Annotated in this window: 47 protein-coding genes and 1 pseudogene (1 of these 48 running past the window's edge); 23 read left to right on the forward strand and 25 right to left on the reverse strand. The window is 45.4% G+C overall.

Annotation, left to right across the window (positions count from 1 at the left end; genetic code table 11):
• The first annotated feature begins 381 nt into the window (after positions 1-381).
• The 3 genes from FCL47_RS21140 to FCL47_RS21150 all read left to right on the forward strand — a co-directional run bounded on the left by FCL47_RS21140 (position 382) and on the right by FCL47_RS21150 (position 3,795).
• Complete coding sequence (locus FCL47_RS21140) at positions 382-1,608, forward strand: replication initiation protein (protein ID WP_167496597.1); 1,227 nt, start codon at positions 382-384, stop codon at positions 1,606-1,608.
• Positions 1,609-2,170: 562 nt separating this feature from the next.
• Positions 2,171-2,929, forward strand: coding sequence for a ParA family protein (locus tag FCL47_RS21145; RefSeq protein ID WP_136815719.1), 759 nt, complete (start codon positions 2,171-2,173; stop codon positions 2,927-2,929).
• On the forward strand, positions 2,923-3,795 hold the full coding sequence (locus FCL47_RS21150; protein WP_136815720.1) for a ParB/RepB/Spo0J family partition protein: 873 nt from the start codon (positions 2,923-2,925) through the stop codon (positions 3,793-3,795). Before FCL47_RS21145 ends, FCL47_RS21150 begins: the two co-directional genes overlap by 7 nt.
• A gap of 75 nt (positions 3,796-3,870) precedes the next feature.
• On the opposite strand, the pseudogene FCL47_RS25225 reads toward FCL47_RS21150, so the two are convergent.
• The 6 genes and pseudogenes from FCL47_RS25225 to FCL47_RS21180 all read right to left on the reverse strand — a co-directional run.
• Positions 3,871-3,996, reverse strand: a pseudogene (locus tag FCL47_RS25225) (transposase); the annotation flags it as partial.
• 813 nt (positions 3,997-4,809) lie between these two features.
• Positions 4,810-5,151: a copper-binding protein gene (locus tag FCL47_RS21160; protein WP_136815722.1), complete on the reverse strand. Its 342-nt coding sequence runs from the start codon at positions 5,149-5,151 to the stop codon at positions 4,810-4,812.
• Positions 5,152-5,264: 113 nt separating this feature from the next.
• Positions 5,265-5,828, reverse strand: a complete 564-nt coding sequence (locus tag FCL47_RS21165) for a plastocyanin/azurin family copper-binding protein (protein ID WP_136815723.1) — start codon at positions 5,826-5,828, stop codon at positions 5,265-5,267.
• A 24-nt stretch (positions 5,829-5,852) separates the two neighbouring features.
• Positions 5,853-7,262 carry a multicopper oxidase domain-containing protein gene (locus tag FCL47_RS21170; protein ID WP_136815724.1) on the reverse strand — a complete coding sequence of 470 codons (1,410 nt, stop codon included), beginning with the start codon at positions 7,260-7,262 and terminating at the stop codon, positions 5,853-5,855.
• Positions 7,263-7,358: 96 nt separating this feature from the next.
• Positions 7,359-8,744 carry a TolC family protein gene (locus FCL47_RS21175; RefSeq protein ID WP_136815725.1) on the reverse strand — a complete coding sequence of 462 codons (1,386 nt, stop codon included), beginning with the start codon at positions 8,742-8,744 and terminating at the stop codon, positions 7,359-7,361.
• Positions 8,741-9,016: a hypothetical protein gene (locus FCL47_RS21180; protein ID WP_136815726.1), complete on the reverse strand. Its 276-nt coding sequence runs from the start codon at positions 9,014-9,016 to the stop codon at positions 8,741-8,743. Before FCL47_RS21180 ends, FCL47_RS21175 begins: the two co-directional genes overlap by 4 nt.
• On the opposite strand from FCL47_RS21180, the gene FCL47_RS21185 reads away from it, so the two are divergent.
• Positions 9,001-9,360, forward strand: a complete 360-nt coding sequence (locus FCL47_RS21185) for a hypothetical protein (RefSeq protein ID WP_136815727.1) — start codon at positions 9,001-9,003, stop codon at positions 9,358-9,360. The genes FCL47_RS21180 and FCL47_RS21185 overlap by 16 nt on opposite strands.
• A gap of 5 nt (positions 9,361-9,365) precedes the next feature.
• Here the strand turns inward: FCL47_RS21185 and FCL47_RS21190 are convergent, their stop codons facing one another.
• The 5 genes from FCL47_RS21190 to FCL47_RS21210 form a co-directional block, all read right to left on the reverse strand.
• Positions 9,366-9,938: a hypothetical protein gene (locus FCL47_RS21190; protein WP_136815728.1), complete on the reverse strand. Its 573-nt coding sequence runs from the start codon at positions 9,936-9,938 to the stop codon at positions 9,366-9,368.
• 179 nt (positions 9,939-10,117) lie between these two features.
• Positions 10,118-11,923, reverse strand: coding sequence for a SpoIIE family protein phosphatase (locus FCL47_RS21195; RefSeq protein ID WP_136815729.1), 1,806 nt, complete (start codon positions 11,921-11,923; stop codon positions 10,118-10,120).
• A gap of 113 nt (positions 11,924-12,036) precedes the next feature.
• Complete coding sequence (locus FCL47_RS24480; RefSeq protein ID WP_153306388.1) at positions 12,037-12,825, reverse strand: hypothetical protein; 789 nt, start codon at positions 12,823-12,825, stop codon at positions 12,037-12,039.
• Between the two features lie 55 nt (positions 12,826-12,880).
• Positions 12,881-13,852: a tetratricopeptide repeat protein gene (locus FCL47_RS21205; protein ID WP_167496598.1), complete on the reverse strand. Its 972-nt coding sequence runs from the start codon at positions 13,850-13,852 to the stop codon at positions 12,881-12,883.
• A gap of 475 nt (positions 13,853-14,327) precedes the next feature.
• Entirely contained in the window at positions 14,328-15,569 is a 1,242-nt protein-coding gene (locus FCL47_RS21210) for an OprD family outer membrane porin (protein WP_136815731.1), read from the reverse strand.
• Positions 15,570-16,063: 494 nt separating this feature from the next.
• On the opposite strand from FCL47_RS21210, the gene FCL47_RS21215 reads away from it, so the two are divergent.
• Both FCL47_RS21215 and FCL47_RS21220 read left to right on the forward strand, forming a co-directional pair.
• Complete coding sequence (locus FCL47_RS21215; protein ID WP_136815732.1) at positions 16,064-17,116, forward strand: HAMP domain-containing sensor histidine kinase; 1,053 nt, start codon at positions 16,064-16,066, stop codon at positions 17,114-17,116.
• 539 nt (positions 17,117-17,655) lie between these two features.
• Positions 17,656-20,049, forward strand: a complete 2,394-nt coding sequence (locus FCL47_RS21220) for a heavy metal translocating P-type ATPase (RefSeq protein ID WP_136815733.1) — start codon at positions 17,656-17,658, stop codon at positions 20,047-20,049.
• A 64-nt stretch (positions 20,050-20,113) separates the two neighbouring features.
• On the opposite strand, the gene FCL47_RS21225 is transcribed toward FCL47_RS21220, so the two are convergent.
• Positions 20,114-20,437, reverse strand: coding sequence for an SHOCT domain-containing protein (locus tag FCL47_RS21225; RefSeq protein WP_205747397.1), 324 nt, complete (start codon positions 20,435-20,437; stop codon positions 20,114-20,116).
• Between the two features lie 237 nt (positions 20,438-20,674).
• On the opposite strand from FCL47_RS21225, the gene FCL47_RS21230 reads away from it, so the two are divergent.
• From FCL47_RS21230 to FCL47_RS21245, 4 genes are all read left to right on the forward strand, one after another.
• On the forward strand, positions 20,675-21,148 hold the full coding sequence (locus FCL47_RS21230) for a hypothetical protein (RefSeq protein WP_136815734.1): 474 nt from the start codon (positions 20,675-20,677) through the stop codon (positions 21,146-21,148).
• 437 nt (positions 21,149-21,585) lie between these two features.
• Positions 21,586-22,029: a hypothetical protein gene (locus FCL47_RS21235; RefSeq protein WP_136815735.1), complete on the forward strand. Its 444-nt coding sequence runs from the start codon at positions 21,586-21,588 to the stop codon at positions 22,027-22,029.
• Positions 22,030-22,233: 204 nt separating this feature from the next.
• On the forward strand, positions 22,234-22,992 hold the full coding sequence (locus FCL47_RS21240) for a PP2C family serine/threonine-protein phosphatase (protein WP_136815736.1): 759 nt from the start codon (positions 22,234-22,236) through the stop codon (positions 22,990-22,992).
• Positions 22,993-23,064: 72 nt separating this feature from the next.
• The gene (locus FCL47_RS21245; protein ID WP_167496599.1) at positions 23,065-24,822 is read left to right on the forward strand and encodes a serine/threonine-protein kinase; all 1,758 of its coding nucleotides are present in this window, start codon (positions 23,065-23,067) and stop codon (positions 24,820-24,822) included.
• A 279-nt stretch (positions 24,823-25,101) separates the two neighbouring features.
• Here the strand turns inward: FCL47_RS21245 and FCL47_RS21250 are convergent, their stop codons facing one another.
• The 5 genes from FCL47_RS21250 to FCL47_RS21270 form a co-directional block, all read right to left on the reverse strand.
• A complete protein-coding gene (locus FCL47_RS21250; protein ID WP_136815738.1) occupies positions 25,102-25,224 on the reverse strand; it encodes an HD domain-containing phosphohydrolase in 123 nt (40 codons plus the stop codon).
• A 191-nt stretch (positions 25,225-25,415) separates the two neighbouring features.
• Positions 25,416-28,532 carry an efflux RND transporter permease subunit gene (locus tag FCL47_RS21255; RefSeq protein ID WP_136815739.1) on the reverse strand — a complete coding sequence of 1,039 codons (3,117 nt, stop codon included), beginning with the start codon at positions 28,530-28,532 and terminating at the stop codon, positions 25,416-25,418.
• Between the two features lie 19 nt (positions 28,533-28,551).
• Positions 28,552-30,132: an efflux RND transporter periplasmic adaptor subunit gene (locus tag FCL47_RS21260; RefSeq protein WP_136815740.1), complete on the reverse strand. Its 1,581-nt coding sequence runs from the start codon at positions 30,130-30,132 to the stop codon at positions 28,552-28,554.
• Positions 30,129-31,604, reverse strand: coding sequence for a TolC family protein (locus FCL47_RS21265; protein ID WP_205747398.1), 1,476 nt, complete (start codon positions 31,602-31,604; stop codon positions 30,129-30,131). Before FCL47_RS21265 ends, FCL47_RS21260 begins: the two co-directional genes overlap by 4 nt.
• A 74-nt stretch (positions 31,605-31,678) precedes the next feature.
• Positions 31,679-32,116, reverse strand: coding sequence for a hypothetical protein (locus FCL47_RS21270; RefSeq protein WP_136815741.1), 438 nt, complete (start codon positions 32,114-32,116; stop codon positions 31,679-31,681).
• A gap of 526 nt (positions 32,117-32,642) precedes the next feature.
• On the opposite strand from FCL47_RS21270, the gene FCL47_RS21275 reads away from it, so the two are divergent.
• The 7 genes from FCL47_RS21275 (at position 32,643) to FCL47_RS21305 (ending at position 41,277) form a co-directional block, all read left to right on the forward strand.
• Positions 32,643-34,367, forward strand: a complete 1,725-nt coding sequence (locus tag FCL47_RS21275; protein ID WP_136815742.1) for a nitrogen regulation protein NR(II) — start codon at positions 32,643-32,645, stop codon at positions 34,365-34,367.
• On the forward strand, positions 34,364-35,737 hold the full coding sequence (locus FCL47_RS21280) for a sigma-54 dependent transcriptional regulator (protein WP_136815743.1): 1,374 nt from the start codon (positions 34,364-34,366) through the stop codon (positions 35,735-35,737). Before FCL47_RS21275 ends, FCL47_RS21280 begins: the two co-directional genes overlap by 4 nt.
• A gap of 819 nt (positions 35,738-36,556) precedes the next feature.
• On the forward strand, positions 36,557-37,456 hold the full coding sequence (locus FCL47_RS21285) for a chromate resistance protein ChrB domain-containing protein (protein ID WP_167496600.1): 900 nt from the start codon (positions 36,557-36,559) through the stop codon (positions 37,454-37,456).
• Positions 37,457-37,522: 66 nt separating this feature from the next.
• A complete protein-coding gene (locus tag FCL47_RS21290) occupies positions 37,523-38,263 on the forward strand; it encodes an HDIG domain-containing metalloprotein (protein ID WP_136815745.1) in 741 nt (246 codons plus the stop codon).
• A 44-nt stretch (positions 38,264-38,307) separates the two neighbouring features.
• Positions 38,308-39,525 carry an MFS transporter gene (locus tag FCL47_RS21295; RefSeq protein WP_136815746.1) on the forward strand — a complete coding sequence of 406 codons (1,218 nt, stop codon included), beginning with the start codon at positions 38,308-38,310 and terminating at the stop codon, positions 39,523-39,525.
• 32 nt (positions 39,526-39,557) lie between these two features.
• Positions 39,558-40,958 carry a chromate efflux transporter gene (gene chrA, locus FCL47_RS21300; protein ID WP_136815747.1) on the forward strand — a complete coding sequence of 467 codons (1,401 nt, stop codon included), beginning with the start codon at positions 39,558-39,560 and terminating at the stop codon, positions 40,956-40,958.
• Between the two features lie 10 nt (positions 40,959-40,968).
• Positions 40,969-41,277, forward strand: coding sequence for a rhodanese-like domain-containing protein (locus FCL47_RS21305; RefSeq protein WP_136815748.1), 309 nt, complete (start codon positions 40,969-40,971; stop codon positions 41,275-41,277).
• A 528-nt stretch (positions 41,278-41,805) separates the two neighbouring features.
• Here the strand turns inward: FCL47_RS21305 and FCL47_RS21310 are convergent.
• Positions 41,806-42,678, reverse strand: coding sequence for an HD-GYP domain-containing protein (locus FCL47_RS21310; protein ID WP_136815749.1), 873 nt, complete (start codon positions 42,676-42,678; stop codon positions 41,806-41,808).
• 640 nt (positions 42,679-43,318) lie between these two features.
• Between FCL47_RS21310 and FCL47_RS21315 the strand changes: the two genes are divergently transcribed.
• From FCL47_RS21315 to dmeF, 3 genes are all read left to right on the forward strand, one after another.
• Positions 43,319-43,555 carry a FeoA family protein gene (locus tag FCL47_RS21315; RefSeq protein ID WP_136815750.1) on the forward strand — a complete coding sequence of 79 codons (237 nt, stop codon included), beginning with the start codon at positions 43,319-43,321 and terminating at the stop codon, positions 43,553-43,555.
• A 1-nt stretch (position 43,556) separates the two neighbouring features.
• Entirely contained in the window at positions 43,557-45,692 is a 2,136-nt protein-coding gene (gene feoB, locus FCL47_RS21320) for a ferrous iron transport protein B (RefSeq protein WP_136815751.1), read from the forward strand.
• A gap of 267 nt (positions 45,693-45,959) precedes the next feature.
• A complete protein-coding gene (dmeF, locus tag FCL47_RS21325; RefSeq protein WP_136815752.1) occupies positions 45,960-46,892 on the forward strand; it encodes a CDF family Co(II)/Ni(II) efflux transporter DmeF in 933 nt (310 codons plus the stop codon).
• 422 nt (positions 46,893-47,314) lie between these two features.
• On the opposite strand, the gene FCL47_RS21330 is transcribed toward dmeF, so the two are convergent.
• Entirely contained in the window at positions 47,315-48,691 is a 1,377-nt protein-coding gene (locus tag FCL47_RS21330) for a sigma-54 dependent transcriptional regulator (RefSeq protein WP_136815753.1), read from the reverse strand.
• Positions 48,688-50,535 carry an ATP-binding protein gene (locus tag FCL47_RS21335; RefSeq protein WP_136815754.1) on the reverse strand — a complete coding sequence of 616 codons (1,848 nt, stop codon included), beginning with the start codon at positions 50,533-50,535 and terminating at the stop codon, positions 48,688-48,690. The genes FCL47_RS21330 and FCL47_RS21335 overlap by 4 nt, the downstream gene beginning before the upstream one ends.
• Positions 50,536-50,795: 260 nt before the next feature.
• Here FCL47_RS21335 and FCL47_RS21340 point away from each other — a divergent pair, with 260 nt between their 5' ends.
• Both FCL47_RS21340 and FCL47_RS21345 read left to right on the forward strand, forming a co-directional pair.
• Positions 50,796-51,218 (forward strand): hypothetical protein, encoded by a 423-nt coding sequence (locus FCL47_RS21340; RefSeq protein WP_136815755.1) that lies wholly within the window; start codon positions 50,796-50,798, stop codon positions 51,216-51,218.
• A gap of 95 nt (positions 51,219-51,313) precedes the next feature.
• Positions 51,314-51,571 carry an SHOCT domain-containing protein gene (locus FCL47_RS21345; protein ID WP_205747399.1) on the forward strand — a complete coding sequence of 86 codons (258 nt, stop codon included), beginning with the start codon at positions 51,314-51,316 and terminating at the stop codon, positions 51,569-51,571.
• A gap of 446 nt (positions 51,572-52,017) precedes the next feature.
• On the opposite strand, the gene FCL47_RS21350 is transcribed toward FCL47_RS21345, so the two are convergent.
• Together FCL47_RS21350 and FCL47_RS21355 are read right to left on the reverse strand one after the other, a co-directional pair.
• Positions 52,018-52,350 carry a helix-turn-helix transcriptional regulator gene (locus tag FCL47_RS21350; RefSeq protein ID WP_136815756.1) on the reverse strand — a complete coding sequence of 111 codons (333 nt, stop codon included), beginning with the start codon at positions 52,348-52,350 and terminating at the stop codon, positions 52,018-52,020.
• The gene (locus FCL47_RS21355) at positions 52,334-52,588 is read right to left on the reverse strand and encodes a type II toxin-antitoxin system RelE/ParE family toxin (RefSeq protein WP_136815757.1); all 255 of its coding nucleotides are present in this window, start codon (positions 52,586-52,588) and stop codon (positions 52,334-52,336) included. Before FCL47_RS21355 ends, FCL47_RS21350 begins: the two co-directional genes overlap by 17 nt.
• Positions 52,589-54,899: 2,311 nt before the next feature.
• On the opposite strand from FCL47_RS21355, the gene FCL47_RS21370 reads away from it, so the two are divergent.
• On the forward strand, positions 54,900-55,055 hold the full coding sequence (locus tag FCL47_RS21370) for a BFD-like (2Fe-2S) protein (RefSeq protein ID WP_136815760.1): 156 nt from the start codon (positions 54,900-54,902) through the stop codon (positions 55,053-55,055).
• A 304-nt stretch (positions 55,056-55,359) separates the two neighbouring features.
• Here FCL47_RS21370 and FCL47_RS21375 read toward each other — a convergent pair.
• The 3 genes from FCL47_RS21375 to FCL47_RS21385 form a co-directional block, all read right to left on the reverse strand.
• A protein-coding gene (locus FCL47_RS21375; RefSeq protein ID WP_136815761.1) for an ISNCY family transposase occupies positions 55,360-56,861 on the reverse strand; the annotation gives its coding sequence in 2 pieces (ribosomal slippage) (positions 55,360-56,396 and positions 56,396-56,861; 1,503 coding nt in all).
• 360 nt (positions 56,862-57,221) lie between these two features.
• Entirely contained in the window at positions 57,222-57,578 is a 357-nt protein-coding gene (locus tag FCL47_RS21380) for a TusE/DsrC/DsvC family sulfur relay protein (RefSeq protein ID WP_136815762.1), read from the reverse strand.
• Positions 57,579-57,644: 66 nt separating this feature from the next.
• Positions 57,645-57,671, reverse strand: partial view of a methyltransferase domain-containing selenoprotein MduS gene (locus FCL47_RS21385; protein WP_370459587.1) — the 3' portion only. Its footprint extends 1,023 nt past the window's final position; the window shows 27 of its 1,050 coding nt (coding positions 1,024-1,050); the start codon falls outside the window, past its right edge — the gene reads right to left on this strand; it ends in the stop codon at positions 57,645-57,647.

A 57,671-nucleotide genomic window follows, 5' to 3' on the forward strand; every position in this document is an offset into this window, starting at 1 on the left:
GTTTGAAGTAAAGGTATAGAGATTGACGGTATGGGGTAAATATCCTCTTTGGGAAAGGTATAGGGATTGATGGTCAGAGGTTGTAAATAGCGTTTGAAGTAAAGGTATAGAGATTGACGGTATGGGGTAAATATCCTCTTTGGGAAAGGTATAGGGATTGATGGTCAGAGGTTGTAAATAGCGTTTGAAGTAAAGGTATAGAGATTGACGGTATGGGGGTAAATATCCTCTTTGGGAAAGGTATAGGGATTGATGGTCGGAGGTTGTAAATAGCGTTTGAAGCAAAGGTATAGAGATTGACGGTATGGTATAGTGTTGACATTGTGTCTATACCTTAGTATTTTTAAAGGAATATATTCCCTTTCATCAAGGAGATGTCTTTTGACAAAAAACGATAAATCGCCACTGATCGTACAATCCAACAAACTCGTCGAGTCTAGGTACACTTTGAGCGTGGGCGAGCAGCGTTTGGTTTTTGCTGTAGCATCGATGATTCATCCAGATGATGTGGATTTTTATCCATATGAAATCAAGATTCGTGATTTAGCGTCAATTCTTAATATTGATTTGAATAATGCATACAGAGACGCTGATAAAATTACAGATCAATTGATGCAAAGAGTTATTGTTATTCCTGAAGATGACGGGCCTTTAAAGGTTGGTTGGGTTTCTTCCTGTAAGTATAATAATAAAAAGGGCTCTATAAGTTTTAGATTTGATCCAAGCTTGAAGCCGTACCTCTTGCAATTGAGGAGGGATTTTACTCAATCGAAGTTAACCATACTTGCCCAATTTCAGAGTATTTACTCAATAAGAATATATCAATTATTAAAGCAATATCGAAAAATTGGTCACAGAGAATTTCGAGTTGATGATTTGAAAGAAATTCTAGGTATTGATAAAGGGAAGTATGCACAGTTTAAACAATTTAGGGCATGGGTTCTTAATCAAGCAAAGAAGGAATTTGAGAAGAAAGATGATGCCGGGTTTTACCAATGTGATCTGTCTTTTATTTTAGAAACTATTAGAGAAGGAAGAAAAATAACTAGAGTTAAGTTCATTATTGTTAACCAGGCTTATCAAGAAACTCTTCCTTTTATGGATAAAAAATCAGTTTTTCCAGTACGACCAGAACTCTCATCAGAAAAAGAACTTTTAGAAAAGTTGGAATATTTTGGAATACCTCCTTTGAGAGCCCAGTCATATATTAATGACTTGGGAGAAGATAAAACTCAACAAATCCTCGATTACTACAATGTTCGTTTGGCTGCCGGTAAGGTAGATAAAAAAGGAGGTGCCTTTTTGGCATATTTATTAAGGGAGAAAATTACTGGAAAAAGTGCCTTTGAAGCTGAAGAGGAAAGGCAAAAAAAGGAAAAAAAGACATCAGAGTGGAATAAAAAATTTGAGATAGAGGAAGCTGCTAAAAAAAGGTTATCAGATATAGAATTAAAATTTCTCCAAAAAGATGAAATTTACAAAAATGAAATAATTCAAAAATTCGAATCAAGCTTACACCCGGTCTTACTTAAATCTTTTCGTGAAAATGGAGTTAATTCTATTCAGTTTAGAGAACAATTTTTGGAATTTGCTGAGGAATATCTCTGAAGTTGGCTGATTTAATACTGCAATGTTAAGAGGGCTCCCTTAAATTTATTAAGGCCATTAGGCCAGCCTTAGTTTAAGTTTATTGAATGTTATAACTGTTAAGCAATAGAACCCCAGTCGTTCAGAGTGGGGTTCTATAGTGTCATTTTCTTTGGTGATCAATATATTGGAGTAAGATGTTTGCCACTCGAAACAATAAAGTAGCTCGGACTCCAGAATGTTTTCGAAAAATTTTATTTCGAAAGCTGGGATTTTGGAGAAAAACCTTTCAGACTGCTTACCATTTTTTATATTGAGGTTTTTTAGGGTGACAGAGAATAAGCAGGTAAACTTTCTCTTGCTATCCTCTCTATTTTAGTAATGCTAAGCCAAATTCAAAACCTTCTCTCAATTTTTAAACATAAAGGGTGTCGGACGTCCGACACCCTTTATGTTTATCTGTTGTGCTTCTTTCTTTGATTGTGTTAATGTACAAGACCTTATAGAATTAGCGTGTTTTTCATCATTTTCTATTCGAATAAATTGTTAGTTACCGCAGTTTTCTTAAACTCCAATTGGGATTATGAAAAAAATCATTTCTGTCATAAACCAAAAAGGTGGGGTTGGCAAAACAACAACATCAACAAACCTTGCTTGTGGCCTTGCTCTAGCAGGTTACAGAGTTTTGCTAATCGACCTTGACCCACAAGGGCATTCCACCATTGGCATGGGGATGGCCGATCATTGTGATTACTTTATACAAGACATTCTCATAAATGGAAAAAAGATCAGCGATGTTGTTTGCAAAACACCAACTGAAAACCTTGATATTGTAGCTTCAAATATTCACCTTAGCAAAGCAACCAACACGCTTTTTAATGAGCATTTTAGAGAAATGAGGCTAAATAACGCCTTATTAAAGGAAGCTGACAACTATGACTTTGTCGTCATAGATTGTCATCCATCACTTGGTATTTTAGAGATAAACGCTCTCTATGCCAGTAATTTTATTTTGGTCCCGACCGATACCGGTCGCTATTCTCTGGAAGGTTTTGCTGATCTTATAGACACCATAAGAGATATAATGGGGCCAGACCTAGACATCAGAGACTATCTTAGGATTTTAGTGACAATATTCGATTCCCGTGAAAAAGGAATCAATGACTGGGTAGAAGAACAGCTAGCGGAATTTTCAGAAATCGTATTATCTACAAAAATAAGAAAAATTACAGGAATAAAGCAGGCTCAAATAGCTGAGCAACCAATAATGATTTATGACAGTAAAAGTCCAGGGACTGAAGACTACAATAAGTTAACTCAAGAACTTTTATCGATATGGTAGATTTCAAAAAAAAAACAGTTGGAAAAACGACGAAGTTAGCTACTAAAACCCTTCAGGGAATTGATGCTAAACGTGAGAATCCGGTTTTTGAACAATATACTGAGGGTAATTTATATAAAGTCCCCCTTAAATCTATTGAGCCAGACCCGGATCAACCAAGAAAACATTTTGATCAAATAAAATTAGAGGAACTTGCCACGTCGATCAGCAGTAAGGGGGTATTACAACCAATCATAGTAAGAAAAAACGATATAGATAAAATTGATGCTGATTTTTTGATAATAGCAGGAGAACGCCGATATCGAGCCTCAAAGATAGCAAAATTAGATGTAATACCTGTGATTTTTTCCAAAGGAGATCCTGCTGAAATAGCATTAATTGAAAATATACAAAGGGATGATTTAAACCCCATTGAAGAGGCGTACGCTTACAGCAGAATCATGGAAAGCCATGGATACAATCAAAACCAGTTGAGTGAGGTGGTAGGAAAAGCGAGGACTACAATCAATGAAATACTAACTCTTAACAAACTTCCAGATGAGTTAAAAGATGAGTGTCGGACGTCCGACACACCAAAAAACGTTCTCTTGGAGATCGCAAAAATAAAAGATCCTAAAGAGATGATTTTTCTTTATAACAAAGTTAAAAACGAAAATCTTACCGTAGCTAAAATCAGGCAATTAACAAGACCCAAACCTGTAAGAATACTTACTCCGATGGACAAAAGAGTCATCGCCAAAATCCAGGAAGTTAAGCGCTTACTACCAAAGATAAACAAAGTAGAACTTAACAGTGGAGATAAAGACATATTATGGTCAGAATTGAGTGAGTTGCAAGACGTCATCTCAGGTTTATTATCTCAATAGATAATTTGATACCATGCGCTCAGCCATCTGGGCCGGTATTGCCATCAGGCAACAGGATGCCTTTTGTTCGGGTTCGTTACGCCAGTTATATAATGTCGCCTCGCTGATGCCTTCTTCGCTTGCCAATTGGCTGATGGACCGGTTGTGCGGTGGCATCATCTTTTTCAACACTGCTTCTTTTCGTTCCGGTGAATATCTCATGCATTAACCTCCTGCCCCTTTTATAATGGGTTTTAGTTCATACGGCAACTTCCCTGACACTAGGGGGGTCATGGTCTGCATCAAAGGCCGGATATAATACTGCAGCCAGATTTAAATCGCCAATTCAGGTATCAATTGCAAAACGGGTGGCGTCCATATAAGAGATCTTGACTTCGATCTCTGTTCAGATCGAATATAGCTATATGGACTTTTGAAATCTGAGCAGACAGCACCCTCCGCGTAAAAAGATTCTACCATCCCTTAAAGACTCTGTAAAAATCTCTACCACGAAAAAGGGTTGATTGTCACTTTATCCGGAGGCAGAGATGAAAGTAGTATCAACGCCGGTGATGGTCAAAAATGGAGCATTTGAGATTACTGATGGTCTGGAAACATCTAGATTCTAAGATGCTCCATTTGCCTCTACGTTTCTGGAAAACACCCTTCTGTTTACCAAGTGCCAAAATGCTCCACTTCGATCATGACATTTGGTCATGATCAGGGTAATATGTTCAGAAACGACCTTATCCTATGTGAGGTGCCTTCCACCGAGTGTTACCAATGGACATCATTTCTATTGTGTGATTAGCCTCGAGTCCGAGGTAATCTGCATATATGCCTATAAAAATTAAATATCAATAGCCTTCGCACTACAGGAATTGGGTGTCTGTTGTTGAAAACGGTTTGACAACATTTAGGTGGAGGTACATCATCACTCGGCAGCGCATTGCCTAACCCCTTGCTCCATCAAAAAATAGTCCCAAGGCTGGATTTACCGGAATAATCAATTGTTAAGCATCTGCCGAACAATGATCATTCCGGCGGTGCTGCAGCAGGGCGAATTTCTTTTATCACAAACTTCCCGCCTTCGTTGATTACTTTGAATTTTACCTTTTCGCCGGTTTGAACCGCGTCCAGCAAAGACTTATCGTGAACTGAGTAAACCATTGTCATCGGAGGCATATTGAGGTTCTTTATCTCGCCGTGTTTGAGTGTAATTTTACCCGCATCTTTGTCAATTTTCCGCACCACACCTTCGGTCATATCGGCAACTAACCCATCCTGCTGTGCAGCCACTACCAATACAGCTGCGGAGACTGCGGAATAGCATATCAAAGCGACCATACTCACGATCAATATTCTTACTTTCATCATCTACCTCATGAATGGTTGTATAATAGGTGAGCTGTTATTTCATCGACACCCAGTTCGTGAAAACAATTTCCTATAACATCAACAGGAAGGGGTGGTACGAGAAATTGCCTGTCCTAAATCTTTGGCGATCCGTGCTGATGTCCCTTATGGCTATCGCTTGGTGCTTTTTTCCCATCCGACCCCAAAGCAGCCGAACCTACCTCGACGGTGCCCTTCATCCCGGCATCATAATGCCCCGGCATGAGGCAGCCAAAGTCTATTTTACCTGGCTTGGTGAAATGCCAGACGACTTCACCCACCTGACCAGGAGCTACCCTGACCTGGTTGGGATCTTCGTGCTCCATTTCAGGGAACTTCTGCATCAGCTTATAATGTTCCAATAACTCTTTCTCTGTTCCCAAAACAAATTCATGATCAATCTCACCGCTGTTTTTCAATACAAACTTTATGGTTTCGCCTTGTTTGACGATGAGATGATCGGGGACATAGCGCATCTCATCGTTCATATCTATGTGCACTGTTCGATCGACCATCGCCGGCATCCCAGGTTCGCCAATAGCTTTAGCATCATGGCCTTGCTCGTGCCCACCTGAATGGTTACCTGAGGCAAACGCCACTCCGGCTAACGCAATCGGAATCACCAGATAAAACAGGAATTGAATGGTTTTTATTTTCATATTCTTTCCCCCTTAAGGCAAGAGTTAATGATGTGTACTTTTGGGTTTACGAACCGTTACCTCAACCTCCGTTGAAGGTTTATGCAGTCGCGGCATACCTTGCTGCATTTTGGATTGCATACGAGCTGGTTCGGTCGGAGCACCGGCAAATTCATACGCTGAAGTGCCCGGTGGATGTTTGTACCAGCCGGGGTCTGAATAGTTTCCCGGTTGCTGATTGCGTCGCACTTTCACTACGCTGAACATGCCACCCATCTCAACTGAACCAAAAGGTCCATCCCCCGTCATCATCGGCGCGGTATTGTCCGGGATAGGCATCTCCATGGCGGCCATGTCAGCCATTCCCCGTTCGCCCATGACCATATAGTCGGGAATGAGGTTGGTGATCTTTCGGGCCAGTTCCCGCTGATCGACACCGATAAGAGTTGCTACGTCGTGGCTCATGGCGTTCATGGTATGATGACTCTTGTGGCAGTGGAACGCCCAATCGCCTTCTTCGTCGGCAACAAACTCGATCTGCCGCATCTGGCCGACGGCGACATCGGCGGTCACCTCGTAAAATCGTGAGGAAGGAGGTGTTGGGCCTCCATCACTGCCCGTTACCAGAAACTCGTGCCCATGCAGATGCATTGGGTGGTTGGTCATCGTCAGATTACCTATGCGTATACGGACTTTGTCGTTTTGCCGAACGTTGAGAGAATCAATGCCCGGGAAGATACGACTGTTCCAACTCCAGAGATTAAAATCGAGCATCGTCATGATCTTCGGGGTAAAACTGCCGGGCTCTATGTCGTAGGCATTCATCAGAAAAATAAAGTCACGATCAACTTCTGCTATAAGCGGATGTTTGTCCCTGGGATGGGTTACCCACGAACCCATCATGCCCATGGCCATCTGGACCATCTCGTCAGCATGCGGGTGATACATGAATGTGCCGGGACGGCGGGCGATAAATTCATATACAAAAGTCTTGCCCGGAAGAATCGGCGGTTGGGTTAGCCCCGAGACACCATCCATGCCATTGGGCAATCGCTGACCATGCCAGTGAATGCTTGTGTGTTCGGGCAATTTGTTGGTGACAAAAATACGCACCCGGTCCCCTTCCACAACCTCAATGGTCGGCCCCGGACTCTGGCCGTTGTACCCCCAGAGATGCGCCTTAAAGCTTGGTGCCATTTCCCGCACTACCGGTTCGGCCACCAGATGAAACTCCTTCACCCCATTTTTCATACGCCAGGGTAAGGTCCAGCCGTTGAGCGTCACAACCGGATTATATGGCCTCCCCTGGTTCGGAATGAGTGGCGGCATGGTCTCTGGTTTAGTTTGGATCACTGGTTCGGGGAGAGCGGCCATAGCCACACGGTTGACTAGTGATGCCGCAACAGCACCGCCCGCCAGACCAACGGCCTTTAAAAACTGCCTTCTTGAATTCATTGTTCCTGCCTCTTATCGACTCTTAAGCTGCTTATCATGCCCATATCTGCTGTCGCAGTGAATCGGCGAATTTGCCGCCCGCAACCATCCGGTTAGTCATAGGCTCTGTTCCAGCATCTTCGGATGGCCGATCACCGCGGCATGCAGGGCCGCGTCTGCCAGCCAAAATTGCTTTTGCGCGGAGATGGCTGCCATCACAGTCCTGATTTGCTCTCGTGTTTCGGCGAGCAGGTCAAAGACTCCTGTCAACATCCCGTTATATCGCAGCACATTCTCTTCGGAGATTATTCTGGAGAGAGGGAGTACTTCGTCACGGTAGTGTTTTGATACATCATAAGCGGTACGATATTCGCTGTAGCTTTCACGCAGTTCGGATCCCGCGGCAGATACCGTTGCCTCCAGACGATTTACCGCGGCCAGAGTATCAGCGTTCATGCCGGCACGCAGCATATCTCCCCAGTCGAAGACCGGTAATTGCACTCCGATGTCGTAGCCGCTGCCAGAGATACTGCTGCCGGCATTTCTGGTCGATCGCTTTTCCTGCCGGATGCCTAGTTCAATGTCGGTCAGGCTGGTGATCTGATTCAGACCTTGAGCTTTGGCAGCCGCCTGCAACTCGGCCTCCGCCAGCTTGATATCGAGTCGACCTTGATTTGCGGCCTTGCTTATTTCTTGTGGTGTCCTTGGGTTCTCCGGCAAAGTCGGGAGCATTTTAGGTAAGAGAAGCTCTTCTGCCTGACTCGCGGAAAGACCCAACAGACGAATAAGCTGCTCACGGCTGGAGAGAGTTTCTTGTTCAGCTCTGGCCAAATGTGTCGCGGCATCGCTGTAAAAGACCTGCTGGCGAACCCGCTGCAATTTACTGAAATTACCGACCCGCTGCATTTCTCTGGCCAATCTGGAACTGACTTCGGCAGCCTCAAACACCTGTTCGGCATAATTACGATTCTGTTGGGCGGCGAGGACATTAACCCAGGCCAGGCGAATTTGGCTGATAAGATCGACCACTTCTATCGTCAGGCGCAATTGCGCCTCTTCGATACGGTGCTGTGCGAGCCCATAGCGCTGCGGCAAGGTCAGCAGGTCGAGTAAATTGAAGGACAGTAGTCGGGTCAATTCTAATTCGTCCCCAAGGACAAGCCGTTCAAAGGAAAACACCGGGTTCGTAATTCGCCCGGTTTGCGCGGCATCAGCCAGTTTCGACCAATTTGCGGCAAGCATAGCTTGAAGAGCTGGACTATTTACCAGAGCGAGTTGCACCGCATCGCTTTGACTCAATGGTTTTGCAAGGAGTTCGGCCGCCATGCTCTCCAGAGCTTTCCGCTGATCGAGGTTCTGCGCCAGAATGAGTTTTCCCTCGGTGAAATCAGCAGCGTCTTTGTTGATTCTATCGATAGATTTATCAATTTCGACTCTTGCACAGCCGGACAGAGCGACAATTGAAAGCAACGTTATACCGGCGGCAAAACGCGCCCAGTTCATGGTTTTACCCCAGGATGATTAAACCCTGCCTCAGTACTTGATTTCTGTTCAGGTGAGGGGTCTCCGACTGAAGCTGATTCTATCGACATGTCATGTCGCTCCATCCCGGGAGCAGCATTGTGCTGTTTCATGCCGTCAGCGGGGGAAAGCCTGACATCCGATGGCCCCACTGCGTCGTTGGCGTCCCTCCAGGAGCCGCCCTGAATATCGTCATAACTCTGGTATCGATCAAAAACCGAGCTGTAATGGAGAATTATTGAAGCCGCCTTCATTGGCTGAGGCTCACCTTTTTCGGCTACATCAGACTGTGCGCGAACAAGTGTGGAAAAGGTTAAAAAGCACCAGCAAAGAAAGAAAAAAGCATATTGTTGTCGTCTCGCCATATTGTGCTCCTTTAAAAAATACAGCTGGCATCAAAAAACCGCATCTCTCAATCAATAATGATCTAAGGAAACATCACGAATATACCCTGGCCCTTGCCATCCTTTTCGTTATGGCGCCTGATGCCTCTATGAGCTACCTTAGCCATGTAAATCCAGACAACGATTTAGCTCAGTCTGGAGAGGAGATTAGACTATTCTGCCATAACCCTATTGGTCGATTTATGGCAGAATAGCGGTGTTATTTCATCATCATTTCCTGCTGTGCTATTATGCCATTCATCATTTCCGTTATCATCGATATCTTTTTTTTCATCGTGGCTACATCACCCATCATGTCACATGATCCCATCATTTTTTCCCTCATGGCCATCTTTTCTTTGTTCATTTTCATGCAGCCATCTGCGCCCATTTTACTCATGTCGTGTCCGTCCTTGGGCGCCATTTTCATTTCTTGACCGGTCATTGGTTTGTTTTGCGTTTCATTGCCGCCCATGGGCATTTTATCTGCATTTTCACCACTCATCATATCCATCATTTTCATCCCTTCATGCATCTGTTGCATATGCGTATGCATAAGGCTCTTTCGTTCGGCAGGGTTTGTCGCTGCCTGCATCTTCATTCGCGTGTCCTTCATCTGCATTGTGGCAGAGTCCATAGTATCCGGGTTTTCCTGCATCGTTGCGGCCGCAATCTCCTGGTTCATTTTGACGGCAGCTGCATCCCCTGCAGGTTTCTGGTTTTCCTGTGCAGCGTAGATTGGCATTGCGGTTAAGAGGAACAGCGATATCAGTGCAGCTTGAAAGACTTTCATGATCGATCACCTTATTGAATTTTTTGAGGGAGAAGATAGATAGAATTCTATCTTCATAAGAACAGAAATAAATTTCCGTTTTTATACTTTTTACACTTAAAAAGAAGGTGCTGGCATATTGCAGATCAATCACCCATCTGGGCCTCGAACAATAGCGGTTACACCATCGCAGGTTATCATCAACTCATCTTGACCAAGGCCAGGGTTATGTCGTCATTTTGTGGATTTTCCCCGCGGAATGCAGTTATATTTCGAATAATGGCCTGAAGAATTTCATCCGGATGCAGAGTGCAGTTGTCGGCCAATACCTTCTTTAGACGCTCCCTGCCGAACTGCTCTCCCGCCTTGTTTTCGACCTCCCAGGCGCCATCACTGCCGATGAGAATAAGCTGGATCTCCTGCCTGATTGGCAACTCGTTGTATGCATAGGTGCAGGTCTCATCGACCCCCAGCGCTACCCCCTGACCTTTAAGTTCCGAAAAAATTCCACTTGCCGGGCAATAGACAATTGCCGGATCATGACCCGCACGAACCCAGCGAAGAGTGTTCCGCCCCCGGTCTGCTTCCAGGTAAAACAGGGTCACAAAATTACCTGATTTCATGGTGTCTTGGCACAGAAGGCTATTGACATCACCCATTACCTCACCAAGATTACCCGGCTGAACCACGCGGCCTCGGAGAAGTGCCCGTACAGTGGTCATCAGCAGGGCTGCACCGATTCCATGACCTACTACATCTCCAACAACGACCCCGACCTTTTGGTCGTTTCCGGGAAAACTTAGAATATCAAAGTAGTCTCCTCCCGTCTCATCGCAGTAAAGGATGAGACCGCGGGCAATGATATCCTTCAGGGTGACAATATCATGCGGCAACAGGTTCTGTTGTACTTCCCGGGCAACGTTCATTGCTTCTTTCAGCAGGAGTCTCTGTTTAAGCTGTTGGGTCATTTTGTTGAAGCTATTTGTGAGCTCACCGACCTCATCGCGAGTGGTAACAGCGAGAGGAGGACCAAAGGAGCCGTTTGCCAGAGTATCGGCTGCCGCAGAAAGCTCTCTTATTCTTTTGGTCAGTCTGCTTGTTGTGCCCCGAATAATCAGAAGAATAAATACAATACCGATGGTAAGCGACAGGATATACAACAGTTTGAATCGTATAACAGGGTGTAGAATTTTATCACCAGGTGCGATAACCACCATCGTCCATGGTGCTTCGGTGAGACGATAGAAGCCGCTGATTTCATTTGGTGGAGAACCGGGACCGAATACCGTACCAAAATGAGCTTTTCCCATAGCCTTCAAAGTGTCTCGTTCTAGTGCATTGGTAGAACCGAATGGTTGCTGGGGAGAACCCGTTTTCACATTTGACTCAACCGATGTATTCGCTAAAACATTGCCGGAATCATCGATCAGGTATGCCTTGTTGGTCTTCCACCAGGAAGCTTTGATTATGTCATTGATAAGATTATCAAAAGAAATGACCACTTCCACCCTTCCCGACGTCTGGTCGAATTTATTATTCACCTTTGATTCTAATGAAATGGTCCTGTTTTTATCCTGACTATTGTATTTAGGCGAACTGACAGTTAACTGTTCCAGATGATAAAAGTGCATATCGCCCTTTATTCGTTCATTATCAGAGCGTTGGGAATCATTCTCAGGAGTGTTTTCCGGCCACTCGACATTGACGCTGACTACCCCGTCGAGATTTTTTATCTCATTAATAATATAGGAAAAAACATCTCTGTTAATCCCAGCCCCATTCCTGTTGTGCAACAGAAGGAGCAGATCTTTTGGTTTACGCAATCGCATATCAATCTGATGAGCCTTACGTTGCAGTTTGGCAATTGCCGTCTCACCCCATTGATTAAGCAGTATTGTTCGAACAAAGATATATCCGGCAACGGACATACACACTAAAAGTAAAAATATCGGTACCAGAATAAAAAACAAGGTCCGTTGCTGTAAACTCCTGGGTTGGATCATCATTTTCTGCACATCCTGTCGCCTTTCCTATCTTCCTGGCCTCCCGAAGTGGAAGCCAGGGAGTCTTGATTACCATCGTTTGTTCATTTTCGGATAATCGTGAAAAATGAACAGTATTAATGCATGCCACCGCCACCACCGGAACCACTGCCACCACCGGAACCGCTGCCACCGCCGGAACCGCTGCCACCGCCGGAACCATGCCCACCGCCGGATCCACTGCCACCTCCCATTCCGCCGCCCATGCTGCCAGACATCCCGCTATCATGATCTCCCATCCCGCCACTGCCCATACCATTACCTAAACCACCTGCACCAGACGCCATGCCCCCACTCCCATGCACATCAGTCTGCATGCCTGCTCCATGGCCTTTCGTCATTCCTGACTTGGTATCTCTGGCTGTAGCCTCCATGACTTCCGATTTTCTGGAGACCATCATGGAACCTGGAGTCATGCTTCCCTTACCAATATTGTTCGTATTGTGCCCGATCATACCATGCATACCTAATTCACTGGGAACATCCGCCCAACCTACACCTGTCGTGTGCATATCGCTGATATCCTTTTCCGAGACCCCTGACATTTTTGAAAGCATGCCAACATATTTATCCTCGGCATCATTAAGAGTCATTTCGGCCGACATCCTCTGGTGTTGATCGCCGGACATCTGCAGCTGGCCCATTTGATCTTCGGCTTTTTCCACATGAGTAAGGGCCGCCTGCAGAGATGCGTTCGTAGTCATTGCCTCCCGCTTTGCAACCTGTGCTGCCTGTCTAGCCTTGACTGCACTTGAATAGGCGGGCTGGGTTTGTGAGGTGGCCTGTGCCCCGGCTAGAGTCTGCAGGCACAGCCCCGAGACAGCCATCGTTAAAAGCATAGTTTTGAAATAACGTTTCGTTTTCATATTTACTCCTGTCATTTTACTTAAGATCGACTGCTGCACCTGACACAATTCAGGTTCATTTCCAGTCAGTTAAAAAAATCCGTACAGATTCGTTTTTAATGTAAGTTTTATTATCTTGGGTGATTTTTTCCGAAGTGTCGAACCAGCTGATACGAATGCGATCAGGTCCGATTGTCGGAAAAAACGTGTGCAGGGTATTGGCGATTTCTATTGCTCTTTGTTTTGCGAGTTGTTTGTTGTTATGGACATAGACAACAACCTGCAGGGTACCTTTTGGGAGGTTGGAGACGATGGCCCCGACCAACCGCAATGATGGATACGAAGACGGGCTGACACTCCCCGACTGCTGGAACTTGATCTCGGCAAGAGTTACGGCCCGGTCGCCGAGAAATTGCTTTTCATAGGAGAAATCGCCGAGAGCATTGAGATGGTCCGTTGCCTGGAGCGCAAATCGTCCGGCAGGGTACCAATGGAGATATTTCAGCCATGCCGCTTTAGCCGCCGAATATTTTTTCTCAATGTCCAAAATCAAGGCTCTGTTATAGAGCGCCGCCGAATTGGTTAACTGTTCAATCAGGACTGCATCATATGCCTCTATTGCCTGCCTGAGGTTCCCGTTCCTCAATCTGACATGGCCCAGGTAGAGTCGTGCCTGCAGATGATGCCCGTTGAGTTGCAGGGCTCGTTCATAGCTCATCTCTTCGGCTTTTACATCTCCCAGTTCGCCGTAGGTGACCCCCAACCAGAAGTGGTAGTCCACATCTCCAGGATCAAGAACGACTGCTCTCTCGAAATGGGACAAGGCCTCGGCTGCCTTATTCTGGGCAAGCAATGACCGTCCCAGGTAATACTGCGCGCTTTCACTGTCGGGATGCTTATTGACTGTCTCCTCAAAGTCCGCTTCAGCCTGACGGTATTCTCCGGTCTTCATATAATAACTGCCCTTGATCGTGTTGCTTAGGTCAGCCATACCGCAGCCGGAGATTATGTTCGTCAGGAAGATGAGAACTACCAGGCTCTTCCACATTATGTTGCCCTCCCTCTTCATTATAAAAAATCGAGATATAGTACTGAGTCTCATATCTTGTTTTGCATAAACCGGACCAAAAAGAAATTAACGAGAAAACTCAACGTATCTCACTGAATTATTGATATAATATTTATCTGTTTTCAGGGCATTCAGATGGCGTGTAAAATAATTAGACAGCCACAAAAGGAAAGCACAGGCCATAACGTCTGATTAATGGACAAGTCCCGTTTGTCGCGCCGGACTGGTCATCACAGCTATTACTGCTCTGCAACATACGCATGAATATCAAATTCATTTTTCTGGTCGGGCAAGCTGATTTTGTAGGATTTTTTTTGGCTAGGTAAAAAGCTGTCTCAGCCTTGCAAGGAAACACCAGGGCGGCGACCCGAATGAGACGCCGTGACATAGAAAAACTTGCATATTGAAAGGGTCATCAACAGAGGCAAGCTTTTGGCGGGAAGACAGAAGTTATTTAAAATGAGTAAACCAATCGGGTACGTAGATCTGTAGCATCCCTAAGATCATTTTCATAATCAAGTATGGAGTAATCAACAGCAACGCTCCAGTTCTCGAGAATTCCAGAGAAATTATAGCCAAGGCTGATAGTGTATTCGTCGAGGTCGGCGTTGTCGAGCGGGTTATCAAACCTGGTGAATCGAAATTTGGAGGAAAAAGATTTTTCGTAATTATATCCCACTCCGACCTGGTATGAATCGGTTCCAGCTTCAAAGGCAGCTGCTCCAGCAGTTTTGACTGTATCGGTATACTGATAATACGCTGCTTGCCCGAGGCCCCTGTAAACTCGTGCATCACCAGCCGAACCGCCGGCCATTGTATACCCGGCAAAAAAGTCTATCCCGACAACTTCCAGGCCAGCTTTAAAACCCGCCAAATAGTTATCATCTTTGGACGAGTCATCATACTTTGTATAGTAATACTGTCCAGCGACATACGGTTTTGTGGGCACCTCGGCGAAGGTATAGTTGGCATCTGCATATAACCCGGCAACCTCATTGAACACATTTGTATAATGGGCCTGAATGGCAAGGTTACTGAGAGAGGTATTCTTGATATAAAAGGAGAAAACACCATCGTCGCCTATATCGTAGAAATCCCCCGGTTTGCCGGTGCCATTCTTTTCGTAATCGACAAACCAGTTGTCGGCGTAGCTTGTCTGGTCCGTCCGGGTCTGATATTGTCTCACCCAGCCGAGACTGACGGTCGTATCAGGAATGTCGGTGTTTGTTAAAAAATAGCCTTCGAAGGATTCCTTGATGAGTCTCGATCCCGAGTTGGCGATTAATGGCAGGTTGATGTGTTGTCTGCCGCCTTTAAAGCTGGTTTTGTACAGGTCATACTGCAGGTATGCCTCCGACATGACTGCACCCTCGGCATCCATGCTTCCTTTGGTTACGCCGCTTTCATCATCTTTATAGCCGATAAAAGCAGCCTGAAACTCACCACCTAACTGCAGTCCATACAGTCTGCCCGTCGAAAATGCCAGATTGCCGCCATTCACCCAGATATTGCTATCCTCCTTCGTTGCAGTATCAAAGGTTTCAGCATAATAATAGCTTTTCAAGCTGCCGCTCACCTTGCCTTTTGTAAAAGCCTCACGCAACGAAGTTGCATCTCCCTCGGCAAAGACACTTGTCGAGGTAATACCAACAGCAAGAATACTTCCGGTAATAACAACTCGTTTCAATGCTCCCATAATGCCTCCCTTTTTGCTATCCTTCTGTTGTTAATAGCCGAAAAAAGCAGGAAACATCTACACAGAGGTGAGGGGAAAACCTCGTTTTACAACAAACAACTAGTTGCAATGCAGAACCGGTTAAATACCAGAACTAATTCCCGCTACAATTCCAGCCTGACACCTCCTTCTTAAAATGATTAGGGCTGTCGTATTTAACGCTTGAGTAGTGCAATACGTAAAGAACCGTAATTGTATAATTGTAAAGTAAAAATAAGAAATCACTCTTGACATCAAGTCAACAAGCGATAATCCCGATTGTCCAGAATTAGGACACATTCATATTGCAATAAATACCTTAAGTATCAAAAATACTACTATCAGACATGGTTTCTCGATCAACTGAAACACCAATATACTCGTTGTTTGCTGACTGCGAATGCTTAAAATAATAGTTACATTCCATAATGAGAACAACAGGTCTGCTAATGTGGCATGTTGCGCAGCAATCCTAAATGGCAAAATACCATAAAGGGAACGATATGATCTTGAAAACTGTGACTATTGCTTTGCTGATCGGGGGCATTTCGGCAGTGCATCTTATGTACCACGGCACGGATATGGGCTTTCATATATTACATCAACAACTGTTTTTCATTCCTCTTATTCTCACCAGTTTTTGGTTCGGTTTGCGAACAGGTGTTATCATGGCCATGATAACCAGTCTCGTTTATGGAATTCCAATGATGTTTAGTCAACATGAATCCAGTGGGCATCTTATTGTTATAACACAAAGTTGCCTTTATCTGCTCATAGCGATGCTGATCGGCTGGTTATCAGATAGAGAGCGAAAACAACAAAGGAAGCAGTTTCAGAACGAGAGGATCACAACGCTTGGAAAAGCTGCCTCCGCACTGAGTTTTGAAGTTCAAGATATTGTCAGGCGAATCGAAATCATACATCAGGGTACAAAGGGGAGTAGAAGCGAGCCAATAAACGATGATATGATTTCGGAAATAGATCGTTTAAAAAGACTTCTCGATGCCCTGGCCAAATTCAGCGAGCCCCTGGGTGACTTGACTTTATCACATAATCTTAATGAGTTAATACAGAAAAGACTACCGGTGTATCAGCAAAATGCCGCAGCAAAGGGAGTTAAGGTTAGTGTCAATCTGGATCAGGGCGGGTGTCCATCCATGGTCACAACCGAGTCTATCCCCCGGATCATAGACTCCCTGGTCGACAATGCTATTGATTTTTCAGAGAGAGGACAATCAATCTTTTTACGGTCAACACGGAGTGGAGATTTCTGCATTTTTGAAGTTTCTGATTCCGGCCCCGGGGTATCGAAAGAAAATGAAACCAAGTTGTTCAGCGTATTTTTCACCACAAAATATGACGGTTATGGACTTTCTCTTTCCTCTGGGAGAAAAGCTCTACGCGATCTCGGAGGTGATCTTGTTTACCGTGCAAACGAAAAGGGTGGTGCAATTTTCACAATGAAAATTCCCCGTGAAAGTCAGGATGAGAACATAGATGAGTATGTTGATTCAGCCCTGCCCCAATAAGACCGCAAAGTCTCTCGGCATTGACTAAAAATCAACCTTCGGTTTGTGACGACATCGGCTATGCTTTAACGTCCATTCACGGGCCAAGCCAGCTTGCTCCCCATAATTTGCCTGCAGTGAGAGCGCTAAAACGGCAAGAATAGAGCTGGCAGCATCTGCAACGACCTGTAAATAAGCAGAGCATAAATTCTAATCTGCCAAGCATCATTATTCTGGACATAACGTGGCGCGGTTCTCACAAAGACCTCGATCGTTTGGAAAGCTGTCTACGGAAAATTTCTTATTAGTGATTTTTCGTGCATCCAACCTACTTTCATTTGATTGTCTTATTATTAGACACTATTTCATGAAAAACGTTTTCGGAATGCCCATTTTTTACACGTTTCTCTGTTCCTGCTACTGGAAAAGTACACAAAATAGTCAATTTTATCCCTTAGACTCAATATGTCATAGTTTCGGTTCGAGTATTTATCCAGATTGGCACGACTTCTGCTTTACTTATCGTAAATATTCAAAATCTTTCAAAGGGAGGTTCTGCAATGTCAGAGCACACAGATAACAAATATCGTGATCCAGTCTGTAATATGTCAACTGCGAATCAAGACGAATTTATCCCCTACGACTATAAGGGTGATACCTATTATTTCTGTAGTGATTACTGCCTGGCCAAATTTAAACAAAGTCCGCTAACCTACATTGCCGGGGAAACAGAAGACCACCGTCATGGAAAAAAAAGGGGGCAAACGGATCTTGGCAAAGCACCTGCAATTGAAGATAGTCAACAACAACGAAATCTGGCCTCCGATAAACGGATTTACACATGTCCCATGCATCCCGAAGTCGAGCAGGAAGGCCCTGGTTCATGTCCAAAATGTGGCATGGCCTTGGAACCACGGGACATTTCCACTGATGCAGAGGAAGAAAACCCAGAATACGGTGATATGAAAAAACGCTTTCTTCTCGGAACAATTCTCACCGCACCTTTAGTTGTCATTGCCATGCGTGATATGATGCCCGGCGGTCAACTGATTGAAAACCTGGCCTCTTCAGGTACCTTGGGCTGGTTGGAATTCATCCTGGCAACACCAGTTGTTCTCTGGGCAGGCTGGCCATTTTACGTCAGAGGCGTCCAATCCGTGATCAATAAGAACCTGAATATGTTTACCCTCATAGGTCTGGGGGTTTCCGTGGCATATATTTACAGCCTTGTTGCCCTCCTCTTTCCGGTGCTCTTCCCTACAGCAATGCGTGGGCCGGAAGGAACAGTGGGTGTCTATTTTGAGGCAGCCGCAGTTATTGTTACCTTGATTCTGCTCGGACAAGTCATGGAATTACGAGCCCGCAGTCAGACAGGCACTGCCATCAAGGCTCTTTTGGGACTTGCACCTAAAACAGCCAGGAAAGTAAATGATGACGGTTCGGAAAAAGACATACCTCTTGCAAATGTCCAGGCCGGAGACGTGTTACGCGTCAGACCCGGAGAAAAAGTGCCGGTCGATGGTAAAGTTATTGATGGAGCGAGTTCAATTGATGAATCCATGATTTCTGGGGAGCCGGTCCCCGTAAAAAAACAGCAGGGAGATAAGGTTATTGGAGCCACGGTGAACAGCACCGGCTCACTGACCATACGCGCCGAAAAAGTTGGAGGTGATACGCTACTGGCACAGATTGTCAAAATGGTAGCAGATGCCCAACGCAGTCGAGCTCCAATCCAGAAAATGGCAGACCTGGTGGCTGGTTATTTTGTGCCGACGGTCATTCTCATCGCCCTTATTACCTTTGGCGGCTGGTATTTCTTTGGCCCGGCACCCAGACTTGCTTATGCGATTATTGCAGCCGTTTCCGTACTGATTATCGCCTGTCCATGTGCTTTAGGTCTTGCCACTCCTATATCCATCATGGTGTCAACGGGTAAAGGGGCAACGATGGGCGTGTTGTTTAAAAATGCCGAGGCCATCGAAACTATGCGTAAAATTGATACGTTAGTAGTGGATAAGACCGGTACCTTGACCTTGGGAAAACCAAAACTCACTGGTCTCGTTGCGGCAGCAGGCAGAGATGAAGATAAACTTCTCAGATTAGCGGCAAGCTTAGAAAAAGCAAGTGAGCATCCCCTGGCTGCAGCGATCGTGGCCGGTGCATCTGAGAGGGATATCGAAACCACAACTCCAGAAGATTTTGACTCAATTACCGGAAAAGGTGTCGGCGGAACGGTTGATGGTGAGCACGTCCTTCTTGGAAATCTCAAGCTGATGGATGACGCTGGTATAATCACCGATGAACTCGCCGGCAAGGCAGAGGAAATGCGAAAAGAAGGGCAAACTGTCATGTTTATATCTGCCAACGGGAAACTGGCCGGTATATTGGCCGTATCCGATCCGATCAAAGAATCAACTCCGGCAGCAATCAAACAGTTGCATGCTGAAGGCTTGAGAATAGTAATGCTGACCGGTGATAACCTGGCAACTGCTGAAGCGGTGGCAGCCAAACTTGATATTGACGAAGTGGTCGCTGACGTGCTTCCCGATGAAAAGGCGGCAGTAATTAAAAGATTTCAAGATGAAGGGAAGATAGTTGCCATGGCGGGCGATGGCATTAACGATGCTCCGGCCCTTGCCCAGGCTCAAGTCGGTATTGCCATGGGTACCGGCACTGATGTGGCTATGGAAAGTGCAGGTGTCACCTTAGTAAAAGGCGATCTTACCGGTATTGTTCGGGCCAGAAAATTGTCCAGGGCCACCATGACGAATATAAAACAGAATCTCTTTTTTGCCTTTGTCTATAACTCGTTGGGAATTCCTGTCGCGGCTGGCGTTTTGTATCCGGCCCTGGGTATTATGCTCAGCCCGATGCTTGCCGCAGCGGCTATGAGCTTAAGCTCTGTGTCGGTTTTGGTCAATGCTTTGCGACTCAAGACCTTTTCAGCAAAGTAACTTGTAGACTATAATAAGCCCTCACTCTTTCCTGTTTTTCAAATAGGAACCAATGTCCTTCGGGCTAATTTTCAAGTTCTTTTTTTATTCGGTCAAATTCCTCTTTGGTAATTTCCCCCCTGGCATATCGTTTTTTCAAAATTTCTGTTGGACTTTCGCCTGAGGAATCTTGCGCATTTTGGTTGTGTTTTATCCGATCTAAAACAAAATAGGCGATCACCCCTACAATAAATATCCAGAATAGCCACATATACATCCCTCCACCGTATCCCATCATATGGCCCGAACCCTGCGGGAATCCATTCATTGAACGCTGAGTGCATCCTGAAAAAAGTAATGCCGCAGTTGTCATAGTTGCTGTTGAGATGACGGAACGGCTTGTTTTCATGGTCATAACCCTCTAATTGTAGAAACATTGATGAGGTCTACACGCAGGATTTACAATTGTTATGGAAAGTTTATCTTGTAATCCAACAGACCCTCCATGATCACTTTATCTGGAGATATTATAGACATGGAATCTGTTGGGAACAATAAGGTAAAGCATGTAATCTTCAACAAAACACTGGGTAGTCCTGTTTCCAGGGAACTCCCCTGAGTTAAAAAATCTAAAAATAGAGGTTCGATGCCAAATTTTACCGGAAAAAGTGTTCTTAAATTATGCGTGATCTTGTCTTTTCTTTTCAGTTTTTCCTTTCTTTTGAATTTCTTTTGGGAAGCCCTTCATGCTGTTTACCTTTATCAAAGACATGATTTGGTTGCTTCGGAATATGTCCCAATGGTGCTTTATTTATCCACCATGGACAGTCTGATCGTCCTAAGTTTGTATATTGGGGTCAGCTTGATGTGGTGGAATTTTTTTTGGCTGAAGCTGTTTTCAAAAGCACAAATTGTTGTTTTTTCTACCATTGGGATTTTGGTGGCAGCATTAATTGAGTATTCGTCTCTCTTTTATTATCACAGGTGGCTTTACAAAACAGAGATGCCGACAGTTTTCGGCCTTGGCATATCCCCCCTGCTGCAATTGAGTGTTGCAGGACTCGTATCTGTCTGGCTTTCCAAAGAAATATTATATGGAAAGGGACTCATCCAAGAATGATCGTTCATCTTTTCCATCACCTTAGCCGGTGAGTATTCGCCGATGCCAAATTGCTATCCTTTGTAATTTCAGCACGTGTTGAAAACTACAAATCTCCGACTTTAGTCGTAAATCGTCCTGCCAGATTATGCTTTGAAAAAAAGAAATGAACCAGCATATCAAATATCTGTACAGTTTTTGTAGAACTTGAGTGTCTCATCTATAGAATAGTGTCTTTTATTTGGACAGCAAGACAGTTCACTCAAGCTGCAAAAACAGGTAGTTATTTAAGTTATGACTGTAGTTCTGACCACTTGTTCGTATAACGGTATCCTTGGCACACTATATGCTCTACTCATTAGGGGAAGTGTTCATGAAAAGCATAGTCTTTCCCTGAATATTATACGTGAAACAGATGATATTTCTCTCACGATTCCTACTCATTAGAGAGGTTACAAATGAAAAATGCACTCATATCCACTAGAAGCACATTAATTCTCTCTCTGTTTATCCTGTTGGCTCTCGGTTTGTCGGGATGTGCTGGCTCAGGGCAGGTCATATCAGTTGATAGGCAAATACGATTCAACGACAAGGGAAATAGCCAAGGCACTTACAAATCCGGAGAATTGACTGTGGGCTACAGTTATCGCTTGGCTGGCGAAAATATGATTCTGACCGGAGATGTGAATTATCCTGACAGTGTTGATTCATTGACTGTTCGTGTTTTGTTCTTAGATGGAACCGGAACCATATTACAGCAGAAGATAGTTTATTATTCAGGATATCGTGTTTTCAAACCGTGGGCAACCGACCGTACTTTTCGGGAAAATCTGATGGTACCGGCCGGTGCTGGGGGCATATCCTTCAGCTATTCTGTTCAACCACGCAGTAGCCATAAATAGATGAATTGAATACATCGATAAAATTGCCCGTGTCTGGCCAGATTGTTGTTTCTTTACAACGGAGAGGCGGCGACGTCCGTAATCATTCGTATAATCTCATGAAAGACCGCCATAATCTCGGGATATGGACTGAAAACCGGGCCAGACAAGATAAAATGAGTTGAAATCGTAACGAGTTCTTCTGCTTTAAAGAGGCAATAATTTATGCATATTCAATACGCAACTCGAAGTAAAATCGGCTTAAAGCGAAGCAACAATGAAGATTGCTGGAGAATTGAGATAGGCAATCTGAGAAATGTATCCTTAGTAGACAATCGTATGCTCTTTGCTGTAGCAGATGGGATGGGTGGACACCCTTGCGGCGAAGTTGCCAGCATGATGGCTTGTGGTGCTCTGACGGGTTTTTTCAAGGCTCAAAGTAAGATTTCAGGAAAGAAGCTTCAAAAACATATAGAGCAGAGTTTTTTTGATATTGATGAACAAATCAAGCAATATACCCGGAAAAATCCGACCTGTTTGCATATGGGAACCACCCTTTCAGTAATGATTATATGTGGCGAGCAAGCCGTAATCTCCCATGTCGGCGACACTCGGATTTATTGTTTGAGAGATGAAAAACTTAAATTGCTTACAACTGATCATACTTTTGTCCAGGAGATGATAGAAAAACGGGCATTGACAGCTGAAATGGGAGAGACCTCTCCTCATCGAAATGTACTGACAAAGGTAATAGGCACAGAGGAACCTCTAGAGGGCGTCTCAAGCCAACTCCTGGATATTATTACTGGTGATCGATTTCTGTTATCTTCTGATGGACTACACGACTCAGTTTCGTTTCAAGATATTGAGTTAATGCTGGGTGAAGGGGATGATCCAGAAAAAACTGCAAAACGACTGCTGTCATGCGCGATTGCAAATGGTGGACGCGACGACATTACTTTAATTATTGTCCATACGGCTTGAAAAAGAGAACTTGGGTTTTCTCTTTAAGAGATGCTGGCGGTCACCTACATCTCCAGCGAGAGGTATAAAAAAATGAATGCTATAACATCAGACATGCTGTTGCCACCGGGAACTGTTTTGGGAGGAAACTATCAGATCATTCGCCTGATCGGAAAAGGTGGAATGGGCACTGTTTATATGGCCTATGATACATCGCTGGATCTCAAAGTGGCAATAAAGGTTATCTCCTCAGTAGTCGCCCACACTATGGAAACCTCAGAGTATGAGTCAGCGTTGAAACGTTTCCAGGCAGAAGCCAGAATTGTTGCCCAAATTGATCATCCAAATGTCATCCGCATCTATGGTTTCAAGCAGGACACAGTTGAGTATGACGGACAACCTTGCACGGTCGATTATCTCGTAATGGAACTTATGGCCGAGAGGACACTTCGTGACACCATGGACGAAAGCGGTTTCGAAACCGAAGTGGAGATCAAGTCGTGGATCACAAAATTTATGATCCCTGTTCTGGAAGGATTGGAAAAAGTCCATAAGAGTGGCATCGTACACAGGGACATTAAGCCGGAAAATATTTTCATGAAAGAAAATACAGCTAAATTAGCAGATTTTGGACTTTCTATGGGTTCTGATTTTCCGTCAGTTACAGGGTCGGTTATTGAAATATTGGGAACCCTGGCATATATGGCACCAGAACAATACAGTAATTTCAGTTTGGCTCGTGAGTCTGCTGATATCTTTGCCGTTGGCAGGATTCTTTTTGAAGCCGTAGAAGGCAAAATCACCGAAAAAATCACGCCGTTTAAACAGGTGCAATTGACCGTTACCGCAACTTCAGAATATTACAAATCTCTCAATACCATCATTATGGCGGCAACTGCTGAGAATCCAATAGAACGTATTGGATCTGTTCGAGAGTTGCGCGAGCGACTCATAGACATCCGTGAATGTCCTTACAACGTATCCCCGGAACGAAAAGAAAGCATTCAACCTCGATGGCATGCTCAAGTCCTAAGAGTATTTTTGATAACTGTGGTTCTCGGGCTTGGTGTACTGACATACAAATTATACGTCGACTCGAAGTCCATTGTGGCACCTCTGCCACAGAAAAATATAGCGATACAACAAAGTACCGGCAACCAACCCAAGTATGGCGTGTTGCCTAAAGGCCAGCAACAGTCAATTCATGGTGTTGATAATTCGATGTTGCGGTTGGTGCCATCGGTGAAAATGGAACTGAATCGTCAGAGCCCTTTTGGAGAGAAACAAATATCTCTGGATGCTTTCTATCTTTCAGAAAATCCGGTAACCAACGAACAGTATGTTGATTTTTTGAACTCCAATATTGACAAACTTACTTATACCTATAGTGACGTCCTATTGGGCGACCATTTAGTTGTTAAACTAAGCGAAAAAATCCGAGGCTATAAACCAATAATCTTTGATGGAAATCGTTTTTTTGTCCAGCAACCGATGCACGCTTCATGCGCCGTGTTGATGGTGACTGGTTATGGGGCTGAGGCATATGCGCATTATTATGGCTATCGACTCATTAAGGCACGAGAATGGTTTACTCTTATGGCTTCGAATAAAGGCGAGGCGAAAAAACGCTTAACACTGCCTACTCCCGTCATTAATTATCCCCAAGAAAACTTTGGCATACGGGGCATCAATCAGATAGCCGAATGGGGGAAATCAAAAGAAGGAGATTTTACAATCCTAGGCCAGGCGGTATCCAGCATGGTAGGCAATGCAGTTGTTGTAACAAAAGAGCCGAATAAATATTACACAGACACCAGTTTTCGAGTAGCAAAAGACGCTGTCCCCGAATGAATTTGCTTCTTTATCGGAACCACTCGTCCATGCTTGTTTTCTGCTTCCCAGGTACCATCAGTAGCCAACAAAATTTTCTTTTCATTTTCACCTATCTGCACCTCAATGTAATTAAACTCCAAACCTGCAACTATTTCCAAGGGATTAACGCAGATGTTATCTTTTTGATTTTATGGAAGATTTATAACCGTGAAAGATTGTTTATAGGGGCGGTGCGTGAGGGGAGCGTCAAAAACATCTGCAATAGCAAATGTTCTCGCAACTTCCGGTATTTTCTTTTCAACCGGAGAGATATCCAGTGCCATCGTATCGTTCATGGTGGTACGAAATAATATCTAACGCATCCTGGAGCCAGTTGATGTTGAGTATAATGCCCGCCCCAATAACGACGTGTTTTTTCATTATCTCAAATCTTCAGTAACTGTTTATGGATACTTGCAGAAAATTCAGACATTATGTGTTGTTAACTTGTCATTTTGGAGAACACCAGGTTCACAGTAGCACTCGAATACACTACAGAAACAGCACCAAACATTTATTTTATGTATGATGCTGTTTCTCCGAATGAAAGCCGAAGCCATAACAGAATTGATTTATAACGAACGTTTTCGCCATAAAAAGAAAACTGCTGGAAGAACCAGTAAGGTAAGCACGACTGCACTTACCATACCCCCAACCATTGGCGCAGCAATTCGACTCATCACCTCTGAGCCGGTGCCAGTGCCTAATAATATGGGCAGCAATCCGGCAATAATCGCGGCGGCTGTCATCATGATTGGCCGGACCCGCATTCCGGCACCATGCAGAACGGCTTCTGACAGCTCATCCTGCCCAGGAGTAACGCCTTCATCCTTTGCATCGGCCAGCATCTTTTCATAAGCATGATTGAGATAAACCAGCATTATTACTCCGATTTCAACCGTGACTCCCGCAAGAGCTATAAAGCCGACACCAACCGCCACGCTAAAATTATACCCCTCCAGGTACATCAACCAGATACTGCCAACCATTGCCAGGGGCAGGGTTCCCATAATTATGGCAACTTCCACGAAATTGCGGAAATTCATGTAGAGTAAAATTATAATAATGGTGAGTGTTAAAGGAACCACATAAGTCAGTTTTTCTTTTGCCCGCAACATGTACTCATACTGACCCGACCAGTTCAGAGAATACCCCGCCGGCAGTTTGATTTTCTCCGCAACGACTTTCTGTGCTTTAACCACGTAGCTGCCTATATCAACACCCTCAATGTCGATAAAAGACCAACCATTCAAGCGGGCATTTTCACTCTTTATTGCCGGAGGTCCATCTTCAACATAAATATTGGCAACATCGGCAAGGGCGATTCGTTGTCCGGCCATTGTAACTATCGGCAGCAGCGAGAGTTGTTCCGGTGAGTTGCGATAGTCTTGGGGATAACGCACATTGACCGGGTATCGTTCCAACCCTTCGACAGTCTGGGTAACATTCATGCCACCTATCGCAGAGGCGACAACCTGCTGGACATCGGCAATGTTCAGGCCGTACCTGGCAGCTTTTTCCCGTTGAATATCAACCTTGATATAGCGACCTCCGGCAACCCTTTCGGAATAGACTGAAGCGGTCCCCGGTATATCCTTTATAACGGTTTCCAGTTGCTTGCCAATTTCCTGGATTACCTTCAAATCGGGTCCGGCAACCTTTATACCGACTGGCGTTTTAATGCCCGTAGCCAGCATATCAATGCGCGTCTTGATCGGCATAACCCAGGCGTTGGTTAAGCCGGGCACTTTAACCAGGTTGTTGAGCTCCTTTTTCAGACTCTCGGTAGTGACCCCTGCACGCCACTCATCCCGCGGTTTTAGTTGAATAAATGTTTCAATCATGGTGAGTGGGGCGGGATCGGTTGCCGTTTCCGCTCTGCCAACTTTACCAAAGACGGTTTTCACTTCCGGGATTGTTCGAATCAGCTTGTCGGTTTGTTGTAATACCTCTCTCGCCTTTCCTATGGATATTCCTGGATAGGTTGTGGGCATATACATAAGGTCGCCCTCATCAAGTGGCGGAATAAACTCACTGCCAATCCGGTCGAGTGGCCAGATGCCTATGGCGAGTATAAGTAAGGCCCCAAGAAGGACAGTTTTAGGAAAATTCAATACAGTTTTCAGGGCAGGCATGTAGACTGCTGTCAGCAAACGATTGAGGGGGTTTTTGTGCTCCGGCAAAATTCTTCCCCTGATAAAATAGCCCATCAAAACCGGTACCAGCGTTATTGACAGAGCTGCTGAGGCTGCCATTGCGTAGGTTTTGGTAAACGCCAGAGGAGAAAACATTCTTCCTTCCTGTGCTTCCAGGGTGAATACAGGAACGAAACTGACAGTAATTATCAGTAAACTGAAAAACAAAGCAGGACCAACTTCGCGTGCCGATTCCGCAACAATTTCCCAACGATTCTCATTGGTAAGCGGGGTTCTCTCCATATGCTTGTGCATATTTTCGATCATGACTATCGCACCATCGATCATTGCACCAATTGCTATGGCTATCCCACCCAGCGACATTATGTTGGCATTGAGGCCCTGCAGATGCATGATAATAAAAGCGGTCAAGATACCAACAGGCAAGCTGACAATCGCCACCAGGGAGGAACGGACATGGAAGAGAAAGACGACACAAACCAAAGCAACTACACCAAATTCCTCCAGCAGCTTATGCCAGAGATTTGTGACTGCGCGCTCTATCAAGGCGCTTCGGTCATAGACAGGGATGATTTCGACTCCGTCGGGAAGACCTGCTTTAAGTTCCTCCAGCCTTGCCTTAACGCCATCAATAGTCTTTTGGGCGTTTTCGCCAAAACGCATGACAATAATGCCACCTACCGTTTCCCCCTCACCGTTCAAGTCCGCAACACCGCGTCGCATCTGTGGACCAGTGCCTATTTCTGCAACATCTTTTAACAGTAGCGGAACACCGTTGTCTGTTACTCCGAGCGGTATATTGCCCAGATTTTTTACACTCTGCAGATAACCGGTGGCCCGTACCATGTATTCGGCTTCAGCCATCTCAACTACCGACGCCCCGATTTCCTGGTTGCCGGCCTTAATTGCCATTTGTATTTTCGACAGTGGGATACCAAAGGCTCGCAACTTTTCAGGGTTAACCTTTACCTGATATTGCTTGACCATCCCGCCCACAGCAGCAACTTCCGAAACACCGGGAACGGTTTGCAGTTCATATTTTAAAAACCAATCCTGTAGCGATCGTAGTTGACTGATGTCATGCTTGCCGGTTTTATCGATTAGGGCATAGAGATACACCCAGCCAACACCGGTAGCGTCCGGGCCCAATTGAGGTCTGGCATTTTCTGGAAGTGAGGGTGCAACCTGGCTGAGATACTCGAGCACCCTGCTTCTTGCCCAATACAGGTTGGTCTTTTCGTCGAAAATAACATAGACAAAAGAATCACCAAAAAACGAGTAACCTCGGACCGTCACGGCTCCAGGTACGGAAAGCATCGCAGTAGTTAAGGGATAGGTCACCTGGTCTTCAACTACCTGCGGTGCCTGCCCGGGATAGGATGTTTTTATGATCACCTGCACGTCAGATAAATCCGGCAAGGCATCAACAGGGGTGTTTTTTAGTGAATACAGACCAATACCTACCAGCATGACGGTAGCTAGCAAGACGAAGAAACGATTACCAACCGACCATTGTATAATAGATGCAATCATTATATGTGTCCCCTATTGCCTATTGTTTATGGGCGTCATGTTTCTCTTTATCTGGGCTGATACCGTCCAGAGACATGTCATCTGTGTTCAGCTCATCAAGGCTTTTGTCGACATTGGCACCAGGAATGTGGACTTTAGTGATCTGGTACTGGTCGCCTTGGATTTTGGTTATCTCCACAGGCAGGGTCATACCAATTTTTAGTGAAGCAAAATCAACATCTTTCGCCACCGTGAAATCCATGGTCATTTCCGGCCAATTCCATACACTTATCGCCTTATGTGATACGTTGATCATTCGATGTTCTGCCATCAAATTATTGACAGTAGCCTCAACCCAGACGCTTGCGGGGATGGCCTTTTCGTTATGGTTCATGCGCTTGAAATCAGAGGTTTTGCTCGATTCTGAATCGATTAAGAACTGTGCCGAGGTGACTACTTTTTCCCCCTCGGAAAGTCCTGACAGGATCTCGGCAGACTGCTCATCGAAACGTCCGATCTCGACATTGATCGCTTTGAAGCGACCTTCTCCGAGAGCCAGAACTACACGACTGGAACGGCCGGAGCGTATTACCGCTTCTTTTGGTACAAGCAGAGTCTTTTGAGTGTCTGCCAGGTGAATGACAACATTGGCGAACATGTCAGGCTTGAGTAACCCCTCCTTATTTCCAAATCGCAGACGAACTCTCAGGGTTCGTGTTTTGGCATCGAGTTCGGGGTATACATAATCTACTACGCCAGTCCACTCTTTACCGGGCAGATAATCAAGAGTCATTGTGACAGGCAGTCCAACAGCAACTTCTGCAGCCTGCCGTTCAAATACCTCGGCTTCCACCCACATCGGGTCAAGTGCAGCTATCGACATAATTGTGGAACCTGGTTGAACAAAGAAACCCTGACGAATATCTAATTTATCGATTACCCCATCTTGCGGTGCATAAAAGATGACGGTTTGCTTTGCCTCTCCACTCTTTTTTATCTGCTCGATTGCCGAAGCCGATACACGCAATGAAGCCAATCGATTCTCCGCAGCTCTAATGAGGCGAGGTTTCTGGCGCTCAAGAGCCATTACCAGCTCCTCCTGGGCATTAACCAGCTCGGGGGAATAGAGATTGTAAAGAGGTTTCCCCTTTTTTACCGGATCACCTGAAGCTTTGACATAGAGCTTTTCTATCCAGCCTTTTACCCTGGGGTGAATATGCTCCAAATAATCCTCATCGTACTTCACATATCCAACTGTATTAATTTCAGATCGTAGGGAACCAAGGTGTGCCGTGGCGGTTCGTACGCCCAGATTGTTCACCACATCGGGAGAAATTTTCACTGTACCGGGGCCTCCCTTCGATCCACCGCCTTCTTCTCCATAAAAAGGTATAAGGTCCATGCCCATTGGTGACTTACCGGGTTTATCGCTTTTATAGTTAGGATCCATGGGGGCTACCCAGTACAAAGGCTTCTTTTCGGCTGTTGGCGGAGCGCTGTTCTGTACAACATTAAGAGAGGGGAAATAGTCACTCAACTTGGGATAGAAAGTAATGGCGATGAAGGAGCCGATGGCAGCACCGACTACAAGCAATGCCAGTACACTTATAAGTCTTTTCATTTCTTCTCTCCCCCAGAGCTATTTTTTGCGATGATATCCTCGGCATTTTCCATAAAATAGTAGTTCAGTTCGACAATGGATTTTTGTCTCTCCACGTCTATGCCCAAGGCATCAATCTTCGCATTCAATTCAGCGATTCGGGATCGGACGACCTCGGCAAAATCACTATCGTCATTGGTGTAGGCCGTAAGGGAAGCCTCGGCCTGTTCGTTCATTTGTGGTAATAATTGTGACTTATAGAGTACTTGGCGATCATTCAACCTTTTGAGTTGTGTTCTGGTCTTTTCAAAACCGGCTATCATTTTACGCACAAGTGACCACTTTTTCGTTTTGACCGCTTCGGTCTGGGAAACTGAAGATTGAACCTCCTTATCCTGTCGGTTACTCGTGAACAAAGGCAGGTCGAAACTAATACCTACAGAGACAAAATCAGCCCGATCTCTCCCATTCTGATCCTCCGCCCGATAGCCATAACTGGCATTGACCCCCCATGCGGGTTTATATTTTTGTCTGGCGAGATCAATGCCGATTTTACTGGTATCAATCTCCCGATCAAGGGCAAGCAGTGACGGGTGTTTGGATACAGATTCATAAAACTGCTGGGGATTAGCCTCTCCGGTAGATAAATAGAGTGACTCCCGCAGCATTTTTATATCGGGGCGCTTCTTGTCCAATGCCAAATGTGACCAGGGAAGAGGTGATGCGGCATTCACTTTTTCCCCATACTCCTCTCGAAAATATTCGCTCACCCATCCAGAAAGCTTCTCCATAAACATTTCTTGTTTCTGTTTGAGCATGGTGAGTCGATCATCCAGTCGAGTGAGCTCCAATTGAGCCCGAATAATATCCTGCTGTCTGGTTTTGCCATAAGCCGCTGAATAGCTGGTTTCAGCAATATCTGCCAGCTGTTCAAACAATGGGCGATCTTTTTGGATTAACGCTATACTTTCCTGGGCGTTATACGCATCAAGCCAGAGCTGGCTCACTGTAACGACAATATTTGCTTTACGATCCAGACGTTGAAAAGGAAACTGACTACCCACCGTTTGCAGCTGCTTCCGCTTAATCGCCAGGCTGTCTCCGCGCGGGAACATTTGTGTCACGCCTACTTTAAACTGCGTCATGGCCTCCTGGCTAAAATCGAAGGTATCGATCGGCACGTTTGCGAACCCTAACGATACTTGCGGATCCGGCAGTGTTCCCTCATAAACGCTCATTGCTTCGACTGCATCTTGAGAGTGCCGGTTGCCTGCCAACCAGGGATCATTGAGCTGTGCAGCCTGTACAGCCTTTTCAAGAGTGAGGGTAAATTCTCCGGACTGAGCTATTCCGACAAGGGCTGACACAAGTCCGATGAGGCAAAAGAGTTGGATGAAAACAAATCGAACTGAAAAAACCGTTGTGAGTTGTCTGATTATGCTTAGCACGGGGATCTCCTCTTTGAGGGAAACAGACCCGGCAAAGGGCAACACTGCCGAGGTGTTGGTTGTCAGGTAACCGGTCATCGTTGTCAAAGGCAATGACCGGATCCTGCCGAAGAAATCAATCATTTTGCCATGTGCGGGTACCAGAATTTAACCGTTTGTTTTTCAGCTCCAGCCTTGAAGAGGCATATGACACCCCATTTTCCAGGCTCGTCGATGATAAAATTGGCGGCAAAAACGCCTCCGCCATAATCCTTTAAATCGGCTATTTGCTCTTTTTTACTGGGAGAGACAAGTTTCACTTTCCCGACTAGCTTATCAATTTTGTTACCATCGCGGGTAAACGTGGCCATGACATGATGAGTCTTGCCATCTGGATCTTTCATATTCATACTCGCCAGATCCATGACTTTAAATTCGGTGTGAATGTCTCCAGCCATTGCCATATAAGTAAAACTTCCATCCTCGGTACTGTTACCGTGGTTCATTCCTTCCATAGCCATGGAATTACCAACAAAAATTAAACTGAGCAGTGCAAACAATAAAAAAAATCTATTCATCGAGGCCTCCTTTCGTTTTTTATGTTCAGAAATCTTATTTATGACGACAGTCCGTGCTCTTGTTGTCTTCAATGCTAAACGCACATTAAGATCAGTGATGTCATTGATCAAAGATAATTATATTAAAAAATGAACTAAGAGATAGAGCTCCCTTAATACTCCTGTCATTTGCAACAGTTATGCCAATAGGTCTGTTCAAAGGATAGCAGAGTCAATGAGCAGGCAACGTGAACGAAAAGCGGAGGGTTGTCGATGCTGTGTCCAATGAGTTGGCCGCACGCATTGTCCAATTAATTGACACTAGTCGGGTGCTGCTGTATAATTATTGTACACTCAAGTTGTGGATATTGGATTAGGTGGTGGCCCACCGATACCTTACAAGAGAATCTCTTCCACTAATCGAGAGTTTCTTAAGCACATTGTGTGAGGCGCTGTTTCGAAGATACTGAGTTATGAGGTTAGTTGTTGTCTTGGCAGGAAAATTGCTATTCCCTATTTACATAACCTTCGATTCAAGGTGAATTTGATGCAAGACAACCTGATCCTCAAAGCCCCAAAGACATTTGCTATTTCCAAACCGGCGGCCCTACTTTTGCTAATCAGTGCCTTGCTTATTGGCATTCTTGTAATTGCAACCATCAAAAACAGAGACCGCAGTCAAAAACTCATGGAACTGTCTTTTATGAGGGAGGGAAAGACAATGATCCATGCCTTTGAGGCTGGAACACGAACATCGATGATGTTTCGTAAATCTGCTGGACATAATCCTCTTGAAGATCTCGCTATTGAAGTACTAAAAGATCAGGGTATTGCCTTTATCAGAATTATTGATGAAGATAATGCTGTTGTTGTATCACAGGGGAATATTTCACAAGCCATTCTCAAAAATTACTCTGACTTAAAAAATATTGGAAACAATCCCGTTTTTTCAATAAGTTGGCCTGATAATATTTTTGAAATATCCCAGAAATTTAATCCAATTACGACATCTTTGCATAGCATGTCGATGATGGAAAGCCGATGGGAGCAATGGAACCTTGCCTTCAAACCTAAAGGACAGATGTATATTTCTGTTGGTTTTTATACCAATGAGTATGAGAAGACTAGACAACAGGATATGTATCACACCATTTTCATGCTGGTGATGCTGCTTCTTCTTTTCTTCGCCGGATTGTATTTTCATTACCTCTATCAGAGAATGGGTATTACCCACGCGACACTTCTTAACACCCAACTCTACACCAACAATGTTTTGGAAAGCATTCCCGATTCACTTATAACCCTGGATCAGGATGGAAATATCGTATCGTGTAACAAAAACACTGAGGAACTGTTCAAACGTCGCCTTAAAGATATTATCGGAAAAAAAGTTTTGGATATTTTTCCGACATGCCCACCGGAAATACTCACCACACAAAGCAATGTGATTGAAAAGGATGCAGAATTTCAGGTTGCTAGCTGCGAACCAGTACCCATTAAGATGGGTAGTGCCCAACTTAAGGATCATCAAGGCAATAGGATTGGCAGGGTTCTGGTTATAAGAGATGTGCGAGAAATACGCTCAATGGAAAAACAGTTAGAACACTCCAGGAGGCTTGCCGCCCTTGGCGCCATGGCAGCAGGTATTGCTCATGAGGTGCGTAACCCTCTCGGAACTTTGCGAGGTCTGGCCCATTTTTTCGGTTCTGAGGATGGTGCGTCAGATGCTTGCAGAGAGTATTCAAAGTTCATGATAAATGAGGTTGACAGATTGAACCACCTGGTAACCGAACTCCTCCAGTTTGGCGCTCCCCGTGAACTTAATTTCGAAAAGATAGATATAAAAGCTATGCTAGAAAAAACAGTCACTTTGCTTGAACAAGACTTTGTTGAGAAGAGGATCAGCCTTGTTCCTAAATATGATGAAAAGACTGATCTATACGGCGACACCGATCTCCTGATACAAACCCTTCTGAATTTACTGAAAAATAGTATCCAGGCGACACCGCCCGGTGGTGAAGTATCGCTAACTATTAAATGTGATAAGGAAATGTGTCGAATCTCTGTATCGGATACAGGAACTGGGATGTCTGAAGAAACCAAGAGTAGAATGTTTGATCCTTTCTATACAACAAAAAAAAGCGGTACGGGATTGGGCCTTGCTGTTAGTCACCGAATTGTTGAGCGGCACAATGGCTATTTTGAGATAAACTCTGTTGTCAACGTGGGCACAACTATCACAATAGTGCTCCCTCTTGAGGAGAGAACATGATTGATACACAACAAAAAAAACCTCAGTTGCTGTTAGTTGATGATGATATCGGGCACAGAACAATGCTCAAGTTAAACCTCGAAAGGCTTGGCTACAGTATAACTGAAGCATGTGATGGGGATGAAGTTCTTGCCGCATTGCTAAAGAATCACTTTAACCTCATTCTCCTTGATCTAAAAATGAAAAGAATGGGCGGTATAGAAACCCTTGAGGCACTCGAAGATGCGGGTAACCATATCCCCACCATAGTAATAACCGCATTTTCTTCCATTGAAAGCGTTGTAAAGGCTATGAAAAAAGGAGCCTACGATTATATCACTAAACCTATTGATATTGATAACCTGGCACATGTATTGACAAGAGCGCTTGACCATTCAACTCTCAAGACGGAGAATGCCTATCTAAAAGAAAGATTGGCGGAGGACTTTTCTTTCGGCAAGATAATTGGTTCAAGCGAGGTCATGCGTGATCTTTTCTCTATGCTCAAGTTGGTCGCGCAGAGTGACGCCACAGTGTTGATACAAGGAGAATCTGGGACAGGTAAAGAACTCGTTGCAAATGCTCTGCACGAAAATGGCCCTCGCAAGAAAGGGCCTTTTATTAAGGTAAACTGTTCTGCACTTCACGAAAACCTTCTTGAGAGTGAACTTTTTGGCCACGAAGCTGGTGCCTTTACCGGGGCAACATCAAGGAGAAAAGGTAGGTTTGAGCTAGCCCACGGTGGCACACTTTTCCTTGATGAGATTGGTGATATGAGCCTGCCAACGCAGGCAAAGATTCTCCGAGTACTCCAAGAGGGCCAATTTGAAAGGGTCGGTGGCAATGAGACGATCAATGTTGATGTTCGGTTAATAGCTGCAACACACAAAGATCTTCTGGAGATGATCAAGGAAGAAACTTTTCGGCAGGATCTCTATTTTCGATTAGCGGTTGTACCGATTGACCTTCCTCCACTAAGACAGCGTCAGGGAGATATACTTGATTTGGCAAACCATTTTCTGGCAAAAAAAAACAAAAAAAACAAAAAAAATATCAAAGGTTTTCATCCAGAGACACTGAATGTTTTCATGCGTTACAACTGGACTGGTAATATTCGAGAGCTTGAAAACACAGTAGAACGAGCAGTTGTGCTCTGTCCCGGAGAACAAATCACCCCACGAGACCTCCCCCCACACTTCTTGCCGGATCCCGATGCATCCATGTCAAAAACGTTTTCTTCGCAAGGGTGGACTTTGCGCGACATGGAGCGAGAAATGATTCGGGCTACCCTTCATGATACGGATAATAACAAGAGTCTCACAGCAAAAAATCTTGGTATTGCCCGCCAAACCCTTATTAATAAAATTAAAGAATACAATTTAGAAGGCTGACCCCAATAAAAAAGATTCTTTATAATAACGCTTTATGGGGTAATTGATTTACTACCTAATAATCCGGTTCATGATTGCCGAACACTGATGCGTTTTAAAATATTGTTAATACAGCAAGACAGATAGTCTTACGCAAAACACATGCCCGATTTTCGGCTACTGTATCTATAAAAGAGAAGTCGTCTCGAAAACCTAGCAACACAAAAAGGTGTTTTTAACTTTCAGGAATATGCCAGTGCTGTGAAATGCCTGGCAGGAAAAAAGCATTTTTAAGTCCCAGATTTTTCCAGATTATTTTTGAAGATCACTTCTGGTGGATTGTCAGGCTTCGAGGTTGATAGTAACTGAAACACGACACGATCTATCGAATCGGTACCCGCACTGTTATGAAAGTACTACCAACTCCGACTATCTTCAGGAATGGAGCAATGGTCTCGGTAGATGTTCTTTGGTAAGCTCTTATCTGCAGTTGCTCCATTTTTGATCAATTCTCTGTGCTTAGCCAATCCTACACTGTCAGGAAACATCCCTAATCAATATAATCCGCTGATTGTTTGATATTGCCGTTATGAATCTCTCCCAGCCCGGTCATTCTCCACGAACCATCAGGATTGTAGTATCCGTACAATAGGTTCCAAACGTTGGAGCCTTTCCTTTTGAATTAAAATCTAAGCTACATGCGTACAAGCTACATCAAAAAAAACCGATGGTAGCTTTTGTCACTTGACGCTGTTATATGTGTAACTTATAATTATGTTCACTATGAACTCATGGATTATATTCTCATATACAGTTCCAGCAAGTGATGCTAGAGCCCGAATGCGGATTTGGCGACGAGTAACCGCCATCGGTGCTGTACAACTCAAGACTGGTTTGCAAATTCTGCCATACAGAGACGATCTTCAGGAGCAAGTCAGCTGGCTGATTCGTGAAGTAAACAACCTGGGAGGAGAAGCCGTTGCTGTTCAGTGTGAAAAAGTGGAGGCCGTAACCAACCAGCAGATTGAACAATTGTTTCAAGCGCAGGTCGACCCTGAATTTACGAGCATCCAGGAAGAGGCGAGATCCTTAATAGATTTTATGGAAAATCGAGTAAATGAAACCAGCAATAAGGAGCTTTTTGCCGCCCTGCAGAAGCTCCGTAAACGATGCGAAGCAGTACGGGAAAGAGATTTTTTCCCCTCAGGTGCTGCAGGCAAAACATTAAGCGTGCTCGATTCTATTTCTGAGCAGTTACGTTATCCTGCAAAGAAAACCATCCCGGCAATGCAACTTGATCCTAATGATTTTTCCGGGCGAATCTGGGTTACCCGTGCCCGGCCATATATAGACCGGCTGGGTTCCGCCTGGCTGATCAAAAAATTTATTGATCTCGATGCTCAGTTCCTCTTTCTACAGACTGGGGAAATGCCCGATCTTGATCGCGACCAGTTGCCGTTTGATATGGCAGTCGGTGATTTCACCCACCAGGGCGAGTTGATCACATTCGAGGTTCTTATCCGTGATTTTAGCCTGAAGGACCCTGCTCTGGACCGGATAAGTGAGCTGGTTCGGTGTATTGACATCCAGGAAGAGACACTGCCCGATGATGCGGCGCTCTTGAAGACCATTATTGATGGCCTGGTGGCAACCGGACAGGATGATCACCAACTGCTGAAGCAGGCAAACCTGCTTTTCGACTCCCTCTATGCAGGATTCATGAAAACCCTTCAGGGTTAGTATTCAAGGGCATTGTCTGCCCGTTTTCCCCCACCATCTAAACAAACTATTCCACGGAGTAATGATATGCCTCCCTATGCACAACACCTCAAGACCAGTCTCCGCCGTACCGGTGAAGAATATCAGCCTTTGCATGACTGGCTCGACAACCATCCGGAATTTAAAACGGCCCGCCACGAGCTCTCAGCTCTTGCTGAAAACCGGCAGTTTGTCGGCGAAAACTGGGGCGATGAAGCTGTTACCGAATTTTTCCTCCATGTTACCGAGGATCTTCTGATGAAAGAGATCGACATACTCAAACAGGCTGGTTGCCCGGAGGAAGCTGTCGATCATAGTATCGAAGTAGCCCGCAAGACTTTGGAGATCTCTAGCCGGCTGAAGATTGCGGTTGATCGCCGCCTGCTGGCCCGGGGCGCCATCTTCCATGATCTGGGTAAGTCTAAGACTTATGGCATGCAGCACGGAGAGATTGGCGCGAAGATGGCGGAAGAACTCGGACTGGAAGAGGAAATCCGACAGATCATCCTCAAGCACATCCGGGGCGGGCTCACAGAACCTGAAGCAATAGAGTTGGGTTTGCCGGTTCGGGATTACACCCTGCGAACCCCTGAGGAGAAGATCGTCATTTATGCTGACCGGATGGTCGACATCTACACCGACGGGATAGTTCCGGATATAGACGAGCATCAGGCGGAATCCCGATTTGCAGCAATACTCAGATCTTATGAAAAATATGGCAAAAACCCAATCACCCTTGACCGTTATCTTGCTTTGCATGAAGAAATTCAGGGTTGGATGGCCAGGTAACGCAAACATACCCGGTGCTGCGCCTGGGAGATAGCATTTTTTATATGGATACTTCCCCAAAAGACATTGTTCTTCTCTTTTCCGCCAGGATCGTCCGGCTATTCGCCTACGGGTTCATATCGGTAATTCTGGCGCTCTATCTTGCTGCCACAGGATTATACCCAGCAGAAGTCGGTGCAATTCTTTCCGCGACGCTTATCGGAGATATCGTTGTCTCTCTCTGGGTGACCATGGTCGCGGACCGTATGGGTCGGAGGCGCATGCTACTGCTGGGTACTCTGCTGATGATGCTGGCGGGCATTGTCTTTCTGCTGACGACGAATCCGCTATTGATCACTATTGCAGCGATTATCGGCATTGTCAGCCCAAGTGGAGGTGAAATTGGCCCGTTTATTTCTATCGAGCAGGCGGCACTCTCACAGCTAATCCCCGACAACAAGCGCACCAAATTATTCGGCTGGTATAACCTGGCCGGGTCTTTCGCAACGGCAGCCGGTGCATTGACCGGCGGCTGGCTGGCACGTCTGCTTCAGAATAGTGGCTTCGAAAGGCTCGAGTCCTACCAGTGGATTATGGCAGGATACGCCGTTTGCGGGCTTCTCTTGATGCTGCTTTTTTTCCATTTATCAAGAAAAATTGAACTTCCTATGACAACAGCAAAAACGGCAAGCAGTGCAAAGACAGTAATCGGGCTGCATGGCTCAAGGAAAACAATTTTTAAGTTAAGTGGTCTCTTTGCCCTCGATGCTTTTGGCGGAGGTTTCGTTGTGCAAAGTATGATCGCCTGGTGGTTGCATATCCGCTTTGGCATTGATGAAGGTGGATTAGGAGCTTTATTCTTTGGCGCCAATCTGTTCGCCGGAATGTCAGCACTGCTGGCAACAAGGCTTGCCGATCGGATCGGTCTGATAGCGGCCATGGTCTACACCCATATTCCGTCGAATATCATGCTCTGCCTCGTACCGCTCATGCCAAATCTCTGGGCAGCGGTCGGTATGCTCCTGCTCAGAGCAAGCATCTCCCAGATGGATGTGCCTGTGCGCCAATCGTATACCATGGCCGTGGTGGCCCCAGATGAACGTTCGGCTGCTTCCGGCATCACCACTGTTGCCAGATCGGTGGGGGCCGCAGCTTCACCATTGATAGCCGGTTTATTAATGGCTAATCCACTGTTTTTCTCAGCCCCATTCTTTATTGCCGGTGGACTCAAAATAACGTACGACCTTCTCCTCTATTCCATGTTTGAAAATAGAAAAAGTTAAGATGCTCTGGCATCCCAAAAGGGGGCTAACAAATGAATACAAAAGAGATAAAAGAAGACAAGGAACCGCTGCCATTTCGGGAAGCTCTGCGGGTCTGGATAAAAATCGGTCTGTTGAGTTTTGGCGGCCCGGCCGGGCAGATCGCCCTAATGCACAGGATGCTTGTTGAAGAGAGGAAATGGATCAGCAATGACCGTTTCCTCCATGCCCTCAATTATTGTCACCTGCTTCCAGGCCCAGAGGCACAGCAGCTGGCCACCTATATCGGCTGGTTGCTGCATGGCACCAGGGGAGGATTGGCCGCAGGCCTGCTGTTCATCATTCCCGGCATGGTGACCGTTTTAATTCTCACCCTGATTTATGCTGGGTTTCAGCATGTGGCTGCAGTGCAGGCGCTTTTTTACGGTCTGAAGCCTGCTGTACTGGCCATTGTCGTCATTGCCGTTTTCAGAATTGGCGCCAAGGCGCTGAAGACTGGATATTTGATGTTGCTGGCAGGGCTTGCTTTTATAGCCATGTTTTTTTACCAGGCGCCCTTTCCCGTGGTGATAATCGTCTCCGGCCTGTTCGGGTATCTGGGGATGACATTTTGTCCTCAACGCCTTGGCGAGCTATGCCCCCGGTGGATCTACGGCGATATTGCTGCCGTCCAGGGTATAGATGAAGGGGGGATTATCGACCTTTTGCTGGCAAAAGATGAACACGGCAGATTCACTCCGACTCTTGTCCGCAGTTTAAAGGTGCTGGTCACCTGGGGAAGTATCTGGCTGGGACCCGTTCTGCTGATTGTCATACTGCTTGGACCTGAGCATGTATACTCTAAGATATCCCTCTTTTTCAGCAAGATGGCCATGGTCACCTTTGGTGGCGCCTATGCAGTTCTCTCCTACATGGCCCAGGAGGCGGTAAGTGGTTATGGTTGGCTGCATCCCGGAGAAATGCTCGACGGCCTTGCGCTGGCGGAAACAACGCCGGGGCCGCTGATTCAGGTAGTGCAGTTTGTCGGTTTTCTTGCTGCCTATCGTGATCCTGGAATACTGAACCCCTATCTTGCCGGGATACTCGGTACCATCCTTACGGTGTGGGTGACGTTTGCCCCGTGCTTTCTCTGGATCTTTCTTGGTGCTCCGTATGTCGAACAGCTCCGCCATAACCGGTTGCTTAATGGTGCACTCTCGGGCATCACTGCTGCAGTGGTCGGGGTGGTGCTGAATCTCTCTATCTGGTTCGGCCTGAGTGCCTTGTTCGGAAAGACGACGCCCTTGCAATTCTTGGGTGCAACAGTTCCCATACCCGACTTTGCCTCAGCCGATTGGTTTGGCCTGCTGCTGGCTGTGCTTTCTTTTATCGCCATGCGCTACGCCAAATTTGGCATGATCACCGTCCTGACCGGTTGTGCCGGTTTGGGATTTTTCTGGAAACTGTTGTTTTAAGGAGTGTCGTATGGAAAAGAGTGTCAACCCAACAGAATTACAAGAGCTTCTTGCTGACAAAAAGACCGTCACTCTGATTGATGTGCGGCGCAAAGATGATTTTGACAAAAATCCGCACACTTTCAGTAATGCTCGATGGCAGAATCCTGCGGAAATCAATGAATGGCTTCCCTCAGTACCTACCGACCGGGAGATCGTTGTTTATTGTGTTCGCGGCGGTTCCGTCAGCCAAGCGATTCAACAGCAACTCGCAGATAGTGGCCGAAATGTTCGATACCTTGAGGGAGGGCTGGAGGCGTTGAGCCAAATAAAGGGTTAAAAAATCACGATTACTAGGGATAGAGTTGCGGGGACACGATATTCAATTCCAACAATAAACTCCTATGGGCAAGCCGCAGATGCTTCAATTGCCACATCGAAGGTAGAAGAGTTCCGCCAATCGCCAAACTTTAGATGCCTAACGTCCTGAAAAAACCAGTCGGTTTCGTAATCCTAACAGTAAAAAAAACAATCTCAGATTAGAGCTTATCCAAGAGCTCTTACAGAACATCAGGTGATAATGATAAATGACATTGCCTACTGGCGTTCCTTAGACCTTTCTTTGGGAATCTTCAATCGGCGGTTACTCCATTTTTGGTCAATTTCTGAAAACTAGGTATTCCTACCCTCTCAGAAAGAAGGTTTGTTTTTGTTCTGTGTAATACGGTTAAGATTGCCAAATCAAATCCTATTCTTGCTTATGATTCGTCTACTTACCTGCATTGTGTCATAATGACTTTAACCTCTTTTCGTTTTGTATTAGAGGTATGATGATTCATCTTTATCTTTCTCACTGTTCTCAGAGAGATTATCCTATATAATTCTTTTTGGTGATTTCAAATAGTTGTGCTTCTTGTAAGAAAGCATCGGTTATAATTGGGTCAAAATGACTACCTCTATTTTCTTTGATCATCTGAACAGCTTTCTCATGAGACCATGCCTTTTTGTATACCCTGTCTGAGGTTACGGCATCATACACATCACAAAGTGCAACAATTCTGGAGCCTAAAGGAATGTTTTCTCCCTCCAGGCTATCTGGATATCCGCTACCATCCCATTTCTCATGATGCCCTCTAGCAATGCTAAAGGCCAAAGCTAAATAACTCTGTGTGCCGATACGTTTCTGGAATTGCAAATCTGCAGATCTTAAAATGTCTGATCCAATGGTAGTGTGAGTCTTAATTATTTCAAATTCTTCATCAGTCAGGGCTCCAGGTTTCAATAGAATTGCATCAGGTACTCCGATTTTACCTATGTCATGCAACACCGAAGCATTAACAAGATCTTCAATATAATTATTTTGAGACTTTATATAGCAACTATAAGGTGAATCCTTTTGAAGATTATCACCCAATATTTTTACAAATATACTAATTCTTTGTAAATGTTGAGAAGTTTCAGCATCTCTATATTCAGCGAGAGATGCTAACGTCTCTATGGCTACGGCTTGTGTAACTCTGAGTTCTTTGGATTTGTCACGCGTGAACCTTCTATCGATGAGAATGAGTACACCACCAAGTAGAGCCATTGCCACTATCTCTATAATGGTATGTACAATATCTTCGGTTGTAGCAAAGGGATGATGGTGCGGTGACACTAGACCGAAAAGAAATTCTCGAATTAACGGGGCAAGACATAGAATAGCAATAAAAAACAGATAATTGGTAGAACGATTTGTCATGAATTAAATCCAGTTGAAGATAGTTTCTCTAAACTATATCGTTTACGCTGGTTTAATTGAAGGTAAATATCGGAAATATCTTCCTGTTCACCCCTAAAGTTCAGAAAAGGCAAAAAAGTCATTAGCTGCAGCGGCCCGCAATGACAAACGCCCGGACCAGTACTAGAGCCAATTGTTAATCAAATCAAAGTCATAGTTCTGACTCCTGATCCATACAAGGCTACAAGGAATAAGCTAATCATGTAAATTTTCTTGAGTTGTTAAGATTTTTAAAGGCTTTCTTTCCCTGCTGAGATTTGTGGTTGAGTGAAAACCCGTATGATAAAAACATGTAAAATTCCATTTATTTATAGCTAGCAGTTTTGTGAAAAGCACTAAATCCCGATCGTCGAACAATAAACTTGCTCTCTCTTGCAGAGGAGATTTACCCCCTCCTCAAGCTACTTCAAAAACAATTATTTTAGGCAACCCTTATTTTATTTGTTGATCATAATATTTATCTCTGTTACATTCCCCTTCCATTGATAAATCAACCGGATGTTTAAGCTGGAGTAACAACTTTGAACTGTAAAAAGGTCAAATCCATCAAACGTCTAATGAAAGTTCACAGATAATTTCCCCTAGACAAAGGAGGGCTATAATGTCCCAAAACATCAACCTCACTGAGATCAGTAAAGGAAAAACTTACCTGATTTTAGGATTCGAAAACCATCCTTCTGAATATACCCAAAAACTGCATAAAATGGGTTTTGTGGAAGGTACACCCATCGAACTCGCTCCTGTCCACCTATCAGATCCAATAGTCTTCCAAATTCGTGGAAGTCGCATTGCGCTTAGGAAAAAAGAGGCTCAACAAATTCTGGTTCAGGAGTCATAAGATGCACAAAATAGCAAGAATCGCGATAGCTGGTGTCCCTAATAGTGGAAAGACGACCCTGTTCAATAGCCTTACGGGTTCCAGGCAAAAAGTTGGTAACTGGCCTGGTGTTACAGTGGAAAAGTTTGAAGGTACTTTTCCACTTCAAGGGAGCAAGGTAGAACTTGTTGATCTTCCAGGTACATATAACCTCAGTCCTGACTCTGAAGATCAAAAACTGGCTGAGCGCGTCATTAGAGAGGGTGAATATGACCTTATCCTCAATGTTGTTGATGCAACAAACCTTTCTCGAAACCTTTTTTTAACGATGGACCTTAAAGAGAGGACCAACCAAATAATCGTTCTTCTGAACATGCTGGATGTGGCGGAGAAAGAAGGATTGGAAATCGACGAGGAGCGGCTCAGCAAAGATCTGGGCCTCCCCGTTATCCCTGTTATCGCAGTTGATAAAGGCAGTGTGCTCAACGCGATAAAACAAATTGAAAAAACCATTGAGCATCTGCCTGTTCACGAATCACACATTTCCCGTTCAGAAGTTTTAGATACTGTAAAAAAATTCAGCCACATTGATAAAATATGTAGTCGAGTAGTTAAGGAGAAGAAAGATAGAAACGAGAATTTCACGAATAAGATTGATAATGTAGTAATGAATCGATTTGCGGCGATCCCAATTTTTCTTGCCTCGATGTTTGTCACATTCTGGTTTGCAATCGGTCTGGGTTCGGTTTTCATCGACTTCTTTGACATTATCGGCGGTCTATTGTTCGTGGATATTCCAGGGGCTCTACTAGGATCTCTTGGCAGTCCGGAGTGGCTTGTTGCCATTGCAACTGGGATAGGAACAGGATGTCAGACAGTTGCTACCTTTGTGCCTGTGGTTTTTTTCATGTTTCTTGCTTTAGCCATCCTTGAAGATCTTGGCTATATGGCACGGGTCGGGGTTGTAGCAGATCGCTTTATGAGAAAAATTGGTCTTCCGGGTTCAGCGTTCATTCCCATGATTGTGGGGTTTGGTTGCACTGTGCCTGCAGTTATGGCTGCGAGAACCTTAAATACCAAAAGAGATCGGTTCATGACCATTTTTATGGCACCTTTTATGTCTTGTGGAGCCCGCTTGCCTGTCTATGCACTGTTTTGCGCCGCTCTGTTTGGTGCCTACTCGGGATTAGCAGTGTTTCTGATCTATCTCTCAGGTGTGTTTATGGCAATTCTCACGGGTTATTTTCTAAAGAATACCCTTTTCAAAGGTACTCCATCGCATTTTGTTATGGATCTGCCTCTCTATCACACTCCACAAACGAATGCTGTATTTAAAAGTGCATGGCTCAGGATGAGAAATTTCATAAAAAGGGCCGGTACCATTGTCATAGCTGCGGTTTTTGTCCTGAGCGTGATTAACTCCATAGGTTATAAAAATGGTGAGATTTCATTCGGCAATGAAGATTCACAGGTCTCGATTCTAGCTTATGCCGGTAAATTGATAGCACCTGTTTTTGAACCTATGGGAATAAGTAAAGAAAACTGGCCTGCTTCGGTTGCTCTATTTACCGGTCTTTTTGCGAAAGAAGCCATAGTAGGCACTCTCAATTCGCTCTATGCCACGATGGAACAAAACACACCTGAGAAATCTAAAGAAACCACAAATGGTGGACTGGATATTGTCGGAAAGATCGTAAAGGCGTTTTCAACGGTAGGTGATAGCTTTCTTGGGAAAATAAGCTCTTTCGACATCCTTGGTATTGGTCTTATCGCTGAGGACAGTGAAGCCATATCGGCCAAGATCGGTGCAGACACAGCCATCTATAAGCAAATTGCAGCCTACTTCACGGTATTTTCTGCTTTTGCCTATCTGCTTTTCGTATTGATGTATTTTCCCTGCCTCGCGGTAATTGGTGCGGCACAGCAAGAAATGGGAGGTTTTTATGCTGGAGTTATGGCGGCATACAGCACCATGCTGGCGTGGGCTGTTGCGACGCTCTTCTACCAAATTGCAGAGGGGCATAATATTTTCTACATTGCTCTAGCATTCCTTATGTTAGCGGTCATTTACGGAGGACTTCACCTCATTGGCAAGAGAGAAAAAATAGCGAAAGAGGTTGTCTTTTCACCACCTATTAGGAAAAATTGTTGCAGCTAGGACAGACACTTGTCAATAGAGTTAACCACCAAAAAGATTCATCTAGAAATACAAAGCCCCAGCTAGATCAAAGTCAACAGGGGCTTTGTATGTTTTTGGCATCGCACAGAGAGTTTTTGTTTATTTGAAAGATCATGAATCCAAGACATTTTACTCCGGTAAATCGATAAGTCAACAGCCTGCGATCATTTTAATACTAATCAGTATCCCTTGATAATCAGTCCTAAGGGGGAAAATTGTGAACTTGCAATAAAGGATCAAAACAAAATGCAACCTGCTTTAAACCTTGAAGATTGGAGCCACTCTCATGTTTTTGACGAAGGAAATCCATTAGCAGAAAAAAACACTCTTTGGGCAGTCATACTAACGGCTGTTATGATGATTGTCGAAATCTGCGGCGGATGGGCTTTCAACTCAATGGCCCTGTTGGCAGATGGATGGCACATGAGTTCCCACGCATTAGCGCTCGGACTATCAGTGCTTGCGTACGGGGCTGCTCGTCGATTCGCACACGACAAGAGATTTGCCTTTGGTACTTGGAAAATGGAGGTGCTGGGGGGCTATACGAGTGCATTATTTCTACTACTGGTCGCAGCTCTTATGCTGTATCAATCGGTCGAGCGCTTAATCGCCCCCACTCCAATTCATTACGACCAAGCTATCGGCATTGCTATAGTTGGCTTAACTGTAAACCTGGTGTGCGCCTGGTTATTAAGGGATGGACATGATCATCATGACCACAAAACACATAGTCATCATCATGATTTGAATTTACGTTCTGCTTATGTACACGTTATCGCTGATGCGGCAACATCTGTACTAGCCATTTTTGCTTTGATTGGCGGCAAATTGTGGGGAGCAAGCTGGCTCGATCCTGTTATGGGTATCGTCGGTGCCGGATTGGTCACTGTCTGGGCATACGGTTTATTGCGTGATTCCATGCGTGTTTTACTCGATGCTGAAATGGATGCTCCAGTGGTTCAAGAGATTAGAGAGGTTATTGAAGCGAGTCCTACTGCCTCTCATATCAGCGATCTGCATGTCTGGAGAGTAGGCAAGGGCAAATATGCTTGTATCCTGTCTCTCATTACGAGTGATGCTCTAGACTCTGATTACTTCAAGCAGTTATTAAGAATCCATGAAGAACTTGTCCATATTTCGGTAGAGGTAAACCATAAAGCAGAACTGGGGATGAGGTAACGATAGGTCGAAACAATAGATTTTTGTTTAACGAACAGTGTTGAGATTGGCACATCTGATCTCAACCAATTAACCACCGATCACAAACTTGAGATATCTATTGTATATACGAAATTCTGCTCTTTTCAAATCCTAACATCAAATCAGAAACCTGAGAATTGAGATAATCCATGAAGAGGTTGCAGTAACGAGTTGTAAACTCACCTGAGCCTTAAATTTACCTGCTCTTTGGTAAGCTTTCGTTTGCTGTTACTCCATTTATATGCAATCTCAATAAAGTAGGCGTCAACACCCTCTCAGGAAGTATATGGAAACTAACCTTGACTGATTGTTGCTGATATTGCCACGGGTAACGTACAACAAGACGAGATGATTTTGCAGGCATTCGTGAATAGAGGCTTCCTATTATTTCATGAGCAGCTTCACCGTATGATCTCGATGTCGTATTTCCTGATCTTGTTGTCAAGCGTCGTGCGGGTGATATTAAGGAGTTTGGCTGCTTCGCTCTTGTTTCCACCCGTCTGTGCAAGGGTTTCCTCAATGGCAATTCTTTCTACCTCCTGCAGAGATTTGCCGGCCACGCTATCTGAGACGAGAGGTTCATTCTGTCCACAAAACTCCCTGAAATGTTTGAATATGATTGGAGGCAGATCTTTTTCGGCGACGAATTCGCCGGCGGCAAGAATTACTGCACGCTCAACGGCGTTTTCCAGTTCGCGGACATTGCCGGGCCAGCCATATTTGACAAGCATATCCATTGCCGGCGGTGTGAACCCTTTGAGTCGTTTTCTGTTTAATTCGGAATACTGCATGAGAAAGTGGTTGGCCAGAAGCGGTATGTCTTCCATTCGATCTCGTAATGACGGGAGCAACAGATTCACCACATTCAGACGGTAGTACAAGTCTTCCCGGAACCTGCCATTCTCGACTTCGACCAGTAATTCGCGGTTTGTCGCGGCGATGATTCGTACATCAACCGAGAGGATTTTGTCGCTGCCCACCCGCTGAATTTCTCTTTCTTGAATTGTTCTGAGGAGCTTGGCCTGCATGGGCAGGGGAATTTCCCCCACTTCGTCGAGAAAAATCGAGCCGCCGTCAGCCTGCATAAAGCGCCCATCCCGGTGTTTGTCCGCCCCGGTGAAAGATCCCTTCTCATGACCGAATAGTTCAGATTCCAGCAAAGTGTCGGTCAGGGCCGCGCAGTTGACCGTAACGAGGTTTTTCTTTTTGCGGTTGCTGTTTGCATGGATGGCCTTGGCGATGAGTTCCTTGCCTGTGCCGCTTTCGCCGGAGATCAGAATCGTCGCCTCGGTCGCGGCAACAGTCTTCACCATATCGAGAAGTTCTCGCATGGCTCGGCTTTTGCCGATGATATTCGACAGGCTCGAATCTTCCGCTATACGCTCTCTGAGTGACTGATTTTCCTTGAGCAAAATCATGTGTTCTAAGGACCGATCCAGCGTCAGCTTCAGTTCGTCGAAATTCAGCGGTTTGGTCAGATAGTCATAAGCGCCAATCTTCATAGCCTCCACAGCCGTATCCACTGAGGAATAGGCGGTCATGATAATAACTGGGATAGCTGGGTTGATCTCCTTAATCCGCGCCAGCGCCTCAATGCCGCTGACTTTGGCCATTCGCACGTCCATAAGTACGGCATCGTACGGTGTTTCCCGAACTTTATGAATGGCATCGCCACCGTCCTCTACACCAACCACAACATGCCCCCAGCCGGCGAGGATGGTTTTCAGCATGGACAGATGAGCTTTATCATCGTCAACAATCAGGATTGTAGCTGTCATAATATTTCACCTCGATTGACTCTAGCGGGAATGGTGAGGGAAAAAGTTGTACCGTCAGGCCCCGTGCGCTCCACTTCAATGGTCCCTCCATGGGCTTCGACAATCTTGTGGACGATCGCCAGGCCAAGTCCCGTTCCGGTTTGCTTAGTAGTAAAATAGGGGTTGAAAATAGAGGCCCGCGTATCTTTCAGCAAGCCGGCTCCTGTGTCACTTATGCGGAGCAATACGTTCGATCCTTGCAATTGTGCGGAAACGTTGAGTTCACCGCCTTCTGGCATGGCCTGGATTGCGTTGATGTAGAGGTTGATCAAAGCTTGAGTGAGTCGGTCGGGATCAACCGGGATCGAACCGATTTCCGGTGCCGAAGCAACGGAAATCTTTACTCCTGCACCATCCGCTTCTTGTTTGACCAGACGGAGTGAGGAATCGATGAGCGCGGCAAGCCCGGTGTCTTTTCTCTTGATGTCGGCGGGACGAGCCATTTCCAGCAGTTCGGAGATGACCCGGTTAAGTCTGTCCACCTCCAAAGTCATCACCTCTGCAGCCTTCCTGTTGTCGCTTCCCTCAGGGAAAAGGGAACCGAAATAAGTCGCATATCCTTTGATCGAACTGAGTGGATTGCGCACCTCATGCGCCACACCAGCTGCAAGATTGCCAATTGCTGCCATCCTGTCGGCCTTACGTATTTTCTCCTGAAGTTGTTTGACCTGCCTGAGGTCGCGAAGCATAAACATCTTTCCGACAACAGTTCCTTCCTCCGTAAGGATGTCAGTCACCACGGCAACAATGGGCAGTTTCTGCGGACTGCCGGCATTGAGTTCCAGTTCCGCCTCTACGACAGGTTGTTTCCTGCTCACCTGCGCATGCAGCTGCCATAGTGCCGAAGGCAAGATGTCTGGTGCCGGTCGACCCTGGATCTCTGAAGGCACGGTCACATCCGAGCCAAGCATCCCCAGGGCGATTGTGTTGATGTAGTTTATTTTCCTGTCCGGGCCGTACACAATGATACCTTCCGGGATATTGGCGACTATTTCCGAGGTTAAGGCCTGGGAGTCATGCAGCAGCTTTCTTGAGCGCAAGTGGCTTTGCATCCAAAACAATGAAACGACTCCGCCGAGACCAAGCAGCAGCAGAATGCCCGACATGGTTAAAGTGAGCGAAATATCTTCGCTAATGGCTTCCTCAAAAGGGGTTATATCCATGCCGATCAAAATAACGGGCTGCTGTCCGGGGCCGAGAACCCGGTCTTGGTCCAAGCCATGCCTCCAGCCCGGTTGCCATCGTTCGCGAGCGGGCGTGCCCATCATATTATCAGAACAGCCTTGCATCATTTGTCGCATACGATTGTTCATTGTTCCGGGAGTTCTGATGTTGTCATCCATAGACAGTGTTGGTTGGAAAATTTTGTACACCTCGAAAGATTTTGACGCATTCGCTCGGTCAACAGTACGCCATTGCACATCCGCAGAAGCGTTCATTGAGGCCAATACTGCTGGTGCGATCAAACTCTGTCCGGTTTTGGATACATCGCTGTCAGCCAGAACCCGTCCCGATGAATCGACGATGGCAATGTAGAGGATATCCGGCTGCGCAGCGGTTTCATGCAGCAACACCTGAAGATTCGATTTTTCCCCCATCCTACCCATCATGCCTGTCCGGGCGCCGGCTTCGATGGCATTGATCAGAGCACCACCTTTTTCGCTGAGCACTTGCTCCATGTACCGCTTTTCCCGGTTGTAGTTCATGACTGCCAGTACCAGCACAACGACCACGAGAATAAGACTCATGCCGATAACGATCCATGGTGAAACGTTGCCTATTAATGCCTTTAATCGATTTTTCATTTGATATACGTTGTGACCTGACTGCAAGAGAGTTGTTTAATATTTAGACACTAGTTGTTGTTAATGTCTAAATGTTAAACAACTATTAACATCACGACAAGCCTGGTATCGTCGATTTTTTTGTGAAATATTTAAACAGTCTTTAATTCCGAGAGATTACCTCAATTATTTCGTTTTGGCATGGCTCTTGCGATGAATTGAGTAAAGGTTAATCGCATGAGTTAATCACAAAACCCAAAAATCCTTGGAGGAATTTAGTTATGAAAAAAACAGTTATCACCCTAGCTTTGGTCGCCGCAGCAACTTTCGCAGTCATGTCCACAAACGTTTTCGCCCACAACAACGGTGGGTGTGGCGGATACGGCATGATGAACGGTGGACACCGCATGATGAATGGCGGAAATCACATGATGGACGGTGATTACGGCATGATGAACAACTATCGGGGCAACTTCGATAATGAGGCGTATCTGGCTTTTCAAAAAGAGACCGCGACCATAAGGTCAAGCATGGCCGCAGATAAAGCCGAGCTGAATGCCATTATGGCTGGCGCTAATCCCGATGCCAAGCGTGCCCGGGTTCTGTCTGAAAGCATCTCGGACAAACAGAACCAGCTTGTGGAAGCAGCACGCAGGCATAATATTCAATCCGTCGGCAATGGATTATATTGTGGCTCCTGGTAACAGCGATCTTCACGGGGAGGGGCACGCGATGCTCCATCCCCTTGAAAAGATGATCTATTTAAGCAACATCAATTCTCAAATTCAACGAGGTTCATATGTGGGGATGTAATTGGAACGGGATGCTCGGAACTGGTTGGTGGTCGATGGGCGGTGGCTTCTTTGGCATGATTTGGACGGTTCTTTTTCTCGTCGGTGGTATCTATCTTGTTACCAGACTTTTACAACGCCTCGGCTCAGGACGCGAAAGCCATTCTGATCGTCATGACTCGATGAACATCATCAAGGTAAAGTATGCGAAAGGTGAAATATCAAGTGAAGAATACCAGCGGATGAAGGACATTCTTTCAAATTGATCAGCGGATGGTAAAGAAAAGCTTAAAGGTCGACGTAAAATCGGCGACATCAAGTGAACAACTTCACTCTGCGCAATGGATACTCGAAATCCGAACATTGGTCCATATCTGGCCATCGTAAGTGTTGATACTTTCTTGTTTTGCACGGAGATTTTTGATTGAGATTGCCAGGATGAACCTCTTGAAAACTGCTCTTAATCCGATTTTTTGGATTACTACTGAACCCTTGAAGTTTCCCTGCCTTCAAAGCCTAACAACAAAACAACAATTTCAGGCCTGAGATTCTCCATGAGAATATTTGCTGGTCACTTGGACATGATCGTTAGGCATCGTGAAAGATACTAACTGACGGTCAACAGAGGAAAGTATTATCGGGCAAACGGTTCTACGGGAAGAGAGCAGAAAAGTATTCCCTCCCGAAGTCGACAAGAGATATCGCCTGCTGTTTAGAAATCAAGCTGTTCGACCGTCAACCCCATTGCCAATGCTATCTTTTTCAGGCTGGCGCGACGCGGTCTTGTGCTGTTCTCCATCTGGGCGTAGGCTCCCTGTGTCATGTTCGCCCTTGCCGCAATCTCGGCTTGGGTGAGTCCGAGGTGTTCACGCCAGGCACGCATCGGGGACCAATCGTGATCGAAAGTGAGATTGACGACTTCGTTGGGGACAAGATTTTCCTGGCGGTCGCGACTGGCCAGCCAGTCAGCATATGGTAGTACCACAAAGGCGGGAGCACCGTTATGGTCATGGATGATCTGGATATTATTAGTATGTACGTTCATCGCGTTTCTTTACCTCCTGGATTTCAACGATCCGCACCTCACCGTCATAGTCGAATAGCACCCGGTAACGCCCGACCCGTAGCCGGTAACCGTACCGGTGATTGATCAGGGCTTTCACTCCCTGGCAATCGGGCATACCAGACAAATCATTGACGGCGGAACGGATCGCGGCATTGTCCTGCCGGTCGATCTTGCGCAGTTGCTTCAAAGCTTTGGTATGCCATTTAATGGTGTTCATACGTTAACAATATACGTTTTTATTAGAATAAAATCAAGTAGGCCATTCGGAACAAGCCAGTTGCCAGATACCGCAACAGTGTCAGGTAGCATGCAAGATACTAACTGACGGTCAACAGAGGAAAGTAGTATCGGTCGTCCGGTGCTGAAAAAATGGAGCAATTATCTTGGTTGGTAATCTCTGGAATTAGTGTGCCACGAGAGCAAGTACCTTTGCTCGTAACTACACGAAAGATGAGGGTAGGTCCCTCGGAGTCGGCTTGCAGGAGCAGGCTTCAAACCACCTTAAGCTGCTGTGGTAAAGAGCCATGGTGGTGAGCGTTAAGGAAAAGGCCCGGCAAGACCGGGTCAGGTGTGGATCATGGAGACGAGCGCAAGCGAACCACTGATGAGGTGTCGAAAGAGATTCTGATGTCGTCAAAACTGGGAGCTAATTCTATCCCAGGATAAGTTCGGGGGATAACCTATTTACTGCCCGATCGGCGGCCGGCATAAAGGTGGCGTGAACTTGATCTTGGCTTTCGAGTGGAACGTGGGAACCTGTCGTTCCGATGCCAAGGGAGAAATCCAAGTGGAGACTCCACGAGGATGAGAGTACCAATGCGGAGCACAGGGACGGATTACCTCGTAGTAGTGATGAAGCCTCTGTAATGGGGGTGAGCGAAGGGGGTAACATGTCTAAATTTACTTATTGGTCAACCAGAGATGGGAAGAACCGTCGAGTATTGCAAACCTTACTGAATAGGGGACATGAGGAGCCGGATGAGTCGAGAGACTCAAGTCCGGATCTGTGAGGGCCTGGGGGTGATATTCCCCCGGGCTACTCGACTCTTTTATTTCAACACCGGAATAAAATTTTGGTTTAGCATCGACTAAAACATTAGACAGAAGGAATTGTTTTGTCTAATGACTTTGAGTGGGAGTCCTTTATTGAGTAAAAAATTGGACTCTGCCAACCGAAGTTTCAAGAATAGTCTTAAGTCAATAAGGGTACTCTTACTCCGAGGATTGCCAATGGAAATCTTGTAGGATTGAAAGCATTTTTGAATCATTATTTGCCCCAATTATCTATCCATCTTGGGATGGCTTTTTGGTAACGGATTTTCCACCTAAGGCTTGTTCAAGTTACTAGAGCGACTTCTTTTATTTAAGACTAGAGCCATTAGACAAAGTCTTTCGTTACTGAGTATTTAAGATATTGCTTGAAAGAGAAAAAACACTTATAATCATAAAGAGATAAATCTGTTTGGTTTTGGCATCACGACCACGAGTCTGGCAAAAGCAAGTCTAAGTAACACCTTTCATCATCCTTTTTAAGGATAACATTATGAAAACCATCAAGAAAAATATTCTAAGCCGATTGGGGAGTGGCGCATTCCTAGCACTTGCGTCCCTTACATTTATAATAACATTTGGAACCGTCACCCCCGCTCATACAAAGGATCATTATGAAAGGGGGCATGAGAGAAGATGGGAAGGCGAGAGAAATTGGGATAATGGCGAGCGATATGAACGAAACCGAGAAATGGAATGGAGGGAACGCGAGGGTCACGCTCGTCACTGGCGTCATGAACATCGATATCGCTATTACGACGAGCCGAGGGTCTACTACGGCCCACCTCCAGTCTACTATGGCCCACCTCCCGTCTACTATGACCCACCTCCCCCGCCTCCTCCAGGAATTAATATTATTGTTCCTTTGCGCTTTAAGTGAACATACGGTGACGTTAAAGGATCGGTACGCGCAATCTGAGACCACCCGTAGCCCGCTTGTGCTGGCCTTCCCGCTTGACGATGTCGAGCGATTGCTTCCATGGCTATATCCGGCAACTTGAAATCACGGATATATTTTAATCCTCTTTTTCTAAAGAGGCATGAGACCCAACATCGGGATATCAAACACTTACCTGCCATCAAAACAGGCAAACATTGGACAAAATGTTGAAAATTCAGAAACTCCTTGTTTTCAACCCATCATCAAGCTTGCAGAAACAAAAAATTTGATAATACCAGATTATTTTTGCTGATCACTTTGGAAGGAGTGTCAGGCAACGTGGTTGATACTAACTGAAACACGACACGATCTGTCGAATCACGCTGCCCGCACTGCTAAGAAAGTACTATCAACGTCGGTAATGGTCGGAAATGGAGCAATTATCTCGGTTGATAATCTCTGGAAAAATTTCTTGCTTTAACGCCAAGAATAATTTGGTTCAGCATCGACTATCAAACATTAGACAAAAGGAATTATTTTGTCTAATGCGCAAAGAATGGACACATTCCCAACCCAATTCTCATCAATAGGTAAAAAAATGGACGAGTTGATTTGTTATTGCTTTGGCTATACCGCATCGGACATTGAGGAAGATTTGACGAAAAACGGCAAGTCCACCATCATGGACAGAATCCTGTCTGAAAAAAAAGCAGGGGGGTGTCAGTGTGCCACTAAGAACCCGAAAGGGCGTTGATGCCTTGCTGACGTTCGCCAGTTGGTGGACAAGGCCACGAGGCAAGATGGAGGTGCGCCAAATCCCTTCGAGGGCCTCAAGAAAATGGAGGATTAGATAAAAAGTTTTTGTCTAACTAGTGCCTGACAGAGAACCCCAAATTTTCAGAAGTTCGTATCAGCGCAGACACAGTTAGATCGGAAATTTTTCCTTCCGACAGCACTTTTGCGTTTAAAAACATTACCAAATAGGAATAATTCTAATATATTGCATTATCCGCGCGCAACTGTCCCATCGATTTTACAGCCTCATCAGCCGGATCACTTCAGGCAGCTCTCTTATAAGATCCGCGTTTTCGTTCAGTAGCCTCTTGGTCCTGCTGGCGCAACACTGCTCCCAAACGCTGTATGTTTCGGGCAACCACAGCCATGGCGACGTAACGCTTAAATCCGTTGAGACCGTGATCCAGGCATTTGTCTAATCCATGGACCTCCAGGGCGTTGATTGCCGATTCCACCGCCGAGTGTTGTTTGCGCAGACTGACAAATTCAGGGCCACTTTCTCTGACTTTGTCGGCTTGCGAAAGCCTCCCTTTTTTGGGCAGCACTACACAATCGAGACGCGATTTCAATACTTCCTGATTAGCTGGACTGTAAAAACCTTTATCCATGCTGACCGCACGTAACGTAGGGAACTTCTGCTTGGTTTCCCCCACCATGGCAAAGGCAACCTTGTCATCAGTGGTCTTTACCATCACTCGGTGATGCAGAATGAAGCGGTCTCGGTCTTCCATAACACACACCCGCAGTCCCAACTCCACCGGAACGCCGGCTTTCCCCTTGCTGATCCACTCGGTATGCGGTTGGAACAGAGAAAACACTTTCTCATCGTGGGGAATACGTTTGCCCTGGAGCACCCGACGGTCAATCTGGTTTATCTGCCGACGGCCATGTTGCATGAACTTATTCAATTCGATGAGCCAGATCATCAAAAGAGGATCGTGCGGGCTGATCTGTTGGCGGGTTTGGTCGGCTCGTGTCAGATTCCCCTCCGCCAAGTCCAGGTAGGTACGATGGGCATCTTGAATCTCTTGTTCCTTCTGCTTGCGTTTGCTTTCACTTTTGGAAGTGGAATGCTTGAGCCGCTGAACTATGCGGTACTGCCTTTTGAATAAACGCTGATGGTAGCGGTATTGCCGCCATCCCGGTAAATTGTTGGCTCTGGACAGTTCAGCACTGATTTCGATGACCTTGCGAATGGCGTCCAACAGCAAGTTAATATCTGTGGGAAAATGCACGTCAGTCTCCACCACAAAGGAATCACAACGGCCTACGGTGCCATCTTCCAATTTTTTTTTAATACTTTGTGTCCCGCTTGGACTACTACCCGGTTGAGTCGATCCAGGATTTCCGGCGTAAACAGCCTCAGATTATCTTTGAGGGTCTGCAGATTATAATACTTATCGTCAGCCCAATCACTGTGACCAAGCATCTTCCGAAGGGTCTTATGTTCGTTGGCCAATTCATGAATACGGTCGTAATCAGCATTGAGCCCCAATCTGAGAACTCCCAGCACCAGAATCTGCCATTGAGTCATGCCGGGACGACCGTTGTTAGGGTCGGCCTTAATGGTCTTTCCTTCGATTTGACGCTCAGGCAAAACCTCTTCCAGAATGGTAAATATCGGCTCTCGCAGTTCAGGTGTGGTGTAGATATGTTGGAGCCCACGAAGGATTTGCGGGATATCATCACGTGATTTAGGATCCAGCTTTATATCGGCGATAGCCTGTTCGCCCAATTTCATTTGTGGCTCGATTACTCTACGCATTATATTTTCACCTGACGAAGATTTTGCGTTTACGGTCGTTTTATCCACTCAGAAGTAAAGTTGAATGGTTTTCTGAAAGAAATATACCATATTAATCAACACCTTACATCATTATTCAATATTCGGTGTTATTATCGCTCGCATTATCTTCGATTGAGGCTGATAATTGTATCACCTTGATTTTATAACGTTTTTCTGTTTTCTTTCAGGCACTAACTATGCGGGATCGAAGGTAGGAACGATGAAAGGCTTGACATCACGGTAGACGGCAGGCCAGCAAGAGGCCGGAGCAACTCCCCAATACATCCTGATACGAGGACTCCGGCACCCAACCACAGCGACCGAGCAGCGCGAGAGAGCTTAGCAACAGCTGTCCTGCATGGGTAGTCCGGCAATCAAATAAGCTTGATGGATGCCACCAGGAAACAATTCATGGAAATATTTTATTGTTCCTTTTTCTTTTCCAAACTTCTTGGCTAGCTCTTCTGTGATTTTCCTGATCACAGGATGCAATCTATTGTTAGAAAAACTATTGCGCAAAAAAACAACAGTGTGGAGATGCTCAGGGGTTAAATCAATTCCTTCTTGTGAAGCCAGCCAATCTCTAATCTGCTCATCCCACTCCGAAAAATCTTTTAGATATTTTTTGTGATTAAGCAGATATTGCTTTGCCTCTAAGGTCAGCATCTGGCTTACAGTTGGATCAAAACATTCCATCAAAAATAATCCTCAAACGAATAAAATTTTTAAAATGGCTTCAACCTGAAGCCTAGCCTAGACGCCTCAGGTGCGGACAGGCGCGGGCGTAGG

It is taken from the genome of Desulfopila sp. IMCC35006, assembly GCF_005116645.1.
In the GTDB taxonomy this organism is placed as follows: Bacteria; Desulfobacterota; Desulfobulbia; order Desulfobulbales; family Desulfocapsaceae; genus Desulforhopalus_A.

Excerpts from the sequence above, each read along its gene's own strand:
- FCL47_RS21220 (WP_136815733.1), top strand. The coding sequence starts at position 17,656 with ATGTCAGAGCACACAGATAACAAATATCGTGATCCAGTCTGTAATATG.
- FCL47_RS21330 (WP_136815753.1), bottom strand. The coding sequence starts at position 48,691 with ATGACAGCTACAATCCTGATTGTTGACGATGATAAAGCTCATCTGTCC.
- FCL47_RS21190 (WP_136815728.1), bottom strand. The coding sequence starts at position 9,938 with ATGAAAGTCTTTCAAGCTGCACTGATATCGCTGTTCCTCTTAACCGCA.
- FCL47_RS21290 (WP_136815745.1), top strand. The coding sequence starts at position 37,523 with ATGCCTCCCTATGCACAACACCTCAAGACCAGTCTCCGCCGTACCGGT.
- FCL47_RS21345 (WP_205747399.1), top strand. The coding sequence starts at position 51,314 with ATGTGGGGATGTAATTGGAACGGGATGCTCGGAACTGGTTGGTGGTCG.
- dmeF (WP_136815752.1), top strand. The coding sequence starts at position 45,960 with ATGCAACCTGCTTTAAACCTTGAAGATTGGAGCCACTCTCATGTTTTT.
- FCL47_RS21260 (WP_136815740.1), bottom strand. The coding sequence starts at position 30,132 with ATGAAAAGACTTATAAGTGTACTGGCATTGCTTGTAGTCGGTGCTGCC.
- FCL47_RS21150 (WP_136815720.1), top strand. The coding sequence starts at position 2,923 with ATGGTAGATTTCAAAAAAAAAACAGTTGGAAAAACGACGAAGTTAGCT.
- FCL47_RS21210 (WP_136815731.1), bottom strand. The coding sequence starts at position 15,569 with ATGGGAGCATTGAAACGAGTTGTTATTACCGGAAGTATTCTTGCTGTT.
- FCL47_RS21370 (WP_136815760.1), top strand. The coding sequence starts at position 54,900 with ATGGACGAGTTGATTTGTTATTGCTTTGGCTATACCGCATCGGACATT.
- FCL47_RS21380 (WP_136815762.1), bottom strand. The coding sequence starts at position 57,578 with ATGGAATGTTTTGATCCAACTGTAAGCCAGATGCTGACCTTAGAGGCA.
- FCL47_RS24480 (WP_153306388.1), bottom strand. The coding sequence starts at position 12,825 with ATGAAAACGAAACGTTATTTCAAAACTATGCTTTTAACGATGGCTGTC.
- FCL47_RS21275 (WP_136815742.1), top strand. The coding sequence starts at position 32,643 with ATGCAAGACAACCTGATCCTCAAAGCCCCAAAGACATTTGCTATTTCC.
- FCL47_RS21175 (WP_136815725.1), bottom strand. The coding sequence starts at position 8,744 with ATGAACTGGGCGCGTTTTGCCGCCGGTATAACGTTGCTTTCAATTGTC.
- FCL47_RS21235 (WP_136815735.1), top strand. The coding sequence starts at position 21,586 with ATGAAAAATGCACTCATATCCACTAGAAGCACATTAATTCTCTCTCTG.
- FCL47_RS21225 (WP_205747397.1), bottom strand. The coding sequence starts at position 20,437 with ATGAAAACAAGCCGTTCCGTCATCTCAACAGCAACTATGACAACTGCG.
- FCL47_RS21145 (WP_136815719.1), top strand. The coding sequence starts at position 2,171 with ATGAAAAAAATCATTTCTGTCATAAACCAAAAAGGTGGGGTTGGCAAA.
- FCL47_RS21165 (WP_136815723.1), bottom strand. The coding sequence starts at position 5,828 with ATGAAAATAAAAACCATTCAATTCCTGTTTTATCTGGTGATTCCGATT.
- FCL47_RS21280 (WP_136815743.1), top strand. The coding sequence starts at position 34,364 with ATGATTGATACACAACAAAAAAAACCTCAGTTGCTGTTAGTTGATGAT.
- FCL47_RS21245 (WP_167496599.1), top strand. The coding sequence starts at position 23,065 with ATGAATGCTATAACATCAGACATGCTGTTGCCACCGGGAACTGTTTTG.
- FCL47_RS21180 (WP_136815726.1), bottom strand. The coding sequence starts at position 9,016 with ATGAAGGCGGCTTCAATAATTCTCCATTACAGCTCGGTTTTTGATCGA.
- feoB (WP_136815751.1), top strand. The coding sequence starts at position 43,557 with ATGCACAAAATAGCAAGAATCGCGATAGCTGGTGTCCCTAATAGTGGA.
- FCL47_RS21240 (WP_136815736.1), top strand. The coding sequence starts at position 22,234 with ATGCATATTCAATACGCAACTCGAAGTAAAATCGGCTTAAAGCGAAGC.
- FCL47_RS21340 (WP_136815755.1), top strand. The coding sequence starts at position 50,796 with ATGAAAAAAACAGTTATCACCCTAGCTTTGGTCGCCGCAGCAACTTTC.
- FCL47_RS21350 (WP_136815756.1), bottom strand. The coding sequence starts at position 52,350 with ATGAACGTACATACTAATAATATCCAGATCATCCATGACCATAACGGT.
- FCL47_RS21230 (WP_136815734.1), top strand. The coding sequence starts at position 20,675 with ATGCCAAATTTTACCGGAAAAAGTGTTCTTAAATTATGCGTGATCTTG.
- FCL47_RS21310 (WP_136815749.1), bottom strand. The coding sequence starts at position 42,678 with ATGACAAATCGTTCTACCAATTATCTGTTTTTTATTGCTATTCTATGT.
- FCL47_RS21355 (WP_136815757.1), bottom strand. The coding sequence starts at position 52,588 with ATGAACACCATTAAATGGCATACCAAAGCTTTGAAGCAACTGCGCAAG.
- FCL47_RS21270 (WP_136815741.1), bottom strand. The coding sequence starts at position 32,116 with ATGAATAGATTTTTTTTATTGTTTGCACTGCTCAGTTTAATTTTTGTT.
- FCL47_RS21160 (WP_136815722.1), bottom strand. The coding sequence starts at position 5,151 with ATGATGAAAGTAAGAATATTGATCGTGAGTATGGTCGCTTTGATATGC.
- FCL47_RS21335 (WP_136815754.1), bottom strand. The coding sequence starts at position 50,535 with ATGAAAAATCGATTAAAGGCATTAATAGGCAACGTTTCACCATGGATC.
- chrA (WP_136815747.1), top strand. The coding sequence starts at position 39,558 with ATGAATACAAAAGAGATAAAAGAAGACAAGGAACCGCTGCCATTTCGG.
- FCL47_RS21205 (WP_167496598.1), bottom strand. The coding sequence starts at position 13,852 with ATGTGGAAGAGCCTGGTAGTTCTCATCTTCCTGACGAACATAATCTCC.
- FCL47_RS21305 (WP_136815748.1), top strand. The coding sequence starts at position 40,969 with ATGGAAAAGAGTGTCAACCCAACAGAATTACAAGAGCTTCTTGCTGAC.
- FCL47_RS21255 (WP_136815739.1), bottom strand. The coding sequence starts at position 28,532 with ATGATTGCATCTATTATACAATGGTCGGTTGGTAATCGTTTCTTCGTC.
- FCL47_RS21170 (WP_136815724.1), bottom strand. The coding sequence starts at position 7,262 with ATGAATTCAAGAAGGCAGTTTTTAAAGGCCGTTGGTCTGGCGGGCGGT.
- FCL47_RS21250 (WP_136815738.1), bottom strand. The coding sequence starts at position 25,224 with ATGAAAAAACACGTCGTTATTGGGGCGGGCATTATACTCAACATCAAC.
- FCL47_RS21315 (WP_136815750.1), top strand. The coding sequence starts at position 43,319 with ATGTCCCAAAACATCAACCTCACTGAGATCAGTAAAGGAAAAACTTAC.
- FCL47_RS21195 (WP_136815729.1), bottom strand. The coding sequence starts at position 11,923 with ATGATGATCCAACCCAGGAGTTTACAGCAACGGACCTTGTTTTTTATT.
- FCL47_RS21285 (WP_167496600.1), top strand. The coding sequence starts at position 36,557 with ATGCGGATTTGGCGACGAGTAACCGCCATCGGTGCTGTACAACTCAAG.
- FCL47_RS21215 (WP_136815732.1), top strand. The coding sequence starts at position 16,064 with ATGGCAAAATACCATAAAGGGAACGATATGATCTTGAAAACTGTGACT.
- FCL47_RS21295 (WP_136815746.1), top strand. The coding sequence starts at position 38,308 with ATGGATACTTCCCCAAAAGACATTGTTCTTCTCTTTTCCGCCAGGATC.